A 57,671-nucleotide genomic window follows, 5' to 3' on the forward strand; every position below is an offset into this window, starting at 1 on the left:
AAATACCGATCCTAAATTCCCACTTCAGTCTGGAGAAAAGTTGCGTATTACTATGTATATAAGACCTGCGATAGTTACAACCAGGACTAGTGAAGAGGGGATAAAGCTTAGTGACCTAACTATGGAAAACTTCAACCCATTCTTAATTGTCAATCAAAAGCGTGGCATCGAAGTTCACCTACCAGGAAAAATGCCAACAGCGCATGTAGACAAATCTCTATTTGGAACAAAAGAAGACAATTCAACAGGTGATGAAGATGCATTCTACAGAGGAAAAGAGAGTGGACTGCCTTGGGCATTAAATGTCACTGAAAGTATTCCATACCTGATTAACAAAGAAAGCATCACCAAAGGATACAATATGTTTTATAAGTGGGCTGCAACTGGAGGCAAAGATTATCCAGATTGGTACAAAGATAACAATGGTTATCGCTCAGGAAAAGCATTGTTAAATGCTAAATAAATTTTCTTAATAATATTTTATAATGTTGGTTGGTTTATGTTAGTAAATGCCAGGTAGCTCTTTATTGAGTTACCTGGTTTTTTAGAATTTGAATAGAGTAAAAAAACCAATAATATAGTAAATAAGTGCTTTTTAAGCGCTTGTCAGTTATAAATAAAAGTTCTATTTTTGAGGACTATTTTATTCTATTGTTTTTTATAGCGTTGTTGTGACTAGTTTTTAAGTTTAATTTTATATGAAAAGATTAATTTTCTTGGTACAGCTTGGGCTTGATTTTTTTTTAAAGAAACCCATTAAGTTTATTCCATTTGTTTTACTATTCGTCTTGGTTATTTTTGGACACGTTTCAGCTCAAACTGTAACTGTCACGGGCACCGAGAATAATATTCCCATAGAGGAAGTCCGGTACAATATTGAGGGCAATGAATTAATTCAGACATCTCCTGATGGAAACGAAAACCCTAGCCCAGTAGATGTTCCTGTGGTAATTAGTGCTATCAAGATTGGTTCGGAAAAGGTGATTTATGCGACGACAAGAAATCCGACTGTAGAGAATCCAAACCCGGTCATTGGGTCAGCAGACCTAAGGACTGATGCCATTCAAATAGTACACTCCGACAATACCATAACAAACCACAGAGATTCTGATTTTTTGAGTGGTCTGGAAATGGTCGTATCAACGCCTGATATTAGGTCCTATTGGGACATTAACGGGCAACCATCTATACCCCAGGGAGAGGCTTTTGTAGATTTGGAATACAAGGACCAGGTGGTTACGTCAGGTTATTTACTTTATACCGAAAGGAATGGAAATTCGGCTACAGATTTTATTGCCCTTGACAGACAAGGTAAGCCGATAGTAGGCGCCAAGGTGATTCAGGTAAGAGGATACCAATGGAATACAGGCATTAATCATGTGACCAATGCACCTACCCAAACGCAATACATGGTGCTTTTCTCTCCAGCTATTTTTGAATCCAGCGAACCAATATTTGGTATTAGAATAATTGCAGTAAACGAACCAGATGGTAAATTGGTATTCTTCGTTAATGCCATTTCTGCTACTCCTGATAGGGTAGACAGGGTAAATAGCGAACTAGGTGCAGAAGGAGTTATCAACGTTTTTGACAATGATGAATTAAACGGTTTCCCTTTGAATCCCATTGATGTGACTTTAGAAACCATCACCTCTTTTCCTATTGGCAATGTAAAATTAAACCTTGATGGGACAGTAGATGTCGCACCTAATACGCCTCCAGGTGAATACAAGCTAGTGTACCAAATCTCTACAGGTGGAGGAGACTCAGACCAGGCAGAAGTTACCATAGAAGTCATAGAATACATTCCTATTGCTCTTGATGAAATTATCGATCTTGAAGATAGTTTTGGAAAAGACAGTGTGTTAAATGTATTGGACAATGACTTGCTAAATGGCCTTCCAGCGCTAATTGAGAATGTTAACCTGACCACTGTTAGTAATAGCTCGGGAGGAAAGGTGGTATTGACCACCGATGGTTTGATTGACATTCAGGAAGGGATTCCTTCAGGTAATTATGAATTGGTTTATCAAATTTGTGACAAGGAGGATCCTGGGAAATGTGATCAGGCTACTGTAACAATTACCGTCGAATCAACAGTTTTGAATGCAGTTAATGATGACTTTGGACCAATCAATTTGAATAGGGCTGGAGAGCTTGGTAATGTACTGGACAATGACTTATTAAATAATGAACCTGTAACGACGGATCGGGTGGACGCTATATTGACAGACAATGATGGACTTACTGGAGCTACACTTACTGAAGATGGTGTGCTTGAGTTGCCTACAGGTTTGCCAGCAGGTGATTATGTATTGACCTACGATCTCGTAGAAACCATTAATCCTACCAATAAAGATCAGGGAGAGATAAAGTTCACCTTACAAGATGTCCAATTGGAAGCAAAAGATGATGAAGTGGTTACCGATCAAAATGTAGCCAAAGACATTTCTATATTGGACAATGATTTCACCAATGTGGGGGCAATACTCGAAGAGACCTTATTGATTACAGAAAATCCCGAGAACGGGACAGTAACTGTTGGTGACGGAGGTTTAGTTACCTATACCCCTAATACGAACTTTTCAGGAGCAGATACATTTATGTATGAAATCTGTGAAAACACTGATAGACTGTTTTGCGATCAGGCGAAGGTAAGTATTCTCGTAAGACCAATTCTTTTGGAATTAAGTAAAACTTCCAATGTTTCAGAGATTCAGATTGGAGAGATAGTGACCTACACCATTTCATTAACCAATAACTCGGAATTTGACCTGGTGGATGTATTGGTTTCAGATCCACTTCCTTCAGGTTTATTAAATATGGGGACTACTCCAGCTCAAAGTTCAGAGGGTAGCTGGGTGATTGCTGTACTAGGTGCGGGACAATCTACAAGCCTACAACTAGAAGCAATGGGTGTTGAACGTGGTGAGAAAATTAATACGGCCAATATTACTATTGGCGAATTCACAGACCTGGTGACTGCATCTCCTGTGACTGTAATAGCCAAATCTGTCGATATTAGTGTTTCTAAGACCTCTTTTGGCAAAGCCATATATGAAGGGAACGAATTTGAATATGAAATCCGAGTTTCAAACGATGGCGCGAATGTAGCCGAGAATGTTCAGGTAAGTGATCAATTACCAAGTAACGTAGTGTTTATTGGCTTCACAGGTACAGATCCAGGGGCCACACTTTCAGGCAATACTTTAAGCTGGACAATTCCTACGATATCAGCGAGTCAGGAAATCGTTTACGTCATTAAAGTGCAGGCTAGCGGATTAGGAACAGTTACCAATACGGTGAATGTAACAGTGACAGATGATCAAGACAACAACTCAGCCAATCAGGAGGATAGTGATACCAATCAAATCATTAGGTTTTTTGTTCCAAACGTAATTACCCCTGGAAACCTGGATGGTAAGAACGATACTTTTGAAATAAAAGGAATCGAAGATTTTGCGAAAAGTTCTTTGACTATTCTCAATCGGAATGGTGACCATGTTTTTGAATCCGAGGATTACAAAAACGATTGGTCAGCACCTGGACTGAATGCGGGAGCTTACTTTTATGTCTTAGTGATCACGGACAATAGTGGTGATGAGCAGACCTATAAAGGTTGGGTTCAAGTCATCAAATAGTGATTTTGTGTACAGTAGCAGCATTAAAATAATAAGTTCGATGAAGAATATTTTTAGAGTTTTTGGATTTTTGGTGATATTATTTCCTGCTGGGGCCAATTGGTCTGAGGCCCAGCAGTTGCCCCAGTTTAGCCAATACATGTTTAATGGCTTACATGTCAATCCTGCCTATGCAGGGTACAAAGGGGAGCATTACGTTCAGTCAACCTATAGGAGCCAGTGGGGAGGCTTGCCTAGCGCGCCTACCACTTTTACAGTAACAGCTGACCTAAGTGCAAATGAAGGTTTGATGGGTTTTGGCGCATCGATTATGACCGATGAAGTAGGTCCTACCAAAACCAATACTGCATTGGTGACCTACGCTTATAGAATCCAAACTGGAAATTCATCCTTTTTGGGAATAGGAGTCAGTGGAGGGGTTTCTGAGTATGCCATAGATGGTACCATGTTTGACCCAAATGACTTTGGAGATGGTGAATTACCAGAAGGAAGAATCAATGTTTATACCCCTAACTTAAACACGGGTATCTTTTTTCATACGCCCAAATTTTATGCTGGGTTCAGTGCTTACAATTTAATAGGTAAAAATAACCTGGAAGAAAAAGCGGTTGCCTTGGCTTATCACGATGTGCACTATTACCTAACAGCAGGTGCTTTGTTTCCTATTTCTGATGAAGTACAGTTCAAGCCATCTTTTCTCATGAGAAATGGAGGAAACGGCCCAACTAACCTGGACCTCAACGGTATGTTTTTATTTATGGATAGGGTTTGGGCAGGCGCTTCTTACCGTACTAACCTAAAAGTAGGTGCAACAGATTTGCCCACAGGTCTTTCTTCAAAAAATGCTGTTGCCTTAATACTTGAATTATTTGCTACAGAAAAACTCAGGTTGGGATATGCCTATGATGTGCAAACCAATGCCCTTAGTGGACTGAGAAACAATAGTCATGAGATGTCTTTAGGTTACTATATCTCTCCAAGAAAAGTGAATATGAAAAACCCAAGATGGTTCTAAATATGAAAAAGATTTTTATTTATTTCTTGCCTGTAATTTTATTCAGTGCCATGGTCTGTCAAGTGCAGGCTCAAAACGGACTGTTAAGGTATGCCCAGCAAAAAGCTGAGGAAACAAATTATTTTGAAGCTGCCAATGGTTATGCTGAAGCATACAATAAGAAAGCGACCTATAGGGCGGCGAAAGGCGCGGCCGAAGGTTTTACTTTATTGAGGGATTATCAAAAAAGTTATGATTGGTGGAAAAAAGCTGTGGAATTCTCAGAGGCCACTGATGAGGATCAGTTATCGTATATAGCAGCTGCCAACCAGGCAGATAAAACAGATGAAGTATTTGAAGCTTTGGAATCGAAAAATGGAAAACTTTCCTCTCCAACAACGAATCTCAATTTAGATTCTTTAAAATATTGGTATGGTACCAAAGCAAATGCTGGGGTAATCGGGCTTGATGCCGTCAATACAACAAGTGCTGATTTTGGATTTACCAAAGACAATGATGGCAACATTTATTTTTCATCCGATAGAGGAGGAGAATCCGACCGGAAAAAACGAGGGCTGAGATTTGTTAAAAGTTATAAATACTACAATCAGAAATCAGATTGGACAGGTAGAGACTTTTTAAGCGTTTACCGAATGGATGAATCAGGAGAAATTGTCTCGCTTGCTATTCCGGTACCAAATGTATTTCATGCAACGGATCCTTATGCTTTACAAGAAAGCCCTGTCCTTTTTTATACTGTGACCAGAGACATTAGGCAGTCGGGTAGTTATGAGGTCAATTCAGAAATTTATTATAGCCAGATTAATGCTGAAGGACAATTGTCAGATTTTAAAGGCTTGTCCATCAATGCTCCTCTTGAATACGGGATAAAGAATCCATTTGTGGATGAAACCAACAAGCGGTTGTATTTTTCATCCGATATGCCTGGTGGATTAGGTGGGTTTGACTTGTATTATATGGATTATAATGGAGATTTTGAATTTAATGCTCCAGTCAATCTTGGTCCTAAGATCAACTCCGAAGGAAATGAAAGTGCACCTTACCTGAAAGATGGCAAATTGTATTTTGCATCGGATGGTCATATTGGTTTAGGTGGTCTAGATTTATTTGAGTCCAGTGTTATTGGGGGTAGGTTTTCAGACATAAGAAACCTGGGTATTCCTTACAATTCATCGCAGGATGATTTCGGTTTATTTATAACTTCAGAAAATAAAACAATTCTCTCCTCTAACCGACCTGAAAGCAAAGGATGGGATGACATTTTTGAAATTAAAACGCTTTACAAAGATTTTCAAGCTTTAATCCTGGGTTGTGATGGAGAACAATTATCAGGTCCTTTGGAAGTAACGCTGATGGAAGGAGCTGAAAGGATTAATATAGCAGTTAAGAATGATGGGAAAGGAAAATTACAGGCATCAGTGGCTCCCGAGGCAGACTTCGAGATCGGTATAAAGAAAGAAGGATATTTTTCAATTCAAGACAAAACACTAAGTACCAAAGGGCTGAAAGCAGCTTCCTTGGAAAAAACCTATCAGATGGTTCGTATCCCTTATAATACTACAGCTTATGTAGATTTAGTGTTTTACAACCTTGATGAATCAGCCATAAGAAAAGATGCTGAAGTTTCCTTAGATAAAGTTGCTGAGCTATTGAAATCCTATTCATTTTTAAATGTTTCCGTTCGTTCCCATACAGATTCTCGGGCTAGTGAAACCTATAATGAAGCACTTAGTGAAAGGAGAGCAGATGCAGTAAGGGATTATTTAGGTCAATTCGGTATAGCTCGATCTAGGATTGAGGCAGAATGGTTTGGAGAAAAAGAGCCAGCCAATGACTGTGGAGAAGGTGTTCCATGCCCAGAAAACAAGCATCAGATTAACAGAAGAACGGAACTATTGTTGCTAGCTTTTCCAGAGGAAGGTAAGTCCTATAATCTTCCCCCTGAAATGAAAGACCTGGATCTTTGTGACATTAGCAATATTCAATTGCCAGTAGAACTACCTAATATTTACTTCGGATTTGATAAGTCTACGCTCGATGTGGAAGACATGATGTCCTTAGAAAGGGTTGCCTTATTACTGAGAGAAATGCTTCAGCATCGTTTGGAAATCAGTGGACATACCGACAATAGAGGTAGTGATGCTTACAATCAAAAATTATCTGAAAAACGTGCTTTGGTAGTCAAGAAATACCTTGAAGAAAGGGGAATAGCTCCAGAAAGAATGGATTATGAGTTTTTTGGAAAAAAGAACCCTATCAATGATTGTGGTGAAAAGCCCTGCACTCCAGCAATGCACCAGATTAATCGTAGGACAGAGCTAAGTTTGCCGAAACTAAATAAAAATTGGTCTAAAAAAGAAAAATAGTCCTTTCAATTTTCGGCGGCTAACATCACAATAATAACAAAGCCCCTTAGTGTCGCTAAGGGGCTTTGTTATTAAAACGATTGGATGCACAACTAACCTTAATTCCTTTTGATACTTTAACCCAGATTCTTTAATAAGATTCGTGAAGCTTGTCCCATGTTTACCTGAAGTGTGGGAATGGTTAGGGAATTAGGCTGATTTGAGATTTTAGCATAGCCTCGCTATGGTGAATTTGGAAGCTGGAACGAAGTGGCTAATTTTGTCCGCCACGGTAGATCAGCACGGAAATAGATTGTCTATTGCATATTTCGGGTTTAATAAGCTTTACTATTTGGCTCGTAATGTTTTAAATATTCATCTATACCCCCTTTTAGGTTGTATAGATTATCAAAACCAAAGTGCGTTTCAAGTTCACGGATTGCCTTAGCACTTCTCCCGCCCATTTTGCAATGGATCACTACCTTCCGGTCCCGCTTGATCTTACCTGAATTATCCAAAATTGTTTTCAAAGGAATTAACGCTCCTCCAATTTCAACCAAGTCGAATTCATGCTGTTCTCTGACATCTATCAACTGAAATGAAGCATCATTTACCATAAGTGCCTTCAACTCATTCGCATCTATTTCTTTAACCGACTTTTCAGAATTGCCAATGTTACAGAATTCTTCATAATCAACTAAGGAGGTGATAGTAGGATTTGTTCCATTCAATGGATTATTGTCTTTTCTCCTCAACTTGAATGTAGTGGAGTGGAAGGACAAAGCATCGAATGTGTATAATTTTCCACTGAGCACTTCGCCCACACTAGTAATTACCTTGATTACTTCAAGGGCTTGTAAACTTCCTATGATGCCAGGCAATACCCCTAATACGCCCCCTTCTGCACAGTTAGGGACCAAGTCAGCTGGTGGAGGAGATTCGTATAAATCACGATAATTGGGTCCCCGAACACCATCGATTAAGTGGTTAAAAACAGAAACTTGACCTTCAAATTGGAATATAGAGGCGTAAACATTTGTCTTGTTTAACAAGACACAGGCATCATTTACTAGGTATCTTGTGGGAAAATTGTCCGATCCATCTGCTATTACATCATATTGTGAAATGAGCGCTACAGCATTTTCACTGGTTAATTTTTCGTTGTATGCATTAATAGTTATATAAGGATTGATCCCTTCTAATCTTTTTTTAGCAGCCTCTACTTTTGGAAGTCCTATTTCCTCCACACCGAACAACACCTGCCTATGTAAGTTGCTGTCCTCGACAATATCAAAATCCACAATACCTATAGTACCAACTCCTGCAGCAGCAAGATATAAGAGAAGTGGGCTTCCCAAGCCGCCAGAACCTACCACCAAAACCTTAGCGCTTTTCAGCTTCTTTTGTGCTTCTATGCCAAAATCAGGGATAATGATGTGCCTGTTATACCTGGCCAGTTCAGCCTTGGAAAAAGTTATGTCGTCTATTCCTCCGGCTATGGCAGGGATAATACTGATCAAGTTACTTGAAGAGATAAGCGTATTTTCCAAATCCAAATTCCTGATATCTTCATCATCAATAAATATATTGATGAAAGAAGGGATTTTTCCATCCGGAGTATACAAGTATTTTTTTAATTCAGGATATTTCTTGGAAAGACTGTCCAATAGATTACCTATAGTTTGAGCGTCAATCTCAACCTTGGAAACATTTTCTGTAAATTTCCTTAAAGGAGTTGGTATGAAAACAGTTGCCATATTATTTAAATTTAGTTAAGTACTAATTCTTCTTCTTTGAATATGTTATTTTCGGTTAGCTGCCAAGATTTTATGCCTGAAAAGACATGTTCTATTATCGATATAATGATATAGGAAAAATTGGGAAATGCTGTCAATCGATCAGTTTCAGAAGGGATAGCAGGCCAATTTATGTGGGTATGATAGATGCCAAGGAGCGTCATATTATTTTCATTTGCAGTATTTTCTGCCAAAAGATAATCTTTGGGGCTGATTTCATACCTTTGCACTTTATTTTTTTTGCTAACGTTTTTTACTGCTCTAAAGGTTAAAATTATTTTATCCTTTTTATCTGTTGTACCCATCAAAAATCCACAAGTCTCTTCGGGAATTTTTTCGACCAAAGTCAGGATTTCTCTTAAAGTTTTTTCTTCCAAATATACCATCAAATATATTGTTTTCAAATAGCTGTCCTCACTAGTATTGCAAGCTTTTTTCGTAGGGAGTTCCCACCAAAGAAGCGATCATAATTGGTACCATTTCGCCGAAATCAGCTGGTGTTAGGCCTTCTTTTTCAAGGTTTTTAGGGTCTAAGCCCCATTTTAGAATTTCCATTGTTTGCGAAGGTGGTACATTGTTAAGAGAGTCTTTAAAAATTGCTTTTAACCCGTTAATCAGGCCTTCCTTTGTGCCGTCTTCTCCGGTGGTGGCTTTAATATCGGAGATCAAACTTCTAAGCAATGGAATAGAATAAGGAACGATGGATGAAATAATAATATCATCTTCCTGATTGAGTATTCTATTCCTGTTTTCATAAACATTTATCAACAGGTTTAGCTCCAATGGATTTTTCCAATCCAACTGTCCCCTAAAGAATTTCTCTCCATATCCTTTGGGGTTGCCGGAAAATACGATGGGAATTTTTCTCTTGAAAGTCTTAATATAATACAGGGCCAATTCCAAACTCTCTACCGGCCATTCTAGGTTTTTAACCAAAAGGAATTTGGCATCTCCTTTCTCTGCATAAATTAAAGCATTTTGCATCAGACTAGCTGCCTCATCCACGTTCTGTGCGGTTACAAATTTCCCTGGTGAGTGAATAGCGATGCTATCAGCTGTTTGTGCAAATCCTTTTAACTGCTCATCCATGAGGCTATTGTCTACTATATGCGTAAACCTCACCATGCTGTATTTTTTTGATCCTTCACGGGAAAAGGAATAGAGAAGCATTTCACATATTTTTTTGGTAGCAGCATAAATTTCTGTAGTGTAATACCTGCTTGCCTTTCCTGTAGAAGAAAAGACACATTGGCTTACGGAAGGAGATTTTTCGCAGGCATTAAGAACATTTAAAGTCCCCAGGATATTAGTTTTAACGGTCTCTACAATGTTTTTTTCTGCGTAGCCAGGGTCACGCTGAGCAGCAGTATGGAAGATATATTCTGGTGCATACTCTTTAAATAGCTCTTCCAACTTTTGCTCATCCAGAATGTCTGCCGAAATGATTTTTATTTTGCTGGATTTGGGGAGTTCATAAGGACTCTCTTCTTCTGCTAATATATCAAGAATGATAATTTTACTTGGTGAATGATCCAGTAAATGCTCGACCAATTTTGAACCAACGCATCCAAGACCACCAGTAACCAGACAAACCTTTCCACTCAATAATGATTTAAGGTGATTAGTAGGCAGTGATAGCCTTCTTTTCCGGGAAGGGTTTAAGGGATTTTCATCCAATCTTCCTTGAGAATCATACAATTTGAGTAGTTGTTCCGTTAAGGAAATGAGTTGTACTCTTGTAGATGCACTCTTTTTTTTAATAGAAAGAGTCCATATCTTGTTAAATAAATCAGCTTCCATAGTTTAAATGAATCTAACGAATTATTGTGATAGGAAAAGTATCAAAACCTATTGTTTGTAATTAAAATTACAATATTTAGTGCCTAAGTTAAATCTATTATAAGACTAAAAATGTATTTGATGATTAATTTTTGAATACCTAAATTGAATAAATTCTAATTTTTCTTTTACTAATTCTTAAACCTAATTATTAAGCGAATGATTTTTACAGAGACTGAATTGAAAGGGGCTTATATTATTGATATTAATAAAATAGCAGATGAAAGAGGCTATTTTGCAAGGACATTTTGTAAAAATGAATTTGAAAAGATAGGGCTTGAAGCAAATATAGCCCAAGCCAATATGTCTTTTAATCCGAAAAAGGGTACGCTTAGAGGAATGCACTATCAGGTGGCACCTTATGAAGAAACCAAGCTTGTTAAATGTGTATCAGGCGCTATTTTTGACATTATTGTTGATATAAGGAAGGATTCTCCTACCTATTCAAAATGGACAGGTGTGGAGCTATCTGAAGAAAACAATAGGATGCTCTTTGTGCCAAGGGGCTTTGCGCACGGATTTATTACCTTGGAAGACAATACGGCAATTCAATACATGGTTTCTCAATTTTATACACCTGGTGCAGAGAAAGGAATAAAGTGGGATGACCCCAAATTTAATATCCAATGGCCGATTGACATAGCGGTTATTTCAGAAAAAGACAATACGCATCCTTATTTCAATTCTTAATCAATAACATGATAATAATAGATAAAGCACTCCAAAAGAGACAGGCAGAAGGTAAGCCCGTAAGAGTAGGAATGATCGGGGCAGGGTTTATGGCTCAAGGGATAGCCATCCAAATGGAATTGTATACCCAAGGCATGGAGTTGGTTGCAATAGCCAACAGAACCCTTTCAAAAGCAATAGCTGTTTACCATAAAGCCGGTCATGAACAGCCTACAAAAGTTGGCAACCTACAGGATTTGAACAAGGTAATCAAAGAAGGCGGTAGGGCTATTACTACTGATCCCTTCCTGATTTGTAAAGCCGAAGGGATTGATGCAGTGATAGAGGTGACTGGGGCAGTGGATTTGGGAGCTAAAATCGCCCTTGAAAGTATAGAGAATGGGAAGCATATCATTATGATGAATGCTGAAACAGATGGTACTGTAGGTCCCATATTAAAAGTATATGCAGACCAAAAAGGAGTGGTTTTTACAAATGCCGATGGCGATCAGCCAGGGGTGACGCTCAATCTTTACCGATTTGTAAAACAAATAGGCTTGAAACCTGTGCTCTGTGGAAATATAAAAGGACTGCATGATCCTTATAGAAACCCTACAACCCAGGAGGGCTTTGCCAAGAAATGGAAACAAAACCCAGCCATGGTAACATCCTTTGCCGATGGTAGTAAGATCTCATTTGAACAGGCAATTACGGCCAATGCTACAGGAATGCATGTGGCCAAAAGAGGGATGCATGGGCCTACTGTAGAGATGGGGAAACACATCAAAGATTGCCTGGAGGAATACCCATTAGAAGACCTTTTAGAGGGAGATGGAGTGGTAGATTATATAGTTGGAGCAAGTCCGGGACCAGGCGTATTTGTGCTTGGTACGATGGACAATCCGATTCAAAAGCATTACCTCAATTTGTATAAGGTAGGTGAAGGTCCATTGTATTGTTTTTATAACCCTTACCATTTATGCCATTTTGAGGTGCCAATCACGGTAGCCAGAGCGGTATTGTTTCACGATGCTGCTATAGCTCCTGAAAAACCAATGGTAGATGTAGTCACAACTGCCAAGAGAGACCTTAAAAAAGGAGAAACATTAGATGGAATAGGCCATTATATGACCTATGGATTGTGCGAAAACATGTCCACTTCTTTGGAACAGCAACTCTTACCTTTGGGATTGGCGGTGGATTGTGTGCTCACCAAGGATATACCTAAAGATCAGGTATTGACCTATGAAGATGTCATAGTGCCAGCGGGTAGATTGAGTGATCAGCTAAGGAAAGAACAAAACAAGCATTTCTTTAACCTATAAAAAGAGTTGAAGGTTATACAGAATAAAAATGGCTAAGATTGGGAACGTTCTTAGCCATTTTTAAATAATTTCTATTGGAAAGACTTATTTGTCCAGTTTAAGGATTCGTTTAGAAGTCCTTCTTCTTGGAAATCATTTAACACTTTTAAGCGTATCAGGTTGGAATTTCTAAATTCCTGGTTGCTGAAACCAATGTTTTTCAATCCTGATTCCAGGTCTTTAATGGCTTTTTCCAAATCATATTGTGGTTGATGATTGGGAGCCATTTTTTCAAACTTTTCAAAATTCACCTTATAAGAACGTTTGTCTGCTGGAGCATCCTTGTTAATCGTTACGTTTATGTTTGGGATTAATTGTTGTACAGCTAGTGCCATGGTCTTCACCTGGTGGTTCCATACATTTGTGCCAATATTCACAGCCGTAAATGATCCTCCATTTGTTATCTTCCGAGTTGAAGCCCATTCCATTGCCCGAGCCATGTCCTTGACATGAACCATTGCCCGCCAAGGGCTGCCATCACTCAAGATAGAAATTTCTCCAGACGCGATTGCACCAGCGACAAAGTCATTCAGCACCAAATCTAATCTTAACCTGGAGCTAAAGCCACAGGCAGTGGCAAAACGAAGACAGGTAACAATGAAATCATCAGTTGCCAATCCCCTAAGGTCATTTTCTGAAAGCACCTTGGACCTGGCATAGGCGGTGAGTGGGTTTAACGAATCCTCTTCAGTTTTAGGGAAGTCATCAGCAGCCCCATACATGCTGCAACTTGAAGCAAAGACAAAATTTTTGACGCCAGCTTCTTTTGCCATTTTAGCCAGATTGATGCAGGATCGGTAGTTGATGTCCAATGTAATCTCTTCGAACTTTTTGCCCATGGGGTCATTGGATATAGCTGCGAGATTTATAACAGTATCTACCCCTTCTAGTAAATTTTCTGGGAAATTTCGAACATCACCAAAGACTTGTTGATCTACATTTACTTCAGGAAAGGCACCTTTACTGGTAATACATTGGGCAAAGAAGCCAATGTCGAAACCTATAATAGTACTATCGGGATAAACCCTTTTCAACTGATTGACTAGGATGGGGCCTATATAGCCCATATTACCTGTGATGAGTATTTTCATGTTTGAAATTTTTAAGGTCTATTTTACCAAACTTTCCAAGGGGCATTCTTAGTGTTCCATAATTCTTCGAGATAATTTTTGTCTCTTAAGGAATCCATGGCCTGCCAAAACCCATGGTGCACGTAAGCGGCCAATTCCTTATTGGCTGCCAGCTTCTCAAGTGGCTCTCTTTCCCAGATTGTTTGGTCATTTTCTATCAGATCAAGCACTTCAGGCTCCAGTACAAAAAATCCACCATTGATCATGGCACCTTCATTGCCATCTCCTTGCGGCTTTTCTCTGAAATTTTCAATTCTTGCATCTTTGGATGACAAAATGAATGCGCCAAATCTCCCTGGTTGTTTTACTGCTGTCAAAGTGGCCATGGAACCCTCTTTCTCATGATAAGAGATGGCATCTCGGATATTTACGTCTGAAACGCCGTCTCCATAAGTCATACAAAAGGTTTCGTTTCCGATGTATTCCTTCACTCTTTTTAATCTTCCACCAGTCATGGTGTCCAGGCCCGTATCTACAAGGGTTATTTTCCAAGGCTCTGACTTCGCATGGTGCACCTTAATTTGATTGGTGCTCAAGTCTATTGTAAAATCGGAGTTGAGGAGGTGATAATTTGAGAAATATTCTTTTATAATTTCCCCCTTGTAGCCACAACATATAACAAATTCATTTATTCCATAATGGGAATAGATTTTCATAATATGCCAAAGAATGGGCTTTTGGCCAATTTCCACCATTGGCTTAGGGCGAACGGCACTCTCTTCACTTATTCGAGTTCCAAAACCTCCTGCTAAAATAACTGCCTTCATATGTTGTAATAAAAAATTTAAATAAAACAGATATGGATCAAGGAAATGCCTTTACCCCTTTTTGTCTTTGTATACCGACAGCAGCACATTTTCTAATTGGGCTGCAAAAATGTCTGAATTGAATTTTTCCTGAAAAGTTGATTGAGAATTATTGCTCATTTTAAGCCAGGTCTCCTTATTCTCTTTCAATATTTTAAGCTTTTCTTTCCAGCCTTTAATATCGTACATGTCCACCCAATATCCGATTCCCTCTTTCTCAACATCTAAATTCAAACAAGGATTTCTTGTCATAATTAATGGTTTGCCAAAGGATACTACATCTTGCAGACTGGTCATTCCCTGACATCCCTCCTTTGACATTGGATATTTCAAAGGAATCAGTATTGCAATTGAACGTTGGTAATAGGGGATTAGGTCGAAGGATAGCGTCACTTCCCAGTTTACTTCTACATTTGGAGGGATGTCCACCGTTTTGGGGATTGATTTTGGGGTGCAAAATATTTTCAATTTATAATCCAAGCCGCGAAATGCCTCAATAAGTGTCTCGAAATCGCGGTCTGTATGACCAGCACTTATAAAGAAATCACATTCCTCAAATGATTTGCGTTTTAGGCAATAGCGCTCGTAATACGCAATATCCGGTCCCCACTGCGCAAGGCTAAATTTATTTTTATAGTCCTTTTCTGGAATTTTTAATAATTTAATAGTCTTGTCCAAAAGAGGTTCACTCAAAAATATTGATGCAGTATAATTTAAAATGTAGAACCTTGAATAGGATCTAAAAATTTTATTTTCATTTTTACCTCTCCAGAATGGTTGGTGAATAGTGACAACGATAGGTTTTCTAAATAAACCCAAAGCTTTCAAAAAAAGTAACAGCTTCGTGTTTGATTTTGAATAGGGGGAATATAAAATGTCAAATTTTCGGAGGTTGAACAGGATCCTGATCTGCTGGTCTAAATGCCCTATACCGAAAATTTTGCCTAACTTATTAAGAAACGGGTGTTTTTCATGAGGAAAAACGGTCATATCCACTTTTCCACGTTGATCTAGCTCTACCTTACCCCAAACATGGTGGCTACCACTAAGGCCTTTTTCCCAAAGAGAATAAGCCCTATCCATTGAATAATTATTTATTAAAAATACCCGTGGTTTCATTTATTATACCAAAAATTATTTCTAGAAAATTAAAAATGTCAAGCATTAAAGTATTTACTACAATTCCAATGGTAAATTGAAAAAAAGGACGTATTTATTACTCTGAATTAATATTATAGATTTAGTTACTTGTCAAAAGTGGCAAAACTTCGGTGTATTGTATTTCTGATAGTTTGTTGATCACCTCTTTTTTTACCTGTTCAAAAGCGAGTTTATTCGCTTCTATTATAGGCTCTGCTGGTGGGATTTCTTCTCTCAACCAATCCACTTGCTTGCCATGCTTCCAAAATCTAAAGCAAAGATGAGGGCCTGTTGCCAAACCGGTACTTCCTACATATCCGATTATTTGACCTTGTTTTACTCGCGAGCCTTTTTTAATGCCATTCCCTATTTTGGACATGTGAAGGTATTGGGTGGTATAAGTACCATTGTGCCTGATTTTGACAAAATTTCCATTTCCTCCTCTGTAGGTTGCTTCCAGAACTGTACCGTCTCCTACAGAACGAATTTCTGTTCCTCTAGGGGCGGCATAGTCAGTGCCCAAATGTGCTTTGTACCTTTTTTGTACTGGATGAAATCTACTCAAACTATAACGTGAGCTGATTCTTGAAAATTTCAAAGGATCTCTTAGGAAAGCTTTTTTAAGACTGTTTCCTTTTTCATCAAAATAAGAAATTATTCCATTTTGTTCAAAAGGAATGGCGTGATAAACCTGGCCCATATGCTCAAAGTATGCCGCTTCTATGTCTTCAATGCCAACAATTTGATCCTCTACTACCTGCTCTTTAAAAATGACCTTGAATTTATCGTCTTTCTGTAATCTCTGAAAATCTACTACCCAACCGTATAGGTCAGCAAATTGATCAATTAGGTCTGGCGTTAGGCCTAGCTCAGTCATGTTTACATAGAGGGAGGAAGAGATGGTACCACCTATTTCCCTATTGTTGATTTCCATCGGCTTGTTCTCTTTGTAAATAGCCGGTTGGCCAAGATTAAAGACTACAAACTCAGTTCTATTGGGTTCATAAATAAAAAATTGGGCCTGAGAAGAATCTTTTGGTGTCAGGACAGTGTATTTTTTATTGAAAGCTATTTTTTTTACGTCGAAAATAGATTTGGACTTTTTTGCAATTTCATCGATGATCTGGTAAGGTACATTAAATGGAGCCAAGAGTGTGGACAAGGTTTGGTTACGTTCAACAACTCCTTCTATAATGTCCAAATCGTCCACATTGATGCCATATAGTAAGTTTTCTTCAACTGGAATAATTTCTGTGGCTACTATTTCTGAAGCTTCCTTTTCTTGGACTAGAGAATCATTTCCGCTATAAATCCAAAAAACGATGCAGATAATGAATAATAATCCTCCGATAGTCCAATAATTTCTCATAAAATCTAGGGTAAGTAATGTTTTTTTGGCTAATTTAAGTTGGTCGTCTTGATAAATTGCAATGAAATTTTAACAGACCATGCGAATATACGTTTTTTTCCAACAACAACTACATTGTATTTCTTCGTTTTAACGTCATTAACCTTAAATGTATTGCTTTATCTTGAGCTTAAAAATAGCAATCTCTGGTCTGAATCATTATCTTTGGCGATTATTTGCAAATAAAAATCTAATTCAATGCTTAGAACACATACTTGTGGAGAACTCCGTCTGGAGGATTTGGATAAAAAAGTGAAACTTTCCGGATGGGTGCAGAGGGTAAGGAATAAGGGAGGATTAGTATGGGTAGACTTAAGGGACCGATATGGAATTACCCAACTGATTTTTGAAGAAGGAGAAGTCGCCCCGGAACTACTAAAAACAGCAACATCCTTAGGACGTGAGTTTGTCGTTCAGGCAGAAGGTACAGTGATTGAACGAACTTCTAAAAACGACAAAATCCCCACTGGAGCGATTGAAATTCGCGTCAATGGACTGAATATATTGAACAAAGCCAAAGTGCCTCCTTTTATCATCGAAGACGAAACTGATGGAGGAGAGGAACTGAGAATGAAGTATCGGTACCTGGACTTGAGAAGAAATGTAGTCCGAGAGAAACTGCAGCTAAGGCATCGAATGATGCAGGAAACCAGAAAATACATGGATCAAAATGAGTTCATGGAAGTTGAAACGCCTGTGTTGATCAAGTCTACGCCTGAAGGTGCTAGAGATTTTGTAGTCCCTAGTCGTGTTCATGCAGGTGAGTTTTATGCCTTGCCTCAATCTCCACAGACCTTTAAGCAACTATTGATGGTCAGTGGTTTTGATAGGTATTTTCAAATTGTCAAGTGCTTTAGGGATGAAGACTTAAGGGCAGACAGGCAGCCTGAGTTTACCCAAATAGATTGCGAAATGTCATTTGTAGACCAAGAGGATATTTTGGAAGTATTTGAAGGACTTACCCGTCACCTTTTTAAAGAAGTAAAAGGGATGGAATTGGGGAACATCGAACGCATGACTTATGATGAAGCGATGCGCCTTTATGGCAATGACAAACCGGATATCCGATTCGGAATGCCCTTTGTTGAGCTCAGCGACTTGGTTCAAGGAAAAGGTTTCAGTATTTTTGATGATGCTGAACTGGTGCTTGGAATCAATGCAAAAGGAGCGGCTGAATATACAAGGAAACAGTTGGATGCCCTTACCAATTGGGTGAGAAGACCTCAGATAGGAGCCAAAGGATTGGTTTATGTAAAATGCAATGCGGATGGTACTTTCAAGTCAACGGTTGATAAATTCTACGGTCAGGAAGACTTAAAAGCATGGGCCGAAAAAGCTGGTGCTTCTGCAGGAGACTTAATATTGTTGCTTTCTGGAACTGAAAAAGAAACCAGAAAGCAAATGTCTGAATTAAGGCTCAAAATGGGTGATGAATTGGGATTGAGAGACAAATCAGTCTACAAGCCTCTATGGGTATTGGATTTTCCATTGCTGGAGTGGGATGAGGAAACTTCAAGGTACCATGCCATGCACCATCCATTTACTTCTCCTAAAAAGGAGGACATGGAATTGTTAGACAAAGATCCAGGAAAAGTACGCGCCAATGCCTATGATTTGGTAATTAACGGTGTAGAAATTGGGGGTGGTTCCATTAGAATTCATGACAAGGAAACCCAACAGTTAATGTTCAAACACCTTGGATTTAGTGATGAAGACGCACAATCTCAATTTGGATTTCTTATGGAGGCATTCGAATATGGAGCACCTCCACATGGCGGTATTGCTTTTGGTTTTGACAGGCTATGTGCCATTTTTGGAGGAACAGATTCTATTAGAGATTATATAGCATTCCCAAAAAACAATGCGGGAAGGGATGTAATGATCAATTCGCCAAGTGGTATTTCTGAAGAGCAATTGGTTGAGTTGTCTTTAAATATTAAGGAAAAAGAAAAGGAAAAATAGTTTTGCCTTGGTGACTTATTTAACCTGTATTAGGTGACTCCTTATCCCCATCACGATAAGGAGTTGGCCTAGGATATAAGTACTCATAATCAAGAGGTCACCGTCCACAATAGGATGAAAAAAACGATCCAATGCCAACAAGCTGTCTGAAATAAAGAAAAGAAAGGCTCCTAGGAAAAGTTGCCAAAAGCTCGAATTATTGGTTCTTCCAAATCTTTCTCTGGCCATTGTTACCATCATGACAATGGCCATTATATATATGATAACTGGGATTTTTAGCTCGTTTAATTGAGAGTGAATCAGAAAATAAATTAGCGCAGCTACTATGTATAATGGAAGATTAAAAACAAACATTTTTATGAAATTCACTTTAAAAAGATTTAAAGTGTGATTTTGAGTCAGTTTGAAAGCCACTATATAGCAAATGTGGGTCATAAAGAAGGCGCCTAACCCAAATAGAAACAAGCTTTCATCTAAAAGCAAAACATCTCCCAAGAAAGAAAAAAATAGCCCGGCCGAAACGGTTATTCTCAACAAACTACCATTAATTAATTTTGTGATTTGTAAAAAATAAAGCAATAAAGCAATCATTATCACCGGCTTGGTAAAGTACCTGTAACTGCTCTCAGCGTTAACGATCATCGCTATATCTGCCAGCGCGGCAAATAGGAACAGGTACAGCCATAAGATTTCTTGTTTGCGCATTTCTTGAAATTTAGTATTTTTTATTTCTGCTTAAATCCGAACCAATCAAGGAGTTACATAGTTATTGTTTAAATAAAATGTAAGTCATGCGGAATGGAATTAATCCATAGGCTTTCAAGGATGGGGGTGGAAACTGCAATGAAGTATATGGGTTTGAAAAGATTTTATTAAGAGTGAAACAGCTAACCTATTCCGAGTTGAAAGTTCAAGTTAATGAGTTTATATGAAAAAAATCAATAAAGTTCTTTCAGTTTTATTGGGGAGAAGATTTCTATGATTAGGGAGTTAGGACTTATTTCAAATGCCTTTCCGAAACAAATAGAAGGAAAATGGCTTTAATGAAACATTCATTAAGTCGTTATTAAAAAAACAACTTTTTATTTTTTTTCTAACCAAATCTCCACTTGAAACAAAAAAATCCCTTGTAAATTCTAATGTTAGCGATTTGTTAATTAATTTTACTGTTTGAAATGAAAACTTAATATGTAGCTGTAATTATAGCGCTGTTTAAAGTTTATATTTGTACCCGTTATAGCCAACCCATCTTTTGATTCTATTATTTATTTATACCTATTAAATGTTTTAAAATGAGGCAACTATTACAAATGAAAATGCTTGTTGTGCTCCTAACGTTTCTAGCCGTTGGAAGCAGTTTTGGGCAGGTTACCACCAGTTCCGTTCAAGGATCGGTTCTGGACAATGAGGGGGAAGCACTTATAGGTGCTACTGTAAAAGCTACTCACGAGCCATCAGGGTCGGTGTATGGCGCTGTAACCAATGTTGATGGTAGATTCAATCTACCCAATTTAAGAGTTGGTGGACCGTATTCAATTGAAATTAATTATTTGGGTTTTGAATCTCAGGTCTTTACAGGGATTGTATTAAAGTTGGGAGAAACCTATAATCTCAATGCAGCATTATCAGATGGGGACACTGAGCTGACAGAATTTGTAGTGGAGGGGGAGAGAGGTTCAGATTTTACCTCCAACAGAACAGGTACTGCTACCAATATTTCAAATGAACAATTAAAAAACCTCCCGCAAATCAATAGGAGTGTACTTGAATTTACCAGATTGACCCCACAGGCAAGTGGTAATTCTTTTGCAGGAAGAGATGCCAGGTACAATAACCTTCAAATTGATGGTGCCAATTTTAACAATGGCTTTGGCCTAAGTGGTGATCCACTTCCAGGAGGGAGTTCTCAACCGATTTCCCTTGATGCCATTGAAGAAATTACGGTAAATATCGCTCCCTATGATGTACTTCAAAGTGGGTTTACAGGAGCAGGTATTAATGCTGTAACGAGAAGTGGTACAAATACCTTCGAAGGTTCTGCCTATTATTTTCTAAAAAATCAATCCCTTCAGGGTAAACAAATTGGCGACAATGAATTGGAATCCGTAGACGCAGCAACCAATAACTTTGGATTTAGATTGGGTGGCCCAATCATCAAAAACAAACTATTTTTCTTTGTAAATGCTGAACGAGAAATACTTACAGGGGCAAATGCTTCAGGGGTTAATCTTTGGAGACCATCAGAAGATGGAATCGCCGATCCTGAAAACAATATCGCCAGACCTACACGTACAGACTTAGACGCAGTTCAAAATCACCTTATCAACCAATGGGGATACGATCCAGGTAGGTATGAAGGATATGCTAACGAAGCAGAGCAAGCCAGTACAAAATTGCTAGCAAGAATAGATTGGAACATCAACGATAAGAATAAACTTGCAGTAAGGTACAATCAAGTAATTGGTACATCCAATCAACTTGCCAATGCCACCTCTGGTCCTCGGCCAAGAGCACCATGGCCAAATGGCGCCAGAGTAAGCCAGAATGCCATTACTTTTGAGAATGGGAATTATGGTTTTGAAAATTCTGTAAGGTCCATTACTGCCGAATTGAACAGCTATATCAACACAAACTGGTCCAATCAGTTATTGGCCACTTATTCAAAAATTCAAGACAAAAGAACTTCTCCATCTGATCAACTTTTTCCATTTGTTGACATCTGGGACGGGGGAGGATTGATAGCGGATAAGGATGGGAATATGGTGAAGGACAAAGGTTCTATGAATTATATATCCTTTGGTACAGAATTGTTTACCTACAATAATGACGTTGTTAACAATAACTATTCCATCATCAATAACCTGAATTATGTAGAAGGCAAACATAACATCACAATGGGTGCTGCCTTTGAACTTCAGAATTTTGGCAATAGCTATACCAGAATGGGGACCTCCTATTACCGCTATGCTTCTGTAGCAGATTTCCTTTCTACAGGTACCGCCAATGAAGTCGCTCCTACTATGTTTGGATTGACTTATCCATACGCAGGAAAGGACACTTATTCAACGGTTAATTTTGGTTTGGCTTCGCTTTATGCTCAGGACAAATATTCAGTAAACAATGACCTTAGCATTACCTTTGGCCTTCGTGCAGAACTTCCAATTTACCTTAATGAATTAACAGCCAATCCTTCTATCAATGAGATTACATTGACCAATCAGTTTGGGATGCCTACCAATTACAATTCAGGAATGTGGCCAAAATCAAAATTGATGGTATCTCCACGATTTGGTTTTAACTACGATGTATTTGGAGACCGTTCCCTTACCTTAAGAGGAGGTACTGGCGTGTTCTCAGGAAGAATTCCATTTGTATGGTTGACCAATATGCCTACCAATGCTGGGGTAATTCAGAATAACGTGGAGCCAGGAAGCTATGAGCAAGTGGAAGGTTGGATTGATAATATTACTTTCCAACCAGAACGTTACCATTATGTAGAGAATGTACCACAAGGAGCCGAAGACGTGTTTATCTCTTCTCCAACTGAAGGAGCTCCAGGTTCTTTTGCCTTGGTTGATCCCGATTTTAAGATGCCTATGGTTTGGAGGTCTAGTTTTGGACTGGATTATCAAATCCCAAATACACCTTTGTTGTTGACATCTGATTTCTTGTATACCAAGGACATCAATGCGGTCTTCCAATATGGAGCCAACAGAATCAGGTCTAACAATACCATGAACTATGGGGCAAGCAGTGCTCAAGGAGATTATGGTGATACCCGTGAAATATTTCTTCCTGGTCAAAGCACAGCCTATAACAGTGTGATGGGCGGAAATAACGCAACCGTGCTTTCCAATACCAATGTTAAAGGAAGAAGCTTTAGTGGAACAGTTGGCTTGTCAGTGCCTTATCACAGAGGCTTGAGTGCATCTTTGTACTATACTTATTCTTCTGCAAAGGATGTGACTGCAAACGCAGGTTCCAATGCTGGTTCCGCATGGGGCGCAAGTCCCACTATCAATAGTCCAAACGACCAAATGTTGCACATCTCAAATTTCGCTATCCCTCATCGAATAGTCGGAAGTGTGAGTTACAGGTTTGAATACGGAAATGCATTGGCAACTACTATCGGTATGTACTATAATGGTGCCCACCAAGGAAGGTACTCTTATGTTTATAGCAATGACTTGAATGGAGATGGCATTACAGGGGATCTGATTTACCTTCCTGAAAGTTCTTCTACCATGAATTTTGTTGACATTACGGACGATGAGGATGTAGTCTATACTGCTGAAGAGCAAAGGGCTGCCTTTGATGCTTATGTAGAGGAAAATGGCTTAAGCAAATACAGAGGCGGGTACCTGCCAAGAAATGCTTTCCTTAACCCTTGGTTAAATCGTTTTGACATCAGGGTATTGCAGGATGTTTCTCAAACATTCGGTAAGGTGAAAAACACCGTTCAATTGAGTGTAGATATTGTTAATTTAGGAAATTTGTTAAATAGTGATTGGGGAATCCAAGAGGATTTAAATGGTGCTGAAAACTTGCTTTCAAGAGCTGGTTCAGTAAGTCCAACTCCTGATTTTAACCTCAATACGGTTTCATCTAATCTTCCAACTACTCCTTTCAGAAATGCCAGTGGTTTTGGAACCACCTGGAGCATGCAGGTAGGTTTAAGGTATTTGTTTTAAGAGAGAAAATATAATTGTTTTTTTTGAGAAGGCTGCCCATTTGGGTGGCCTTTTTTTGTTATGACCTCAAGACTTGGTTTATCCCAAAATGTCCACTAACCATACTTTCATGTGGAGAATTCTCCAGATCTCTCAATAGGAGCTGTACGGGCGATTATGAATATAATAGCATCATTTAAGATGGATTTATGGCGTTTTAAAGGAATGATTCAATTCTCCTGCCATTAATGGCTTAGTTTTACCTCTTAAATTTTATTGTTTCTTTGCTATTGAAATTTAGTTTACTTTAACTTTACAATTGTTGGGAATTGCATTAGAAAAACAGCTAGGTTTTCAATAAAATACAACCCTATTTTATTGACAATAATTAATAACGCATAGAGTTCTGCCTTCGATTGATTCACATTTTATAGCATACTTATAGGTACAACAATACTTTAGTTCTAGAATGAAAAACCAAACTAAAATCATTTTGATTGTAATTATCCTATTGGTGATAGGATTTATGTTTTTTTATCCAAGAATGGATATGCTCACTGAAAAGGAAACCTCAACGGCCAATGTTGCAGCAGTACCCAAAACCAGCATAACTGTAGAGGCAATTGAATTAAAAGAAGAACGTCTTGAGACAAACTTGAACATTACTGGTTCTCTGATTCCAAATGAAATAGTAAACTTGAGGCCTGAAGTTGCTGGTTTGGTAGAAAAAATTTCTTTTCAGGAGGGTGAGTTTGTGAAAAAAGGAACGCCCTTATTGTATTTGAATGATGATGAATTAAAAGCTCAATTCGATAGACTTGTATACACTAAGAAGCTTTACGAAAGTCAGGAAAGTAGGCAAAAACAATTGTTAACGAAAGAGGCCATAAGTCAAGAGGAATATGATATTGTATTGAACCAGTACAATACCAACCTTGCAGATTTGCGCTTGATAGAAGCGCAACTAAATAAAATGATTATTAAAGCTCCCTTTGATGGAGAACTAGGATTTAGGCAGATTTCAGAAGGGAGTGTAATAGGAACCACAGACCTGATTGCCACCATTGTGAATGTGAACCCTATAAAAATTGAGTTCTCCATTCCAGAGCGTTACTCCAACGACATCAAGGTGGGATCAGTTATTTATTTCCGTTCTAATGTTGGTATTGCTGAAGCAGAAGGCCAGGTCTATGCCATCGAGCCAAATATAGATGCCGAGACCCGAACCCTCAAAATCCGAGCAAAAAGTGCGAATAACGAAAAGAAGTTTTTACCAGGTATGTTTGTCAGGGTACGGTTGGTATTGAAAGAAGTGGAAGATGCTATTCTTGTTCCTTCCGAATCCGTCATTCCGGAATTGGAAGGCTACAAGGTATTTATTTCAAACAACGGAATAGTAGCGTCTAGAAAAGTGGTGATCGGACAACGTACCGACACTAGGGTGCAGTTATTGGATGGGGTTAAACCCGGAGAACTGGTGTTGACCACAGGGGTTTTACAAGCAAGGGATGGAATGTCCGTGGAAGTTAATTTAACGAACTGATAGAACAATATGTCAAGTTTATCTACCATCAGTATTCGCAGGCCAGTATTGTCTATAGTGATGTCCATTACTATATTGATATTTGGGATTATTGGAATTTCCTTTTTAGGTATTCGTGAATTTCCTAGTGTTGATCCTCCAGTAGTCAATGTGAGAACGACTTATGTGGGTGCCAATGCAGATGTTATTGAAGCGCAAATCACTGAACCACTTGAGGAAGCCATAAATGGTATCTCTGGTATAAAGTCTTTGTCGTCTATAAGCAACGATGGGAATAGCAGCATCACTGTAGAATTTGAAATTGGAGCAGACATGGAAGCTGCTGCGAACGACGTTCGTGACAAGGTTTCCAGAGCTCAAAGGAACTTGCCTCCAGATACAGATCCTCCGATCGTTTCTAAACAGGATGCGGATACACAACCGATTGTCTTTTTAAATGTTCAGAGTAATGAAAGAAGCCTATTGGAGATTTCTGATATAGCTACTAATATTTTTAAGGAACGGCTTCAGACCATCAGTGGGGTAAGTGAGATTCGAATCTGGGGAGAGAAAGAATATGCAATGCGGCTGAGAATGGATCCTCTCAGGATGGCTTCTTACGGAATAACGCCTCTGGATATACTTAATAAAGTACAAAGTGAGAATGTTGAGCTTCCCACCGGTAGGATTGAGGGGGAGTCTATTGAATTATCAGTACGAACCAGAAGCCGCATGAGTACGCCTGAGGAATTCAATCGCTTGATTATTAAAGAAGAATCAAACAATGTGGTTCGTTTTCAGGACGTGGGAAGGGCTGAATTGGCACCCTTGAATGAAAGGACAGTACTTAAAAGAGATGGTATACCAATGGTGGGGGTTGCTTTAGTGCCTTTGCCAGGATCGAATAGCATTGAGATCATTGATGAGTTTTACCGCCGCCTGGAATTTATTAAAAAAGACCTTCCGGAAGACATTGAGCTCGGGATAGGTTTTGATACCACCAAATACATTAGAAATTCTATAAGCGAAGTGCAGCAAACCATTTTTGTAGCCTTCCTGCTTGTAGTGCTTATTATTTTTCTCTTCCTAAGAGATTGGCGGACTACATTTATTCCTGTCCTTACTATTCCTATTAGTCTAATAGGGGTCTTTTTTATCATGTACATGGCTGGCTTTTCTATCAATGTACTGACCTTATTGGGAATCGTATTGTCAATAGGACTGGTAGTGGATGATGCCATTGTAGTTTTAGAAAATATTTATACCAAAATAGAAAATGGAGAAGATCCGGAAACAGCAGCTGAAAAGGGTTCTGAGGAAATCTTCTTTGCGGTTATCGCCACTACCGTAGCATTAGCAGCCGTATTTTTACCTGTAATATTTCTTACGGGCACTACAGGCAGGCTTTTCCGAGAGTTTGGTGTAGTGGTAGCAGGAGCAGTTATTATATCCTCTTTTGTTGCCCTTACGATGACGCCAATGCTGAGTTCCAAACTACTGAAAAGAAGAGAGCGACACAATTGGCTTTACACCAAGACAGAGCCATTCTTTCTGTGGTTAAACCGGATTTATGTTGAGACCCTTCAATCTTTTATGAAAATAAGGTGGATGTCCTTCGTCCTTATAGGTGTGATGGGAATTGGTACTTATTATCTTTTCAATGAGATTCCTTCAGAATTGGCGCCTTTAGAAGATAGAGGGCAGATAAGGATCAACATGGCAGGGCCGGAAGGTGCCACCTTTGGGTACATGGACCGGGTCATTGATAAAATGACAGAGGAGTTGTCTGCCATTATTCCTGCGGAGGAAAGAGCAGGTTTAATTTCGGTTACCTCACCAGGATATGGCACCTCAAGTACCAATTCAGGATTTATAAGAATGATTTTAAACGATGCGACGCTAAGGAATAGGAGCCAGCAAGAGATTTTTGATGATATAGCGGTCTATTTAAAAAATGAAACATCTGTCAGGGCTTTTGGTGCTCAGGAGCCTTCCATAGGTGATCGAAGGGCTGGTTTGCCTATTCAATATGTCATCCAATCTCAAACCTTGAAAAAATTGAAGGATGTCATACCTGTTTTCATGGAGAGGATGGCTGAAAGTCCAGTATTTACCTTTCCTGATGTCAACTTGAAATTTACGAAGCCTGAATTAGAAATCGAGATTGACAGAGAAAAAGCGAGAAACATTGGTGTATCTGTACAAGAGATTGCCAGGACACTTCAATTAAGTTATTCTGGTCAGCGCTTCGATTATTTCATCATGAATGGCAAGCAGTATCAGGTGGTGGGAGAAATGCAACTTGAGGATAGAAACGAACCTGTAAACCTTAGGATGCTTTATGTAAAAGGTGAAAATGGGCAATTGATCCAAATGGACAACGTGGTAAAAATTTCCGAAAGAAGTACACCACCACAGCTCTATCGTTACAATAGGTTTGTGAGTGCTACCGTTCAGGCAGGACTGGCACCTGGTGAGACAGTAGGAACAGGATTGGCAGAAATGGATCGCATTGCCGCAGAGGTGCTCGATGAAACGTATACAACAGATGTGGCAGGGCTCTCAAAAGAATACAGAGACAGCTCTAGCAGTTTGGTCTTTGCTTTTGTATTTGCACTGATTTTGATTTACCTGGTTTTATCGGCTCAATTTGAAAGTTTCATGGATCCCTTAACCATCATGTTTACTGTCCCATTGGCTATTTTCGGGGCCTTATTGTCCTTGTGGTTGTTTGATTTCACGCTAAACGTTTTTAGCCAGATTGGTATCATTATGCTGATTGGTCTGGTTACAAAAAATGGGATTTTGATCGTAGAGTTTGCCAACCAACGCAAGGCACAAGGGTTTTCGATAGAAGAGGCCATTGAAGGAGCCGCCGCTGCTAGATTTAGACCAATTTTAATGACCAGTCTGTCTACAATTTTGGGAATTCTGCCAATTGCCCTTGCCCTCGGTGCAGGCTCTGAAGGAAGGGTGCCGATGGGGGTGGCTGTAGTGGGAGGTATGTTACTGGCCACAGCCCTTACCTTATTTATTATTCCTGGGATTTATACTTATTTGACATCAAAACAAGGAAGATTAGCAAGAGTTTAATATGAAAAAATTTTTATTGCTAGGTTTGGTGATGGTAATCTCCTGTAGCATTTACGCACAGCAGGAAGAGGCATTGTCTTTTGAAAAGGCCGTTGAAATTGGTTTAGAGAACAATTTTGATGTTAAAATAGCTACCAATCAGGTCTTATTGGCTGAAAATGAAAAAAAGCAGGCAGGTAGTCTTCTGATGCCAGTGCTTGATCTAAACAATACGAGAATTTATAGAAAGGAGGATACTGAGCAGGCTTTTGTAAGTGATCCGGAAAATCCCAGGATCATTCCGAATGCTCAAACCAGAAATAACAACTATAGCCTGGTCGCCATCTATGGCTTTCGGGCGGATGCAGTTGTTGCCATGCAGCGATTAGGCAAGCTGACTGAAGTAACGGAACTGGAAGCAAAAGTGGTGATAGAAAATACAGTAGCGTCTATAGCTACTACCTATTACAGGCTGGTTTTGGAGCAGCAACGCTATGAGGTGCTTGAGCATACCCTTAAACTGTCAGATGAAAGACTAGAAATAGCCAAAGCACAATACGAATTTGGACGCGCATCCAAAAGAGATTTCTTGGCTGCTCAGGTAGATTATAATGCAGATCTTACGGCGCTGGTTTCTCAAGAGCAGGTAATTCAAAATTCCAGGATAAACCTAAACGAATTGTTAGCTGTAAGGCCTGAAAAGGATTTTGTTGTAAAGGATACCATCATTATTAAGGAATCACTTTCGATAGAGGCATTAAGAGAGAGCGCATTCGACCAGAACAAAACTTTTTTGGCAACCCAGAGAATGGAAAATGTTGCCTACCTGCAATTGAAAGAATTAAGAGCTCAACGGTTACCCACTATTACCTTGAATGGTTCTTATATTGACAATACCTTGAATTCTGATGCTGGCTTTTTATTAAGCAATCAACAGCAAGGGATAAACCTGGGCGCTACCATAAGTTTAAATCTATTTAGCGGTTTGTCGCTTAACCGACGGATTCAGGCAGCAAAAATACAGATCAATAATCAAAAGCATTTGATGGAGCAATATCAGAATCAAATGCTGTCAGATTTACAGCGCACCTTCAATACCTATGAAAATAGTAAAAGGCTTTTGGAGATCGAAAGAAAAAACTATGAAGTAGCTGTAGAGAGTTCTGATATCACTTTGGACAGGTTCCGTTTGGGCATTACCAATTACCTTGAGTTTAGAGATGCACAAGTAAGTAGGCTCCAAGCTGAGAGTAGATTGATAGAATCTCTTTATACGATTAAGGAAAATGAAATAGAGCTCATGCGGCTTTCTGGTAAGATTTATTTTGCTGATAGGGGTATGTAAGGGCAATATAAATTGTTAATTACCTCATTTGTCATTAACATTTTGGGAAGCTAATTTTGGTATATTAAGGATAAAAGACTATAATTGAGGTCACCAAAGCAGGATTAGAGCGCCCTCTCTATGTCAAAAACCAATATTTATTACTTTTTCTTGATCGTTTTTGCCTTTGCATTGATTTCCTGCAAGCCAAAAGAAGATGAAAAGAAAGCACCAAAATATTGGGAATTTCCCGCAGAATTAGACTTTGACGCCATAAAAAAACGAGGCTTTATAAGGGCCGTAGTAGACAATTCTTCTACAAGCTATTATATCTACAGAGGCAGAACAATGGGCTATGAGTTTGAATTGCTCAGAAATCTAGCCAATCAATTAGGAGTTAACCTAAGATTAATCGTAAGACATGACCTGGAAGATGCTTTTCGCTTATTGAACAAAGGGAAAGCAGATATTGTAGCCATCAACTTTGAGGTAAATGAGGAGCGAAAGAAATTTGCCAACTTTACCGACCCCGTCAATACCATGAAAACAGTAGTGGTTCAGCGGAAAGACAATTCTCATGTGGATAGTTTGTCTCAGCTTTCTAACAAGAAAGTATTTATTAAAAAAGGAACCATTTACAAGGAGCGACTTATTGCACTCAGTGATTCCCTTTCCTTATCTCTTTCCATAGAAGAAATAAACACTAGTCTTGAAGACCTTATCACGCAAGTGATTCAGGAAGAAATCGACTATACAGTAGTTGACAATGATATTGCTTTGGTGAATGCTACCTACAATGATGTATTAGACGTTAACCTTATGGTCAGTCAGCCAAATCCTGTTTCATGGGCTATACGTAAAAATGCCCCTCAGCTTGGAACCAAAATCAATGAATGGATTGAAAGAATTGATAGGACTGGTTATAAAGCCATATTGTATCATAAATATTTTTTGAACAAGAAAAACAGTTACCACAGGTCCTCTTCAGCCTTTTCTTCTGTCTCGGGAGATAGAATTTCTGCCTACGATGACATTATCAAAGAAGGCGCAAATGACCTGGGTTGGGATTGGAGGTTGTTGGCAGCACTTGTTTATAAAGAAAGTCGCTTTAATCACTCTGCTGTATCTTACGCAGGAGCTGTAGGATTACTTCAGCTCATGCCAGTAACCTTACAACGATTTGGAGTCAATGATCCAAATAACCCCAACGAAAGTCTAAAAGGTGGCGTGAATTACCTGAAATACTTGGATGGGTTTTGGCTTGAGCGGGTACCTGATAACAACCAACGGATAAAGTTTATTTTGGCGTCCTATAATGTTGGGCATGGGCACGTACAGGATGCCTGGCGATTGGCTTATAAATATGGTAAAGACAATAAAAGATGGGAAAATGTAGCCTATTACCTGGAGAGGAAATCAAAACCTGAAGTGTATCGTGACCCTTGGGTAAAAAGCGGCTATGCCAAAGGCCATGTTACGGTGAGGTATGTTCGCGAAGTGTACGGTTTGTATGAATCTTACAAGGTGTTGGTAGACTCTTAAGGATTGGGAATCATGTCTGCCATGATTTTAGCGGACAATAAGCACAAAGGAATTCCACCACCTGGATGTACACTGCCACCACAAAAATAGAGCTTGTCTATTGCTGAGCTATAATTCGGATGCCTTAAAAAAGCAGCATACTTGTTGTTTGAACTGTTGCCGTATAAAGCGCCATTGGCAGAAGAGGTTTTGGTTTCAATACCTATGGGATCCAGAATTTGCTCCACTTCGATTAAGGGCTCAATGTCAGTATTTAGGGTGGCATTGATTTTTTTGACAATGAATTCCTTTGCTTTAGTTTTTAATTTATCCCAGTCCTGACCTTGGTTGTTGGGGACGTTTATCATTGTAAACCAGTTCATGGAGCCTTCAGGGGCATCGTCTTTTTTATGGATTGATGTGATATTAATATAAACCGTTGGATCTTCGTACAAGTCTTTTTTCTCGAAGATGGCCTTGAATTCCTTTTCATAATTGTTGCTGAAAAGTATATTGTGGAGTTCCAGTTCTGGGAAGTTTTTTTTTATCCCCCAGTAGAATATCAAAGCTGAGCTGGATTTGGGTTGCTTTAAAAGCCTTTTTGGTTGCTTTTCTTCTTTTAGGATAGTCTTATAAGCAGTAACCATGTCCATGTTATTGATCACCAAATCGTAATAATAGGTTTTTCCTCCTGCTATTACTCCTTTTGCTATTTTGTTCTTAACCAGAATTCTTTCTACAGGTTGACTAAAATGAAATTGGACACCTAGCTCTTTGGATAGATTGAACAGACTTGTGGTAATGTCATGCATCCCTTTGACAGGGAAAAAAGCTCCCTTATTGAATTCCAGATGTGGGATAATGTTTAAAGTGGCTGGGGTTTGAAATGGGTTTGATCCGTTATAGGTGGCATATCGGTTAAATAACTGTACAAGTTTGGGATGTTTAAATTGTTGTGCATTGGCCTTATTCATCGTCTTGAAAAGTCCTAGCTTGCCCATTCTCAAATAGGAACGCAAGGCCTTTTTATTGAACCAAGTGCTCCATTTGTGCAAAGACTTATGCATGAACAAAGGGGCGAGGTGTCGGTAGATATAGGCTGAATTACTCAGCGCTTTTTTGATGTTTTCGGGTGATTCCCCAAGTTGGTTTTTTACCTCCTCAGCGAATTTATCCACTTCAGCATAAGCACTTAATTTTGTGCCGTCCTCCCAGAAATAATTACAATTGATCTCAAGTCTTTTGTATTGGAAATAGTCTTCTGTTTTTTTACTCGCCAACTCAAATAATTCCTCAACTTGTTCCGGCAGCGTAAATAGAGAAGGGCCAGCATCAAAACGATAACCGTTCATGGTAATTTCGGATAATTTACCTCCTGGATATGTGTTCGCCTCAAATACAGTGACCTGATACCCTTTTATAGACAATCGAATAGCTGCTGCCAATCCAGCAATGCCTGAACCTACTATTATAACCTTCTTTTCCATGGATTTAAATCAAATTAGATCTTCTATTAAATCTATCGGTGATCGGAAGAGATCCAATTTATAAGAAATACTGTTCCTTAACAAATGATGTAACCAACTTGATAGAAGGGCTTTTTGTTAGCCGATTTCAGGTTTTTTTGAGAATTAATCCAGCATTTCGTCAACTACCCCGAACTGGCTACTCCCTTATTAATCTATCGTTTTCAAGATTTTCCAGTTAGGAGCCATAAATAAGGACTAAATTTCAGTAGCTGTTGGTGCCGCTACCCATTCTTTAAAAGATTGTTCGATTGCTTCAGCAAAAACCTTAGCTTCTTGAGCACCACTTATTCCGTACTTACGGTTGAAAACAAAGAAGGGGACTCCTTGGATTCCGATTTGTTTGGATTCCATGATGTCTCTTTTGACTTCGTCAGTATAATTATCGCTATGTAATGTATCGGATACATTGGATAGTCCTATTTCATTGGCTAGCTCAATTAATGTGGGAATGTCATCTATATTTTTTCCCTCTATAAAGTAGGCATTAAGTAATCGCTCTTTGGTTTCCAATTGTAACCCCTGTGTTAAAGCAAGTTGTAGGAGCCTATGACTTCTAAAGGTGTTGGCCACTACAGCGTGGTCCATTTGGTAATCAAGGCCCTCGATAGCGGCTTGTTGCGTGACATAAGCCGTCATCTCTTCTGCCTTTGCTAGCGAAACACCTTTACTTTCGGAAAGGTATTGAACCACCGTTTTATTTGTGTCAGTCTCAATTTCAGGGTTTAACTGGAAACTTCGATAAATGACCTCGATTTGGTCTTTTTGATCGAAGTTAGCCAATGCATTTTCAAAACGTCGCTTGCCTATGTAACAAAATGGACAAACTATGTCACTCCAGATTTCTATTTTCATTGCTATATTGCTTATAAATTCTCTTTGATTCCCCAGAAATAATGGGTTACCAACAGTGCTGATAACAATTCACCAGGTACTTCGGTTCTAGTGTTTGAAATTATGTTTACCAGATGTTAATTATCTTCGTAAATTTATGGTTAATTGGGACAGTGAAATTTATTTTCTAGTCAGCTAACTTTTCTTGCAAGGTTTTTGATGTAACTAATAGTAACTTGATTTACACATTTTAAAAATTGTTAATAAAACCCCTATGTCAATATGAATCAGATCATTACTACAATTAAAAAATTGATAGAAGTTAGGGTAGATATTATAAAAGCCGAAATTGTCGACCAAATAAGTTCAGTCGTAGCAAGGGTTGCAGTCATTGTTTTGATCGTTTTATCTGCTTCGTTTATTTTGCTTTTTGGTAGTATTGCACTTGCTTTTTATTTTAGCGAATTATACGGAAGTACCTCAATCGGCTTTTTATTGTTAACAGGCATTTATTTAATAATATTTTTGTTTTTGGTATTTTTGAGAAATGCAATGTCATTTCAAAGTGTACTCAAAAATTCCCTTTACAAGTTTGTTTTCTTATTTAAAGACAGAAAAGACGGATGATGAAAGAAGATTTGTTAAAGCAGTCAAAAGAACTAGAGCAAACTTTGGAGAAGCAACTGCAGTTTTTAAGACAGGATTCTCAAGTATATCTTAAAGTTGGGGGTTTGGCCGTACTTGGAGGTATTCTTGCCGTATATTCAGTGAACCGTTTAAAAGGTAAGTCCAAAAAGAAGGTTGCCAAAAAGAAAAAGGGAGCAAAGAAAAAGGGCTACAGCTTTTTTGGGAACCTAAGAAGTAGGCTATTCTGGATGTTAGTAACCGTTGGGAAAGCAAAACTTATGGAAACCTTAATGGCTAAAGTGGTCGCAGAAGATGAACCGAAAAAATGACCTTCGCGCATTACTTTACGAGAAAAACAAGAAAGGAATGAAAAGCCTAGCCTTACTGATTGATCCAGAGAAGATTGACAAGCAACCATCACTGGATTTACTAAATGAACTTTCTCACGGTCTATTGATAGATTTCTTTTTTGTAGGGGGTAGCTTGGTAGAACCCAAGCGTCTTGATCAATGTTTGCGTAGACTTAAAGAGGTCACCCAAAGCAATGTTCCAATTGTTTTGTTTCCCGGTAGTGTAATGCAACTTTCAGAAGAAGCGGATGCTATTTTGTTTCTTTCCCTAATATCGGGTAGAAATCCAGATTTATTGATTGGTCAACACGTACTGGCTGCACCCACACTGTCTAAGAGCACAATTGAGGTTTTGCCTGTAGGGTACATGCTAATCAATGGGGGAGCAAGTACTAGCGTGGAATACATGAGCCAAACGATTCCAATTCCCCACAATAAGCCTGATATAGCAGTGGCCACGGCTTTGGCAGGCAACTTCTTAGGATTGCCCTTGTTTTATCTTGATGCTGGCTCAGGTGCAAGTCTCCCCGTCTCTAAGAAAATGATCAAGGCGGTAAGCAAAGAAGTGAAATGCCCATTATTGGTAGGGGGAGGCATACAATCCTTGGACCAAGCAAAAGAGGCATGGAAGGCTGGTGCGGATGTACTCGTTATTGGCAATGGGGCAGAAAAAAACCCCAGCTTGATCACTGAGGTTTTGCAATATGCTAAATTTTATAATTCATCATTGAACGTTAATTAACGATTCTCTACGTCTCATTTTTCCTGCGGGCAGTCCGTACATCATTTTAAACCTTCTACAGAAATAGGCAGTATCCTTGTATCCGACTTCTTTGCCAATGTCGCGTATACTCTTTTTCGTGGTTCTTAACAGTTCCACTGCTGCTTCCATTCTTTGGTACTCAATATAATCCTGAGGGTTAATACCTGTCAGCATTTTAAAGTACTGACCAACGTAATCTTCAGAAACATTGGCAACTTTTGCAAGCACTTTATTGGATAGGTCTCCACCAATGTTTTTCTTGATATAATTGAACATGTCTATCAAGCGGGGATCCTTGAAGTAGGTACTGTTGGTAGATAATTCTTCTACAAACAGTCTGTTTTTAAGGATATGACGAACCAATTCGACCACAAGTAATTCAGTATAGAGCTTTATTACTCTTTCCTTACCGGGGGTATTTTGTTCTGATTCCTTCACTACATCTTCAATGATGGAAGCGATCCGGTCATTAAACCTAATTACAAAAGCAGGTATGCCTAGGGAGTTAAAGAAATTGACAACATCGAATACCTTTGCTTCGAAAGTGACTGAGGTGATACAGTCATCTTCTAGGTTTTTTATGTTTTTGAAGCTGATAGTCTGAAGATATTTCTTTTTATTTTCTAAAAAATTATCATTGTTAGTCTCGTTCCTTTTAGTGACTGTACCGAAGGACACCCTAGTAGGTCGAGCTGCTGGAATAAATAAAATTTCTCCCTCGTTAACAGATTCTTGGTCCTCTCCAAAATTCAACGATCCTCGGTGAAGAAGGATGGCTGTATTTTCAGAATCTGTATAATCGGTGATGGTTACAGGTCGCTCAATTTTGAAGTTGTTTCCTTTAACGTACCTTACGCCAACCGACTCTATCACCTTATTGTAATATTCCATGATTAGTGCATTTAGAGTTATTTTTTGTAAAAGTATATTTTTTTTCTGATTTATTATGACATTTGGAGATAAAAAATTAGAATAAACTAAATTCCGATTTGAAAATTACTATATATTTTTAATTTTCTACTACTTATACAATTAGCTTAAAAGCTTTCTGGATATAATTATTTTTTGAATTTCTGAGGTCCCTTCATAGATTTGTGTGATTTTTGCGTCCCTCATCATTCGCTCAACGTGGTATTCTCGCACATAACCATAACCACCATGAATCTGTACCGCCTCAATTGTGGTTTTCATGGCTACCTTTGAAGAGTACAATTTGGCCATTGCACTCGATTTTACATAGGATTCATTTTTGTCTTTTTTTAAGGCAGCTTTATAACATAACAAGCGGGCGGCTTCTATTTCTGTATCCATGTCTGCCAGCTTAAATTGAATGGCTTGGTGTTCACTGATAGGTTTGCCGAAAGTCTTTCTTTCTTTGGCATATTTTACGGACAGATCCAATGCGCCAGCAGCGATACCAAGTGCCTGAGCAGCAATTCCAATACGTCCACCATTTAATGTCTCCATGGCAAATCTAAAACCAAAACCTTCCTCACCTATTCTGTTCTCTTTGGGAACCTTCATATCCGTAAACATCAAAGAGCAGGTATCAGAAGCCCGAATGCCCATTTTGTCTTCCTTTTTACCGACATCAAAACCTTTCCATCCTCTTTCAACTATGAATACTGATATTCCACGATGTTCTTTCTCTTTGTTGGTTTGGGCCACCACCAAGTAGAAATCAGCAGAAAAACCATTCGTTATCCAATTTTTTGTACCATTAATGAGGTAATGATCGCCTTTGTCAACGGCCGTAGTTTTTTGAGAGGTGGCATCAGATCCTGCTTCAGGTTCTGACAAGGCAAATGCACCGAGGCGTTTGCCAGAGGCCAGTGGGGTAAGGTATTTTTCTTTTTGCGCTTCTGTACCATATTTTTCCAAACCCCAACAAACAAGAGAGTTGTTTACAGACATGATGACACCAGCCGAGGCATCGACCTTAGATATCTCCTCCATCGCAATAACGTAAGAAAGGGTGTCCATCCCCCCTCCTCCAAATTCTGGAGGAACCATCATCCCCATAAAGCCCATTTCAGCCATTTTTGCAATCAATTCTTTAGGAAACTCCCCTTTGATGTCCCTTTCGATTACTTTTGGTAAAAGTTCTGCTTTGGCAAAGTCTGAAGCCGCTTCCTTTATGGCCAGTTGCTCTTCGTTCAGTTCAAAATCCATATTTCTGAATTAATTTAATGCTTCACAATGCGACAATAGTTGAATCCTTAGATAGATTTTCATTAGTCCCTACCAATAATAGTAGTTGAATTGATATTAATTAAATTTTTACCTAAACCATGGCTTATTGTGGAATTTTGCGATCATTCAAATCAATGAATTCCATTCCTTTTGGGTTTAGTGCCTAATAGATATACCCGAAAAATAAAAAAGGGGCAACGCTGCCCCTTTAATTAATTTAAAATAAGTTATTTCAACTAGTCCCTGTTACCGAAAAAGATGAACATATAATAAGCTAGAGTGGCCATTGAGGCCAATGCTGCAACTACATAAGTCATAGCAGCCCATTTCAATGCATCCTTGGACATGTCATATTCTTCAGGTGTTACTACGTTTCTCTGCTTAACCCATGCCAAAGCTCGGTTACTAGCATCAAATTCTACTGGTAGGGTTATAACACTGAAAAGTGTTAACATGCTATAAGCACCTACTACCACTACCCCTACGGCTTCGTAAGGCAGGCCAAATAAAGCTATTCCTCCAAAAAGGGAGGCAATCAATACCACGTTTAATATTTTACCACTTATGTTTTGAATAGGCACCAAGGTTGATCTCAGTTTCAACCAAGCGTAAGAATTTGCATGTTGTACCGCATGACCACATTCGTGGGCTGCCACAGCTGTAGCAGCAGCATTTCTGCCATAATAAACGTCAGTACTTAGATTTACTGTATTGTTCATTGGGTTGTAGTGATCAGATAACTGTCCTTCAACACAATTGACTTTTACGTTATGGATGTTGTGATCCGCTAGCATCAACTCCGCAATTTCTTTACCGGATAGATTGGCTTTTAAAGAAACCTGTGAGTACTTTTTAAACTTTTTCTTAAGCTTGTTACTAACAACATAGCCAAGAATTGCAAAAACAACTACAATTAGTATAATTCCCATTTTCTATTTTAATTACTTGATTTTTTCTTCTAAACGAATTTATACATTCAAGGTTACTTCCTTCTTCCTGAAAAGGTAAAGAAAGCTAATCCCACCCAGAATTAAAACAATCATGATCTGAGAGGTATGAACTAGCATCGCAAATATCTTGCCCTGCTCCTCTGATACACCATAGTAAAGTAGGATGAATGCAACCATTGCATGGAAGGTGCCTATGCCTCCTTGAACGGGGGCGATCATTCCTATGCTGCCCATTACCAACACCATCAAGACGGAAGTGGCTGATAATGTGTGGGTAGCAGGTATGGACAAGGCCATCCAATACATCATTAAAAAATAAATTATCCAAATTGAAAAAGTGACGACCCAAAATCCAACTTTATTTTCCATATGGATAAGTGTCTCTAAGCCACTGACAAATTGTCGTGCAAACTGACGAAGTTTGCCTAACCAGGCAGTCTTTTTGAATTTTTGATACGCAAATGCAACCAAAACCAACAAAATAAAAAAGAAGAAGAATGCCCAATAGAAGTATTCGACAACGAAAGCTGTGATTGCGTCGATAGAAACTAGATTATTAAAAATTTCAATAAAAATGCTTCCTTCTAGTAAGAAGGCCAAGGCAATAATAAATAGCATGAAAAGCATGTCTATTGTTCTTTCCAGGACCACTGTACCGAAGATTTTACCAAATTTGATAGGGTAGTTTTTTCTAACAGCTCCACACCTGGCCACTTCTCCAGCTCTCGGGAAAATTAGGTTGACTAAATTGCCAAACATTAAGGACCAGAAAATCGGGATTGTCTTTACGTGGATGGTTTCTTTGGTAGCAATTAAGTTCTTCCATCTCCAAGCCCTGAGCCAAAAGCCTAGCAAGCCAATAAACATGGCAGCGGAAAACCACAAAAGGTCCGTCCCCTTAAGCGCTTCTAAAATGACTTCGCTTTCAATATCTCGGTAGAGGTAATAAAAGATCAAAAGTGCCGCTAATAAGGGAACGATTGCTTGAAGGCTGTTGATTAACCGATTGCTCAAATCAATTTGTTTTGGCCATCAGGGAAAATTATAGTGGGTTTGTATTTTTTAGCTTCTTCAAAATCCATGCTTGCGTAGGAAATGATGATAACTACATCTCCAACTTGCGCTTTACGCGCTGCTGGGCCATTGAGACAGATTTGACCTGAATCCCGCTCTCCCTTGATGACATAGGTCTCAAGGCGTTCACCATTGTTGATGTTTACAATCTGAACTTTTTCATTTTCGATAATATTAGCTGCTTCCATTAAGGTCTCATCAATGGTGATGCTGCCTACATAATGAAGTTCTGCCTGGGTAATTTTTACCCGGTGAATTTTTGATTTTAATAACTGGATTTGCATGTCATTAGTTAGATGTGACTAGCACGAATGATAATATTGTCTATTAGTCGTACTTGTTCTATGTGTGCCGCGATACAAATGGCGAACGGTTTTCCGGGTAATGGGTTCTGGATGGGAGTGAAATTAATTGTTTCTACCATTTCCAGATACTCGGGGATTATGTTGTGAGGAGATAGAATTTCCTCAATGGCTTTGTCTTTAATGTTCAACCAATCTCCACCACTTAAAAGTTCATCCTTACATTTCGTTAAGGTTTTGTACAAGGTAGGTGCAGTTTCTCTACCTTCATTGCTGAGCCTTTGGTTTCTGGATGAAAGGGCTAATCCATCAGACTCTCTAATGGTTGGGACAACTTCTATTTTTATATCAAATGAAAGATCGCTCACTATTTTTTGAATGACGGTGACTTGCTGAAGATCTTTTTGGCCAAAAAAAGAAATGTCGGGTTTGAGAATATGGAATAGCTTGGAAACAACTACGGCTACACCGTTAAAGTGTCCAGGTCTAAACCTGCCCTCTAATACCTGTTCCATTGACCCAAAATCAAATTTCATCAATACTGGTTTAGGATAAATTTCCTTTTCGGAAGGCACAAAAACGACGTCTACACCTTCTTCTCTTAAAATGGCTAAATCAGCATCTAAGGTCCTTGGGTATTTCTGCAGGTCTTCGGAGTTATTAAATTGAATGGGGTTGACGAAAATGGACACAATGGTAAGATCCGTTTTCTTTTTAGACTGGCGGATCAATTCTAAATGACCACTGTGCAAAGCCCCCATAGTAGGGACAAGACCAATGGACTTATCAAGGCTTTTAAAACCCTTTAAGTGCTGTATTACAGAAGGTATCGTTTCGTGTATTTCCAAGGCCTGTTTTGAAATGGAATAGGAAAATAGGTGCAAAAGTATATTATTCTGAATAAAAACAATGGAAATTGCTGATTTTTTTGTAAATTTGTAGTCCCGTTATATCCCTTAATTAAACACACACGATATGTCTAAACTTCGTATCCTTTACGTAGCAAGCGAAATTAACCCATTTCTTCAAACTTCTGAAGTTGCTAATTTTGTAAGAGCCCTGCCCCAAGCAATGCAGGAAAAAGGAATGGAAATCCGAATTTTGGTACCTAGATTCGGATTGATTAATGAAAGAAAGAACAGGTTGCATGAGGTTGTAAGGCTTTCAGGTATCAATATATCAGTAGGTGAGGAGGAGAAACCATTGATAATTAAAGTTGCTTCTATTCCAAATGCCAAATTACAGGTTTATTTTATAGACAATGAAGACTATTTTCAAAGGAAAAGCGTTTTCTTTGACAAGCAGAATAAATTTTACGAAGACAATGACGAAAGAGCCATTTTCTTCTGTAAAGGAGTACTAGAAACCGTTAAGAAATTAGGCTGGGCGCCTGATATAGTTCATTGTAATGATTGGATGACCAGCCTTATACCGCTGTATCTAAAAACAACTTACAAAAATGAGCCTCTTTTCAAAGAAACAAAATCTATATATGCCATTTATAATAACGGATTTAGTCATAAATTTGGAGACGACTTATTCGATAAAATAAAAATGGTGGATATCGATGACACGCTTCTTGCCCCATTGAAGTCCAAAGACTATGAAGGATTTGTAAAACTGGGAATGGAATATGCGGACGTTGTTGTTAAGGGTGAGGACATTTCCGAAAGCCTGGCTGCCATGATACAAGAATCATCTAAAGAAAAACAGTTTGAAATTAATAGTGATGAACAAGACGAGCTTTTTGAAAGCTATTACAATATCTACACAGACCTTGCGGGTTAAATTTCTCGGGGCACTGTGCTCAATTGTTATTTTTGCCGGAGCTTGTTCCGATCCATCCGAAATCGGATTGGTTTTGGATCCAGGATCCAATCAGATAGGGGTATTTTATGAAGAAATATCCCTATCTTCTTTCTTAGTATTGGAAGATTCTCTCAATACTACAAATCAGAGTCGATTGGTAGTGGGGGGTGACCATAGCGATATTTTTGGTACTACCGAATCAATAGGCTATAGTAGGCTTTCCTTCAATCCCGGAGGAACTTTACCCGATGACAATGCCATATTTGATTCCGCGATCTTTAACTTCAATATTGTTGACTTAATTGCCGATGATTTTGAGGTAGAAAAGGAATTCAAAGTGCATAGATTGTTAGAGGCCATAGAAGATACTACCTATTACAGTTTTGATGCCCTTGATTTTGAAGAAAACACTACCCTGGCGGAAGGTTCCTTCTTATTGCAAGCTGATACTGTCAATCAGGTGAGTATGGATCTTAATCCAGATTTTGCAGCGGAGCTTTTTGGTAAACTTACTTCCCAAGATCCTGCCTTCGATGATATCTTTGCCTTTAGAGCGTATTTTCCGGGAATTGTTATCAAAGGAGATCCAGCTCAAAACACATCCATTTCTTTGGCCATCGGCGGGGGGACAGGCATTACCATGTATTACCATTACGATGGGGATACGGTGTCAACCTCGTATCCTATAAACACTATACAATCAAGGCATTTTAATCAGGTTATCAGTGACAGGCAGGGAACGGTTACAGAGCAGATAGATGAGAAAAATGTTGCCTATGATGTGGCAGGTGATAAAGTTGGTGTTAAAGCTGGCTTAGGGATGCTGCTCAAGCTAGACATGGACCCTTTGCATGAATTTTTGGATACCCTAGAGAATGTTACCTTCAACCAGATTTTGCTTGAGGTAGGTCCGGTAGACGAATATCCAGAAGGTAAAAATCCTTATGGTGCGCTAGTCATGTATTTTGCAACCGATGGCGGTGAATTCTATAGAAGGGATTTTGATGGGTCAAAAGTGGCTGTGCAAGGAGAAAACAATACCCAAACAGGTTTTGATCAAGATGGAAATATTGTTCCGGTGACCGGTAACCAAACAGGTTTGGCCTTTAATACTGAAACGGGTGTTTATTCCAACCAGATTACTTCCTATGTGAATGCGCTGTATCGCTCAGGTCTGGTGAAAACAGATTTGTTTTTATACCCAAATACACCAAGTACTGAAAGTGGCGTTGTGACCTATGATGCTTTTAAGCGATCCTTGAAAGAATTTGTTGTGGATAAGGATCAAATTAAAATTAAAATATATTATTCCAAAATAAGATAAGGAAAAACCATGAAGCGGTTGATCCGAAGTTTTAGAAGTGAGTAATTTCAATAAAATTTAAAGAGACGGAAGCAATTCATTGTTTACCGTCTCTTTTTTTGTTGCAGTTGCAAATCAATCTATGCGGATTGCATTTAACCTTGTGAGATTTGAGGTTAAAACCTGTTATGCGGGTTTATCGCATTACTTCCCTTTCTAAATCAGGCTTTCTCAAACAATAGGGAGGTCCATTTATTGCGGATCTTTTCACCTAAGGGTCGCAACCCATTTTCTGCTGCTTTTTGGCTTATATCAGTTATGTCGGTGTCGTAAAACCCACTTAGAAGTAATTTACCCCCTTGCAAAAGTCTAGCCGCATAAACTTCCATTTCATCCAACAATACATTTTTATTGATGTTGGCGAGAATAAGGTCGTAAGACTCTTCTATTTCTACTGACCTTATGTCACCTATCTGCATGGAAAGGTCATGGAAATCATTGATTTCAAAATTTTCGTTCCCATTTTCCACACTCCATTCATCTATATCAAAGGCAGTGACTTTAGCAGCGCCCAGCTTCATGGCCATTATTGCCAATATTCCTGTTCCTGAACCGGCATCCATTACTATTTTTCCTTCATGGCTTATTTCATTTTGCCATTCGAGCATAAGGTAAGTTGTGGAATGATGCCCTGTCCCAAAGGACATTTTCGGGTTAATTACAATTTCATGCTGGTGATCATTGCCTCTGGAAGGGTGGAAAGTAGCCCTCACGTACACCATGTCTCCAACGGATATGGGATCGTAGTTTTTTTCCCAAGCCTCGTTCCAGTTAATTTTGGCCAATACACCTGCTTCGATTTTGATCTCAGCTTCTTGTTGATATTGGCTAATTACCCCCTGCCATAATTCTTCTACTTGATCCTCTTGCAGGATGTAAGCGTCAAAGCCAATTGGCGTCTCCAAGAAAGAATCAAAGCCTATATTTGCCAATTCGGCCATCAGAATTTCTCTGTACTCTTCCTTACAGCTAATTTTAAATTCTAAGTATTCCATGGACGAAACGTGTTGATTTGAAAAATATAAAAGTGCCCAGGCATATTAGATCCCGGGCAATTGTCCTCACTAGTAAGGAGTGGGTTTAGAAAGATTTTGCGATATCTACAAAATCCCTGGATTTTAATGAGGCTCCACCTATTAATCCACCATCTACATCTGCCTTGGAGAATATTTCTTTGGCATTGTCTGGTTTGCAACTTCCTCCATAAAGAATAGAAATTCCCTCAGCTACAGCTTCACCATATTTTGAGGCAAGGTGCTGACGAATGGCGGAATGCATTTCTTGTGCTTGATCAGAAGAAGCAGTTTTACCTGTTCCTATGGCCCATATTGGTTCGTAAGCAAGAACTAATTTTTTTATTTCGTCTTCACTAAATTTAAACAGGCTTTCTGTCAGCTGTTTTTTTACATAATCTTCATGCGTTCCTTCCTCTCTAATTTCTAAAGGTTCTCCACAACAGAAAATCGGAGTTAAATTATTAGAAAGCGCTTGTTTGGTTTTTTCTGTCAGCAATTCGTTACTTTCATTGAACATGGCCCTTCTTTCACTGTGACCGATGATTACAAATTCAGCACCAAATGAGGCCAGCATAGCAGCAGAAGTCTCTCCAGTATAAGCACCAGCATCTTTGTCTGAGCAATTTTGAGCACCTAGCGCAATGCTGTCAACACCTGCTATAAGTTTTTTTACTCCATGAAGATGAACAAAAGGAGGATTTAAGATTACTTTAACGTCCTTAATTGGTTCGTCATTTATCATGTTTACTATCTCAGAAGTAAGTTTTTGACCTTCTTCAAGTAAGCAATTCATTTTCCAGTTACCAGCAACAATTTTTTTTCGCATGATATTTCTATTTAGATTTATATATTTGGTCAGGATTATCCTGTTAATGTACCAAAAGTTAAAATTACGTAAAATGTCAGTTCCAGAAAAAGGAAATATGGATTCAGGTTCAAAAAAGAAAAGTAGCTATTCTAAAGCGCTAAAAAAAATAGCAGGTTATTGTGCGTATCAGGAACGGGCCATTTCTGAAGTGGTTTCCAAGTTAGATGAAATGGAATTAGAAATGGGGGATAGAGAAAAGATTTTACAAACGCTCCAAGATCAGGATTTCATCAATGAAAAGCGATTTGTTGAAAGCTTTGTTAAGGGTAGGTTTAATCTGAAAAGGTGGGGGAGAATCCGAATTCGTCAAGAGTTGAAGATGAGAGGCATACCTAATCAATTGATACAGAAAGGGCTGGAGCTATTGGCACCTGAGGAATACCAGGACACCCTGCTACACCTTGCTGAAAGAAAATGGAAGCTTACTAATGAAGAGAATTTGTACAAGAGAAAAACCAAGGTTGTCCGTTTTTTAGTCTTTAGGGGTTTTGAACCGGACCTTGTTTGGGAAGTAGTAGAGGCTATAAGTACAAATGATTCGCTTTAGTGATAAATTTGTCCTCAGACTCCTGCGGAATGATCTCTAAAACATTGGCAAGTACAAGTTTCACAAGCGTTCTGGAAGCGATGTATACCGGTATGCGGGCCATGGCCATGAATTCCTTCAGCGTTATATAAGGTTGTGTGGCCAAGGCTTTCATAAGTAACTCTTCCTTTTTCCCATATTTGAAAATTACATTTTTAGGGCTTTTTTTTCGTTTCATGATTTCCCACATCTCTCTGCTGGCCTGAATACTCCTGTCGGCAACCCTCACATAGGCCTTTCTCTTTTTTTCTTCTAAAGTGAAATGGGGGGCATCATTGCTTTTTAAAATCTTGTAGATTGCCACGCCCTTTTTTTGATTGATCGCCAGGATACTTCGCTCCACCAGCATAGGTGGATGGATCAATTCTTTGATTGCTTTGTCCATTGCATATACTTCTTCTTCAATATAACGTTGCCCGCTTACTGTACCGTCATCATCGACGCCTAACAGTAAGTAACCACCATCGGTGTTGGCCATCGCTATCATTTCTTTGACGATTTTCTCAGGGTGAGCAGCCTTCTTTTTGAATTCCACATGCAGGCCTTCTCCTTTTTGAGCTAGTTTTGTAATGTCCTGTAGGGTCATTTTTTTTAGTTTATCAAAAACGCGAGGCCGACCCTTACTCCAAGTGCCTGCCGCTGAATATAATAGTCTGTAATACCTTCCAATCGGAGCCTGTAGGTTAAGTTATAGGTATAACCAGCTCCAAGGCCAAGATCTGCACCATTACCCAAAAGCGCACGGGCACGAAGAAATATGGGTTCTAGCGGATAGTACCTTAAGCCTACAGTTACTTGATTGGGGTGATTGATATTGAATTCGTAACCCCCTGAAAAAGACAGCTGATGGCGATAAAAATAATTGACCTCAGTTCCAAATTGTGCTCTTTCAAGGATATTGTGCAAATCTGTTCTTATCAAATCCATGCCCGCACTTACTAGAAAACTGCCACCAGCCTGTTGGGCCTGTAAATTGGCGGTGTTTAAAAGTAAGCAACTTGCTATTAGAAGGATGCCTTTTAAAATTTTCATTTACTTGCCTACGTTTATGATGTCCAGTCTTTTCTTTAATCCCATCCATTCGTCTCGCAACCTTGCTGCCTCCATAAAGTTTAATTCCTTGGCCGCTGCCTCCATTCTTTTTTGGGTTTGCGTAATTAGCTTCTCGAGTTTTTCCCTACTCAAATATTGAATAACTGGATCCGCCGCTATGTCTATGTCTTCTGGGTTATTCTCCACATATATCTTAGCATTTTTCTTACTGTCAGCAACTTTGGTCTGGCCCATGATCTTATCACGTGATTTGATTACAGTCGTCGGAGTGATGTCATTTTCGTCATTATAAGCGATCTGTCTGGCCCTTCTTCGATTGGTCTCCTCTATGGCAAATTGCATACTCTCGGTCGTTTTATCCGCATACATGATCACTTTTCCTTCTGAGTTTCTAGCGGCCCGTCCAATCGTTTGAACCAGACTTTTCACATTTCGTAAAAAACCTTCCTTGTCGGCATCGAATATAGCAACCAGAGCAACTTCTGGTAGGTCCAACCCTTCTCTCAAAAGATTCACACCTACTAAAACATCAAAAATTCCTAACCTGAGCTCTCTCAATATCTCCACCCTATCGAGTGGTTTGACTTCTGAGTGAATGTATCTTGATTTAACACCCACTTTAGCCAAGTACTTATCTAGCTCTTCAGCCATCCTTTTGGTAAGTGTGGTTACCAAAACCCTGAATCCATTTTTTATAGTCTGGTCAATTTCGTCCAGTAAGTCATCAATCTGATTCGCACTAGGCCTAACTTCAATTACTGGATCTAAAAGACCTGTTGGACGGATAATTTGTTCGATTACCACGCCTTCGGATTTGTTTAATTCGTAATCTCCTGGGGTTGCACTAACATAGATGACCTGACTTGTAAGGGCTTCGAATTCATCAAATTTTAAAGGTCGGTTGTCTAGCGCTGAAGGGAGCCTGAATCCGTAATCTACCAGGTTGGTTTTTCTGGACCTATCTCCACCCCACATTGCCTTTACTTGTGGTAAGGTGACATGGCTTTCATCGATGACCATTAAAAAGTCGTCAGGGAAATAATCCAAAAGGCAGAAAGGCCGAGTACCAGGTAGCCTTCTATCGAAATACCTGGAATAGTTTTCCACTCCTGAGCAGTAACCTAGCTCTCGAATCATTTCGAGGTCAAACTCTGTTCTTTCTTTCAGCCTTTTGGCCTCCATTAGTTTCATGTCTCGCTCAAATGCCCCCACCTGAGCGACAAGGTCATCCTGGATTTCGTGTATGGCTGTATCGATAACATCCCTTCCGGTTACAAATAAGTTGGCAGGGAAGATGGTGATTAATTTTTCGTCTGATAATTTTTTACCGCTCTCAGGATCCACCCTTTGTATGGCTTCTATTTCGTCTCCCCAGAAAAATATTCTATAGGCAAAATCTCCATAAGCCACAAAAATATCTACAGTGTCTCCTTTTACCCGGAAAGTTCCTCTAGTGAAGTCTCCCGAAGTCCTGCTGTATAGAATCTCTACGAGTCTGAATAAAAACTGATTTCTTGGCACCCGGTCTCCTTCCTGAACTTTTATCACGTTTTTACCAAACTCATCAGGGTTACCAATACCATAAATGCAGGATACAGAGGCGATCACAATTACGTCTCTTCTCCCAGATAGTAATGCAGATGTTGCAGATAGTCTTAACTTTTCAATTTCTTCATTGATGGCAAGGTCTTTCTCTATATAGGTACTACTTGTAGGTATAAAAGCCTCTGGCTGATAATAGTCGTAATAGCTTATAAAAAACTCAACCGAATTGTCAGGGAAAAACTGTTTGAATTCACCGTACAATTGAGCCGCCAGGGTTTTATTATGGCTTAAGACTAAAGTAGGTTTCTGAACCTGCTGAATGACATTGGCAATGGTAAAGGTCTTTCCCGAACCTGTTACCCCAAGCAATACTTGGGAGGGTTCATTCGCATTTACACCTTCAACCAATTTTTGAATAGCCTTGGGCTGGTCTCCAGTGGGGACATAATCTGAAATAATATTGAAGCTCATTTATTCTTGAATTATATACCTACAACGTCAGATGGGTGCTGAATAGTTTTATAGATCAGGTCCTTTTATTTAAAGTACTAAACCTACCCAGGTTGTAATACAGAAAGTTTGTCCTGAGAATAACAATAAGTAGCAATGGAAGGATGCTTGGGTGAAAGGATTGAAAACCCAGTATCCATATAATTAATGCTATATCAGCCAAAATCATTGCGGCTAATAACAACGTTTTCAGAATCGCTTTGTTGGGTTTTCGGAACAATAAATAGGCGATATACAAATGACCTGGAAATGCCCAAAATAGGTTCCAGTTGTTTTTGGTTTGAGAATGTGCCGTGAAGAACCAAAGGAAAACAATCAATATCCCAAGCAAGCCCAAGACAGTGAATAGGGTTATATCGAAGCCCTTAAACAATCGCTTTTTCTTAAAACCTATAAATGTCAGTATACCTACCAAAATGGCAAACGTCCAAAAGATTACATAAGGATTGACTAGGTTTATCCCCGTTCCCCTTGTTTCTGGGAAATCGTATATCAAGTTGTTTTGACTAACAAGGGGTCGCTCAGGCCCGTCGCCTATGATCGTGGCACGTTCAAAAGCCGCTTCAAGGTAATCCGGTAAAAATGCTTTTTCCGCTTCAGTAGCTTCTCTGTCTATCACTGCGCCAAGGGCCAAGTCTATACCCAGGTCAGACCAAGGTAGCGTGTAAACGTATTCATCAATCAGGTTTCGAAATGTTTTGTTTTTATTCTCACTGGGATAATTCCATTTCAATGATTCTCCTAATACCGTTTCCATCATGTCTGTGATTCTGGTGGTACAATTGTCAAAAAAGAAATCATACCTGTATTTTCTGTTTTCAGGTTGGTAGTTGGTTTGTAGGAAGGCTACGATCTTTTGGCTTTGCTCTTGTGAAAGGTTAAGTTCCTGCTCTCTGACATTTCGTTTGAAATAATTGTATTCACGTAAAAAATTCTCCGTGGTGGTCAGGGATAGTTGGTAATCTAAAGTCCTTCGCATGAATTTTATGTAAAAGAAAGGCGTGTTAAAATCAAATGTTCCGTAGTTAAATACCAGGTCCTGCCCACTTTCCAATTCTAAAATCCGTACAGCAGTGTGTCCGAAAGTGGAATAAAGTTCATCTCCTGGGTCACAGGTCAGCAAACTGATTTTGTACTGAGCAGCATTAGCGGGAAGGGTAAGTAAAACACCAAGAATAAGAGATAGCCCTAGAAGGAGTGGTTTACGGAAGGTGCGCATTTGAATTTCTAATTGCATAACTTTTTAAGCAGTATGAAAAGAGGTACCAGATTACTCCACAAATTTAAAGTAATATTTGGGTTATCCAGACATCGATTTTTTAAATGATATGCATGCAGGTTCGTTGGTAATCAAAAGTTAATACAGTATATAAATAGTGTTTCTATGTTTATGTCTATTATAAGTTTTGAAAAGTGAGGTAAAATGCCTATTTTAATTAATTATTCATTTTTATTATGGATATTTTTTATAGAATAGCGTTTTATCATTATCTAAAATGGTTTTTATCGACCGGGTTATTTGCTGCGCTATTTTTGCTCTCCTATTCCCATTTAATTGCAGCTATTCCACTAGACAATACTTGCTATAGAACCAGCATGGAGGATGATGGCGTAGGAGATTGGGATGATCCAGCCACTTGGGAACGGTACAATGGAATTACTTGGGTGCCGGCAATTGACTATCCAAACAGGACCAGCAGGGCATTTATTGGTTGGAGAAATGAAGTGCGACTGACCCAAAATGAGGAAGTTGGAATTTTGTATCTTTTTGCTGAAACCATTGGGGGTGTGGACCCAGGACCTAAGCTAAACTTGCAAACCAATGAATTGTGGGTGTATGGTCAACTTCATAGTATTTCAGAAGATGCTGAAGGATTTATTTATCATCAATCTACTTCTCTAATTACAGACTGGATCTATCCGGAGACAGGAACCCTAGTCTTTAAAGGAGACAGTCGGACGGTGGTTGACCGGAATTCCTGGAGTGCAAGTAACTTGAATAGCCGATTTGGAGTGATATTCGATCCAGGTGCCGATGAAACGCTGGTGGTAAATTCCGCAATGAAAGCCAATAGCTTTCTTATTCGGAGCGGCACGGTAAGGCAAACTGTAAATGAGGATCTCATTCAAACCTATACATCGACCTTTTCTTTCAATACACATTCGGATTTTGGTACTGCCGATTATGGTGATTTTAAGATATTACCTGGAGCGACCTTGATTTCTGAAGGCACTAAAGTCTTTAACGAGATTATTCGAAGGTCAGAAAGCAAGCCAGCCAGTTCATTTGTCCTCGAAGAAGGAGCCAACCTAATACTGTTAGGGGAAGCACCCATTATTGAAGCCGTAAATGTGCAGTTGGATGGGAAGGTGACTTATGCTGGTGAAGGCGTTTCCCAGGAATTTCTGGTTAGTAGTTTTGCTAGCTCAGCAACTGAATTTGTTTACAATCATCTTTCTTTTAGTGGAGCTGCAGAAAAAATACTCCCTGATGAATTAAAGGTAAGCGGTGACATGCAATTTGAGGATGGTGGGAATGTGAATGGGGAAGCAACACGGTTTATACCAGTTGGAGAAAATGATCAGCTGATCAATATCCCCTCGTTTTCCCTAGATAAATTTCAGATGGTCAAGGCAACAGGAATAATTTCCCTCCAAAATGACCTTAGTATTATTAGTTCCTTTGACCAACTCGTAGGGGCCATTGATTTTTTAGGCAATTCCTTGTCCCTTAATTTTGGGTCTTCTGGGACCTACAATTATTTAAGTGGCGATTGGCTTAATTTGGATGAAGTGGTCTATCAGAATCTCCCGACTATTTTGGATGAGGGGAATGCACTGTTTCCATTTTTTGACAGTGAGTTTGGCTTTCAGCGGCATTTACTGTTAGAAGGCACGCTTGCCGGATCTGAAAATAGCCTTGCGATTCGTCATGTAGAAAATCCTGGTGTAACGTATGATCCAGGGTATAATGATACGGATGGGAGCAAGATCGTTTACCAACTCAATAGCTATTTTGAAATGACGGGTACTGCTGGAGCTGCCTCGGAAGTTAATATTTGGGTGCTTTCGGACGACTTGGGAATACATGATGTCAACCATTTGCGGTTGACAGGAAATTTGGAGGCAGCGACAGGTACCCATGTGGCAGCACGAGATATTGGCGGTAAATTATGGGCCGGTAGGGAAGTCGCCTTTAATGAATTGGCCAACAATGCGTTTGCGATTGCGAGCATTAGCGAATTAAGTGTGCTGCCTTTGGAATGGCTGAACTTTGATGCGTTTTTTAAGGGAAACGAAGTCCTTCTCTCATGGGTCAATGATCCTAAATTTCCAACCCAATATACCATTTTAAGGACCCAGGGGCCAACCATGGAATTCTTTCCTGTTGGCGTTTTTTCTAGTGAAGATTTTGGCGTTGAATTGTCTTTTAAAGACCTGTCCTTTCCTGTGGATCAAGCTTACTGGTACTATCAGGTTAAAGGGGAGGATGTTGAGGGAGAATTGAGCTATAGTCCGGTAATAAGGGTAAATAACCCTATGCTTAGCATTGAGAAGCCAGATATCTATCCAAATCCTTATCATGGAGGCGAGATTCATTTAGCTCTATTTGGAATAAAGCCCGAACATCAGATTGCTTACAGCATTTGGAATTCAGGAGGGAAATTGTTTTTAGAGGGATATCTTGAGGGAGCATTGGGTAATATACCTTTAGAAGAAGGCTTAAAAGCTCTTCCCGTAGGAAGCTATTTTATCCTGCTTCAATCCCAAAATAAATTGTTTCGGTTAAGGTGGTTAAAAGTTAATTAATTAGGTTTGAATGTTGGGTACTGCAATTTATGAGCGCGCTACATTGAGAATGTAATTAGGGATGGCAGTGTTAAAATTAGGATACTTATTTGGAAGAATAAAGGGTTGTTAGTAGTAGTTTATTTGATCGTGTCTATGTTCTTGACTGCTTCTATACTTGGCGTATTAAAAAGAAATATTGCTGGTGTTTTTGTGTCGATCGACTTGAACCTATCAATAGGTATTGGCTTCATACTGTCCGCTTTTTGGACTTATTTAACAAGAAATGACAATTATCGCAATAGTTCTGGACAAAGGGTTAAAATGGATACTAGGAATGAGTTCTTTTTTATCTCTATGGAGAAATGGTCTTATCTTTTCTTTATTGCTGGGTTTGTATTTCTTTTTTATGGTTGCCAAGAATTGACGTATTAAAATCACAATTTAACAAAAATTAAAAGGTGTTCTAATGGTCATTAAAGGCACTTTTCTGAGTCGGATTTCTTATTAAGTCATTAATGATTTCTTTACCCTGTTAAACCATTGAGCAAATCAATGGTCAAAACAGGGTATTTAAATCCTATTGATTATGAAAAATGTTGTTAAAATTTCCTGCATTTTGGGCTTCCTTTTTTTTATTTCTGGTGCCGAAAAGTTGGAAGCACAAAGCTCAAGAAACGCAAAAAAAACGGTAGTTGTTCAGAAAGTAAGTCATCGGGTACCTAGTAAAAAAGTGGTTTACAAGAAGCCGAATAGAAAAGTGGTAGCTGTAAGGTCTTTACCCAATCGAACAATAATTAAACACAAAGAGGTTAATTATTACTATGCCAACAATAGGTTTTATACTTATTCAGGGGGAAGATATATTTCAATAGCTCCCCAAAAGGGTTTTCAAATTAAGACCCTACCTATTGGCTACATTAGAATAAACCATCCCAGCAGAAATTATTTCTGGTTTAATGGTATTTTTTATACCAATGTAGAAAATGCTTATGAAGTAGTCGAACCCGAAATAGGGACGGTAATTTATGAGCTGCCAGAGGATTATGAACGAGTAGAAATAGATGGGAATTCCTATTACGAATTTTCTAATGTGCTTTACGAGAGAATCCAAGTAAATGGAGAAAGGGCTTATGAGGTAGTCGGCTTTATAGAACAGTAAGAATGTTTTGCTGCTAGGTAATTGAATATTCGTGATGATCAGTTAGATTTGGTTAAGTAAAACGGTCTTTGGGGTGCAAATCCCAGATTTATTTGGTGTTAATTCGAATTGAGGGATAGTGTTTCTCTTTGGTTCGATTAATATGCTTAATTGGTATCAAATGAACTACCCTAACATGAAAATTCTACTTATCCTACTAATAAATGGCTTACTCTTTTCCTGTGCTGGAAAGAAAGAAACTTCTGAATTGGGGCCAAACATAGTGCTTATTATGGCAGATGACTTGGGCTACGGGGACATTTCTTGCTATGGAAGTAGTTCAATAAACACGCCTAATTTAGATTTATTGGCTGCCAATGGCGTATTGTTTACAGACTTCCATTCGAATGGGTCGGTATGTAGCCCCACTAGAGCCGCTTTGATGACTGGGAAGTACCAGCAGCGTACCGGAGTAGAGGGGGTCGTTACCGCCAAAAGCCATAGGAAAGTAGGGCTTAGTCTAGGTGAAATCACAATGGCTGAGGAATTGAAACAATATGGTTACACTACTGGGATGTTTGGCAAGTGGCATTTGGGCTATGACAAAGCGTTCAACCCTACTTTGCAGGGATTTGATGCGTTTACAGGATTTGTAAGTGGAAATGTAGATTACCATGGACACATAGATCAGGAAGGATACCTTGATTGGTGGCAGGGTGCTGAAATTGAAAATGAGGAGGGTTATACTACTGACCTGATCACAGAAAATGGGGTGAAATTCATACAGCGCAATGATCCGAAGAAGACTGATAAGCCCTTCTTCCTTTATTTACCTCATGAAGCGCCACATTCTCCCTATCAAAAACGGATTGATAAGGTTTTAAGGGAAATTGGTACTGCTGGAACGCAGGAGGTGATTGAGGACAGTATTTCATCTGTGTACAAAGAAATGGTTGAAGTAATGGATGAGGGTGTAGGTAGGATAGTGCAGTCACTTAAAGAAACAGGGCAGTACGAAAATACCATTATAATCTTTATTTCAGACAATGGGGCAAATCATTTTGGGGATAATGGAGGCTTGAGAGGGTACAAGGCAAGTCCATATGAGGGAGGAAGTCGTGTTCCTGCTATTTTCAGTTATCCAGGTATAATAAAAGTGGGAAGCGTTAACAATCAAACCGTCTTGTCTATGGATCTGCTGCCTACTTTATTGGATTTTATTGGGCAGAAGCCTGTTGCCAAAATTGACGGTGTGAGCATAAAAGAAATTTTACTGCAACAAGAGAATCTGCCTGAAAGGGACGTTTTCTTTGCCTATGGAAACAAAAGTTTTATCCGAAGTGGAGATTGGAAGTTAATCTCAATTGAAGGAAAAAATGGGAAGGATATTGAACTTTATAACTTATCGGATGATTTACAAGAGCAGACGGACCTAAGTACAGTTAAGCCTGATGTGGCGGGTGAACTTTTAGCGAAGCTTGAATCTTGGGCTATTGAAGTAAGGGACGGAGTAGATTTGGTAGCTAAATAAAAAGCCCGATCACCTACTGTTCCCTTTATGGAAATGAATAAAATCACAATTGAGACACGCTAAGATAATTCTTCCAGTAATTGTTGTTTCGCAATTCTGCTGTACCTCGCTTTGGTTTGCAGGAAATGGGGTGATAGATGACCTTGTTGCAAATTTTGATCTTGAAGCCAGTGCACTGGGCCATTTAACCTCTGCGGTGCAATTTGGTTTTATAATGGGAACGTTGGTTTTCGCTATTTTAACTATTGCAGATCGATTTCCCCCTTCAAAAGTTTTCTTAGTCAGTGCTTTACTCGCTTCTTTATTTAATTTAGGTGTGGTGTGGGAAGGGAATAGTTTATTAAGTTTACTAACACTTCGCTTTATTACTGGTTTTTTTCTTGCTGGGATTTATCCAGTAGGGATGAAAATAGCCGCTGATTATTATGAGAAAGGGCTTGGGAAGTCTTTGGGTTTTCTAGTTGGTGCTTTGGTTATCGGAACGGCCTTCCCTCATCTTCTTAAGGAGTTAACTGGGGATTACCCATGGAAATATGTATTGGTGGCAACTTCATCCCTTGCTGTAGTGGGAGGGTTTTTAATGTTGATATTGGTTCCCAATGGCCCATTCCGAAAACCAAGTCAAAGAGCAAAACCCATGGCCTTCTTTAAGGTGTTCCAAAATAAAGAATTTCGGTCGGTATCCTTCGGCTATTTTGGCCATATGTGGGAATTATATACTTTTTGGGCTTTTGTGCCCATCTTCCTTATGAAATACAGTTCTGAACACTCCGAAGTGCTTTTTAATATTCCGGCCTTGTCTTTCCTCATTATTGGAATAGGAGGTTTGGCTTGTGTGCTTAGTGGTGCTCTTGGGCAAAGGCTAGGAGCCAAACGATTAGCATTCCTCTCCTTACTTTTGTCAGGCAGTTGTTGTCTTATTTTCCCGCTGGTTTTTGCGAGTAAATCCGAAAGCTTGTTTCTTGGTTTCCTAATTTTTTGGGGAATAGTAGTCATTGCAGATTCACCGCTTTTGTCCACATTAGTTGCTCAAAATGCCTCATCTGAATTGAAAGGCACAGCGCTTACTATTGTAAACTGTTTGGGTTTTTCAATTTCTATCCTTAGCATTCAGCTGATAACCGTGCTGATGACTTTTACAGATTCAAATGTGATTTATGCCATTTTGGCGATAGGTCCTATTTTGGGTTTGATAGCTTTAAGGGGTGGAGATAAAACCAAGTTAGTGCTAAATTAATCCATCTGAAGCTTGTGGTTTTCTAATAAAGGTGCGTTGATAGATTTCTCTAGCGTGTGAAAGATTGAATTAATTATACAAGTTTTCAATAGTGAAATAGGCATTTAGCAGAATATGCTGTAATTTTTGGTTTCGTTTAAAAACCACTATGACTTTTATAATTGTCGCCACAAGTATTATACTCTTGGTTGCTCTGATCGTTTGGATCAAGGTTGAACCGTTTATTGCTTTTTTGATCACTTCCATTTTAGCGGGACTGTTGCTTGGGATACCACTTCCTGAAATATCAGGCTCTATTCAAACAGGAATAGGGAACCTTATGGGGGCCTTGGTAATCGTGATAGTTCTCGGGGCAATGTTAGGGAAAATTGTGGCAGACAGTGGTGCTGCACAACGGATCGCCCAATTTCTGATGAATGGTTTTGGTGAAAAACGTGTCAATTGGGCAATTGCCCTTACCGCTTTCATTGTCGGCATTCCTCTGTTTTTCAATGTAGGATTTGTCCTTCTAGTGCCCCTGGTATTTGCTGTAGCTTACCAATATAAAATCCCTGTGATGATTCTGGGTATACCCATGCTTGCTGCTTTGTCAATTACGCATGGTCTACTTCCACCACATCCAGCTCCGGTAGCGTTAGTCGCACAGTTTGGTGCCAATATAGGGACCACACTTATCTATGGTTTTATAATAGGTATTCCAGTAATTGTTTTAGGTGGGCCTTTATTGGGGAAATTGCCCTACTTGCGCCAAATGAAAATCACTCCTTTGGAAGTGTTCAGCGTAAAGCCAAAAGAAGAAAGTGAGCTTCCTGGCCTAATAAATAGTCTTTTTACAGCCTTACTTCCCGTGTTCCTATTAATTGCCCTGTCCTTAATTGGCATGGGGATGAATGAAGATAGCCCAAGCTATGGCTTGATAATGTTTTTTGGTGACCCCAATATTGTGATGTTGATCTCTCTTATTTGGGCGACCTTTAGCCTGGGAATAATGAAGGGAATAAAGATTGCCGACATTATGAACAGGTATGCCTCGGCAGTGAAGGAAATAGCGCTGATCCTATTAATCATTGCTGGGGCGGGAGCATACAAAGAAGTATTGGTAGACAGTGGGGTTAGTGGGGAGATTGGCGCATCGCTTCAGCAATTGTCAATTAATCCACTGCTTTTGGGCTGGTTAATTGCAGCAGTGATTCGAGTATCTGTCGGTTCCGCCACAGTAGCGGCACTTACTGCAGCAGGAATAATCGCGCCCTTGGTCGCTTCCGGAGTAGGAGATCCTAACTTAATGGTTTTGGCAATTGGGAGTGGAAGTTTGATCTTCTCTCATGTAAATGATGGAGGGTTTTGGCTTGTAAAAGAATATTTTAACTTAAGTATAAA

At 39.1% G+C, this 57,671-nt stretch carries 46 protein-coding genes (2 of these 46 cut by a window edge); 24 read left to right on the forward strand and 22 right to left on the reverse strand.

The genetic code is table 11. The annotated features are described in order from the left end of the window. The 4 genes from AAC073_RS18830 to AAC073_RS18845 form a co-directional block, all read left to right on the forward strand. Positions 1-463, forward strand: partial view of an LruC domain-containing protein gene (locus tag AAC073_RS18830; protein WP_339925356.1) — the 3' end only. The gene continues 1,034 nt to the left of window position 1, outside the view; 463 of the gene's 1,497 nt are visible here — the last part of the coding sequence; the start codon falls outside the window, past its left edge; it ends in the stop codon at positions 461-463. A gap of 235 nt (positions 464-698) precedes the next feature. Next, the gene (locus AAC073_RS18835) at positions 699-3,641 is read left to right on the forward strand and encodes a gliding motility-associated C-terminal domain-containing protein (protein WP_339925357.1); all 2,943 of its coding nucleotides are present in this window, start codon (positions 699-701) and stop codon (positions 3,639-3,641) included. A gap of 40 nt (positions 3,642-3,681) precedes the next feature. Then, positions 3,682-4,656: a type IX secretion system membrane protein PorP/SprF gene (locus tag AAC073_RS18840; protein ID WP_339925358.1), complete on the forward strand. Its 975-nt coding sequence runs from the start codon at positions 3,682-3,684 to the stop codon at positions 4,654-4,656. A gap of 2 nt (positions 4,657-4,658) precedes the next feature. Then, positions 4,659-7,022 (forward strand): OmpA family protein, encoded by a 2,364-nt coding sequence (locus AAC073_RS18845; RefSeq protein WP_339925359.1) that lies wholly within the window; start codon positions 4,659-4,661, stop codon positions 7,020-7,022. Between the two features lie 314 nt (positions 7,023-7,336). On the opposite strand, the gene moeB is transcribed toward AAC073_RS18845, so the two are convergent. From moeB to AAC073_RS18860, 3 genes are read right to left on the reverse strand one after another with little or no spacing between them, the layout of a single operon-like run. Further along, on the reverse strand, positions 7,337-8,758 hold the full coding sequence (gene moeB, locus AAC073_RS18850) for a molybdopterin-synthase adenylyltransferase MoeB (protein WP_339925360.1): 1,422 nt from the start codon (positions 8,756-8,758) through the stop codon (positions 7,337-7,339). Between the two features lie 11 nt (positions 8,759-8,769). Further along, positions 8,770-9,174 carry a M67 family metallopeptidase gene (locus AAC073_RS18855; RefSeq protein WP_339925361.1) on the reverse strand — a complete coding sequence of 135 codons (405 nt, stop codon included), beginning with the start codon at positions 9,172-9,174 and terminating at the stop codon, positions 8,770-8,772. A gap of 40 nt (positions 9,175-9,214) precedes the next feature. Then, the gene (locus AAC073_RS18860) at positions 9,215-10,597 is read right to left on the reverse strand and encodes a polysaccharide biosynthesis protein (protein WP_339925362.1); all 1,383 of its coding nucleotides are present in this window, start codon (positions 10,595-10,597) and stop codon (positions 9,215-9,217) included. 198 nt (positions 10,598-10,795) lie between these two features. Here AAC073_RS18860 and rfbC point away from each other — a divergent pair, with 198 nt between their 5' ends. After that, positions 10,796-11,326: a dTDP-4-dehydrorhamnose 3,5-epimerase gene (rfbC, locus tag AAC073_RS18865; protein WP_339925363.1), complete on the forward strand. Its 531-nt coding sequence runs from the start codon at positions 10,796-10,798 to the stop codon at positions 11,324-11,326. An 8-nt stretch (positions 11,327-11,334) separates the two neighbouring features. Further along, positions 11,335-12,630 carry an NAD(P)-dependent oxidoreductase gene (locus tag AAC073_RS18870; protein ID WP_339925364.1) on the forward strand — a complete coding sequence of 432 codons (1,296 nt, stop codon included), beginning with the start codon at positions 11,335-11,337 and terminating at the stop codon, positions 12,628-12,630. A gap of 71 nt (positions 12,631-12,701) precedes the next feature. On the opposite strand, the gene AAC073_RS18875 is transcribed toward AAC073_RS18870, so the two are convergent. The 4 genes from AAC073_RS18875 to AAC073_RS18890 all read right to left on the reverse strand — a co-directional run bounded on the left by AAC073_RS18875 (position 12,702) and on the right by AAC073_RS18890 (position 17,114). Further along, positions 12,702-13,760, reverse strand: coding sequence for an SDR family oxidoreductase (locus AAC073_RS18875; protein WP_339925365.1), 1,059 nt, complete (start codon positions 13,758-13,760; stop codon positions 12,702-12,704). Positions 13,761-13,783: 23 nt separating this feature from the next. Then, positions 13,784-14,566, reverse strand: coding sequence for a glucose-1-phosphate cytidylyltransferase (rfbF, locus tag AAC073_RS18880; protein ID WP_339925366.1), 783 nt, complete (start codon positions 14,564-14,566; stop codon positions 13,784-13,786). 51 nt (positions 14,567-14,617) lie between these two features. After that, positions 14,618-15,688 (reverse strand): glycosyltransferase, encoded by a 1,071-nt coding sequence (locus AAC073_RS18885; RefSeq protein ID WP_339925367.1) that lies wholly within the window; start codon positions 15,686-15,688, stop codon positions 14,618-14,620. A gap of 157 nt (positions 15,689-15,845) precedes the next feature. Further along, positions 15,846-17,114: a peptidoglycan DD-metalloendopeptidase family protein gene (locus tag AAC073_RS18890; RefSeq protein WP_339925368.1), complete on the reverse strand. Its 1,269-nt coding sequence runs from the start codon at positions 17,112-17,114 to the stop codon at positions 15,846-15,848. Positions 17,115-17,351: 237 nt separating this feature from the next. Between AAC073_RS18890 and aspS the strand changes: the two genes are divergently transcribed. Beyond that, positions 17,352-19,115, forward strand: coding sequence for an aspartate--tRNA ligase (gene aspS / locus AAC073_RS18895; protein ID WP_339925369.1), 1,764 nt, complete (start codon positions 17,352-17,354; stop codon positions 19,113-19,115). 15 nt (positions 19,116-19,130) lie between these two features. Here the strand turns inward: aspS and AAC073_RS18900 are convergent, their stop codons facing one another. Then, a complete protein-coding gene (locus AAC073_RS18900; protein ID WP_339925370.1) occupies positions 19,131-19,820 on the reverse strand; it encodes a lysoplasmalogenase in 690 nt (229 codons plus the stop codon). A 587-nt stretch (positions 19,821-20,407) separates the two neighbouring features. Here AAC073_RS18900 and AAC073_RS18905 point away from each other — a divergent pair. The 5 genes from AAC073_RS18905 to AAC073_RS18925 all read left to right on the forward strand — a co-directional run bounded on the left by AAC073_RS18905 (position 20,408) and on the right by AAC073_RS18925 (position 31,245). Beyond that, the gene (locus AAC073_RS18905; RefSeq protein ID WP_339925371.1) at positions 20,408-23,806 is read left to right on the forward strand and encodes a carboxypeptidase-like regulatory domain-containing protein; all 3,399 of its coding nucleotides are present in this window, start codon (positions 20,408-20,410) and stop codon (positions 23,804-23,806) included. 448 nt (positions 23,807-24,254) lie between these two features. Then, positions 24,255-25,328 carry an efflux RND transporter periplasmic adaptor subunit gene (locus AAC073_RS18910; RefSeq protein WP_339925372.1) on the forward strand — a complete coding sequence of 358 codons (1,074 nt, stop codon included), beginning with the start codon at positions 24,255-24,257 and terminating at the stop codon, positions 25,326-25,328. 9 nt (positions 25,329-25,337) lie between these two features. Further along, on the forward strand, positions 25,338-28,400 hold the full coding sequence (locus AAC073_RS18915) for an efflux RND transporter permease subunit (protein WP_339925373.1): 3,063 nt from the start codon (positions 25,338-25,340) through the stop codon (positions 28,398-28,400). 1 nt (position 28,401) lies between these two features. Continuing rightward, positions 28,402-29,724: a TolC family protein gene (locus tag AAC073_RS18920; protein WP_339925374.1), complete on the forward strand. Its 1,323-nt coding sequence runs from the start codon at positions 28,402-28,404 to the stop codon at positions 29,722-29,724. Between the two features lie 120 nt (positions 29,725-29,844). Further along, the gene (locus AAC073_RS18925; RefSeq protein ID WP_339925375.1) at positions 29,845-31,245 is read left to right on the forward strand and encodes a transporter substrate-binding domain-containing protein; all 1,401 of its coding nucleotides are present in this window, start codon (positions 29,845-29,847) and stop codon (positions 31,243-31,245) included. Here AAC073_RS18925 and crtD read toward each other — a convergent pair. Next, positions 31,242-32,711 carry a 1-hydroxycarotenoid 3,4-desaturase CrtD gene (gene crtD, locus AAC073_RS18930; protein WP_339925376.1) on the reverse strand — a complete coding sequence of 490 codons (1,470 nt, stop codon included), beginning with the start codon at positions 32,709-32,711 and terminating at the stop codon, positions 31,242-31,244. The two genes, AAC073_RS18925 and crtD, sit on opposite strands and share 4 nt — an antisense overlap. 237 nt (positions 32,712-32,948) lie before the next feature. Continuing rightward, the gene (locus tag AAC073_RS18935; protein WP_339925377.1) at positions 32,949-33,605 is read right to left on the reverse strand and encodes a DsbA family oxidoreductase; all 657 of its coding nucleotides are present in this window, start codon (positions 33,603-33,605) and stop codon (positions 32,949-32,951) included. Positions 33,606-33,866: 261 nt separating this feature from the next. Here AAC073_RS18935 and AAC073_RS18940 point away from each other — a divergent pair, with 261 nt between their 5' ends. From AAC073_RS18940 to AAC073_RS18950, 3 genes are read left to right on the forward strand one after another with little or no spacing between them, the layout of a single operon-like run. Then, a complete protein-coding gene (locus AAC073_RS18940) occupies positions 33,867-34,211 on the forward strand; it encodes a phage holin family protein (protein WP_339925378.1) in 345 nt (114 codons plus the stop codon). Then, on the forward strand, positions 34,208-34,540 hold the full coding sequence (locus AAC073_RS18945; RefSeq protein ID WP_339925379.1) for a hypothetical protein: 333 nt from the start codon (positions 34,208-34,210) through the stop codon (positions 34,538-34,540). Before AAC073_RS18940 ends, AAC073_RS18945 begins: the two co-directional genes overlap by 4 nt. Next, a complete protein-coding gene (locus AAC073_RS18950; RefSeq protein WP_339925380.1) occupies positions 34,524-35,303 on the forward strand; it encodes a geranylgeranylglyceryl/heptaprenylglyceryl phosphate synthase in 780 nt (259 codons plus the stop codon). Before AAC073_RS18945 ends, AAC073_RS18950 begins: the two co-directional genes overlap by 17 nt. Here the strand turns inward: AAC073_RS18950 and AAC073_RS18955 are convergent. The 6 genes from AAC073_RS18955 to panC form a co-directional block, all read right to left on the reverse strand. Next, positions 35,286-36,215, reverse strand: coding sequence for an AraC family transcriptional regulator (locus AAC073_RS18955; protein WP_339925381.1), 930 nt, complete (start codon positions 36,213-36,215; stop codon positions 35,286-35,288). The two genes, AAC073_RS18950 and AAC073_RS18955, sit on opposite strands and share 18 nt — an antisense overlap. 141 nt (positions 36,216-36,356) lie before the next feature. Beyond that, entirely contained in the window at positions 36,357-37,496 is a 1,140-nt protein-coding gene (locus tag AAC073_RS18960) for an acyl-CoA dehydrogenase (RefSeq protein WP_339925382.1), read from the reverse strand. 257 nt (positions 37,497-37,753) lie between these two features. Beyond that, entirely contained in the window at positions 37,754-38,446 is a 693-nt protein-coding gene (locus AAC073_RS18965; RefSeq protein WP_020890660.1) for a zinc metallopeptidase, read from the reverse strand. 39 nt (positions 38,447-38,485) lie between these two features. Beyond that, complete coding sequence (locus AAC073_RS18970) at positions 38,486-39,481, reverse strand: lysylphosphatidylglycerol synthase transmembrane domain-containing protein (protein ID WP_339925383.1); 996 nt, start codon at positions 39,479-39,481, stop codon at positions 38,486-38,488. Then, positions 39,478-39,825: an aspartate 1-decarboxylase gene (gene panD / locus AAC073_RS18975; protein ID WP_339925384.1), complete on the reverse strand. Its 348-nt coding sequence runs from the start codon at positions 39,823-39,825 to the stop codon at positions 39,478-39,480. Before panD ends, AAC073_RS18970 begins: the two co-directional genes overlap by 4 nt. An 8-nt stretch (positions 39,826-39,833) precedes the next feature. Next, on the reverse strand, positions 39,834-40,691 hold the full coding sequence (panC, locus tag AAC073_RS18980; RefSeq protein ID WP_339925385.1) for a pantoate--beta-alanine ligase: 858 nt from the start codon (positions 40,689-40,691) through the stop codon (positions 39,834-39,836). 127 nt (positions 40,692-40,818) lie between these two features. Between panC and AAC073_RS18985 the strand changes: the two genes are divergently transcribed. Further along, entirely contained in the window at positions 40,819-41,631 is an 813-nt protein-coding gene (locus AAC073_RS18985; protein WP_339925386.1) for a glycogen/starch synthase, read from the forward strand. Next, a complete protein-coding gene (locus AAC073_RS18990) occupies positions 41,573-42,976 on the forward strand; it encodes a DUF4270 family protein (RefSeq protein ID WP_339925387.1) in 1,404 nt (467 codons plus the stop codon). The genes AAC073_RS18985 and AAC073_RS18990 overlap by 59 nt, the downstream gene beginning before the upstream one ends. 200 nt (positions 42,977-43,176) lie before the next feature. On the opposite strand, the gene prmA is transcribed toward AAC073_RS18990, so the two are convergent. Both prmA and tpiA read right to left on the reverse strand, forming a co-directional pair. Further along, on the reverse strand, positions 43,177-44,010 hold the full coding sequence (gene prmA / locus AAC073_RS18995) for a 50S ribosomal protein L11 methyltransferase (RefSeq protein WP_339925388.1): 834 nt from the start codon (positions 44,008-44,010) through the stop codon (positions 43,177-43,179). 85 nt (positions 44,011-44,095) lie between these two features. Beyond that, on the reverse strand, positions 44,096-44,857 hold the full coding sequence (gene tpiA / locus AAC073_RS19000; protein ID WP_339925389.1) for a triose-phosphate isomerase: 762 nt from the start codon (positions 44,855-44,857) through the stop codon (positions 44,096-44,098). A gap of 73 nt (positions 44,858-44,930) precedes the next feature. Here tpiA and AAC073_RS19005 point away from each other — a divergent pair, with 73 nt between their 5' ends. Next, entirely contained in the window at positions 44,931-45,446 is a 516-nt protein-coding gene (locus tag AAC073_RS19005; protein ID WP_339925390.1) for a regulatory protein RecX, read from the forward strand. Here AAC073_RS19005 and AAC073_RS19010 read toward each other — a convergent pair. The 4 genes from AAC073_RS19010 to AAC073_RS19025 are packed head-to-tail and all read right to left on the reverse strand — an operon-like array spanning position 45,421 to position 49,830. Then, the gene (locus tag AAC073_RS19010; RefSeq protein WP_339925391.1) at positions 45,421-46,071 is read right to left on the reverse strand and encodes an ATP-binding protein; all 651 of its coding nucleotides are present in this window, start codon (positions 46,069-46,071) and stop codon (positions 45,421-45,423) included. The genes AAC073_RS19005 and AAC073_RS19010 overlap by 26 nt on opposite strands. 5 nt (positions 46,072-46,076) lie before the next feature. Continuing rightward, positions 46,077-46,517 carry a hypothetical protein gene (locus tag AAC073_RS19015; protein ID WP_339925392.1) on the reverse strand — a complete coding sequence of 147 codons (441 nt, stop codon included), beginning with the start codon at positions 46,515-46,517 and terminating at the stop codon, positions 46,077-46,079. Beyond that, positions 46,518-48,554, reverse strand: coding sequence for an excinuclease ABC subunit UvrB (uvrB, locus tag AAC073_RS19020; RefSeq protein WP_339925393.1), 2,037 nt, complete (start codon positions 48,552-48,554; stop codon positions 46,518-46,520). It abuts the gene before it with no gap. A gap of 55 nt (positions 48,555-48,609) precedes the next feature. Beyond that, a complete protein-coding gene (locus tag AAC073_RS19025) occupies positions 48,610-49,830 on the reverse strand; it encodes a DUF4105 domain-containing protein (RefSeq protein WP_339925394.1) in 1,221 nt (406 codons plus the stop codon). Between the two features lie 218 nt (positions 49,831-50,048). Here AAC073_RS19025 and AAC073_RS19030 point away from each other — a divergent pair, with 218 nt between their 5' ends. The 6 genes from AAC073_RS19030 to AAC073_RS19055 all read left to right on the forward strand — a co-directional run. After that, complete coding sequence (locus AAC073_RS19030) at positions 50,049-52,403, forward strand: hypothetical protein (RefSeq protein ID WP_339925395.1); 2,355 nt, start codon at positions 50,049-50,051, stop codon at positions 52,401-52,403. 105 nt (positions 52,404-52,508) lie between these two features. Further along, a complete protein-coding gene (locus AAC073_RS19035; protein ID WP_339925396.1) occupies positions 52,509-52,817 on the forward strand; it encodes a hypothetical protein in 309 nt (102 codons plus the stop codon). Between the two features lie 154 nt (positions 52,818-52,971). Next, positions 52,972-53,544: a DUF6515 family protein gene (locus tag AAC073_RS19040; RefSeq protein ID WP_339925397.1), complete on the forward strand. Its 573-nt coding sequence runs from the start codon at positions 52,972-52,974 to the stop codon at positions 53,542-53,544. Between the two features lie 175 nt (positions 53,545-53,719). Further along, positions 53,720-55,054 carry a sulfatase gene (locus AAC073_RS19045; protein WP_339925398.1) on the forward strand — a complete coding sequence of 445 codons (1,335 nt, stop codon included), beginning with the start codon at positions 53,720-53,722 and terminating at the stop codon, positions 55,052-55,054. Positions 55,055-55,103: 49 nt separating this feature from the next. Further along, positions 55,104-56,291: an MFS transporter gene (locus tag AAC073_RS19050; protein ID WP_339925399.1), complete on the forward strand. Its 1,188-nt coding sequence runs from the start codon at positions 55,104-55,106 to the stop codon at positions 56,289-56,291. A 148-nt stretch (positions 56,292-56,439) separates the two neighbouring features. After that, a protein-coding gene (locus AAC073_RS19055) for a gluconate:H+ symporter (RefSeq protein ID WP_339925400.1) crosses the window boundary here: on the forward strand, positions 56,440-57,671 show its 5' portion. It continues 88 nt past the right edge of the window; 1,232 of the gene's 1,320 nt are visible here — the first part of the coding sequence; the start codon lies at positions 56,440-56,442; the stop codon falls past the right edge of the window.

This window comes from uncultured Cyclobacterium sp. (assembly GCF_963977555.1).
Classification (GTDB): domain Bacteria; phylum Bacteroidota; class Bacteroidia; order Cytophagales; family Cyclobacteriaceae; genus Cyclobacterium.

Excerpts from the sequence above, each read along its gene's own strand:
- AAC073_RS18835 (WP_339925357.1), top strand. The coding sequence starts at position 699 with ATGAAAAGATTAATTTTCTTGGTACAGCTTGGGCTTGATTTTTTTTTA.
- AAC073_RS18840 (WP_339925358.1), top strand. The coding sequence starts at position 3,682 with ATGAAGAATATTTTTAGAGTTTTTGGATTTTTGGTGATATTATTTCCT.
- AAC073_RS18845 (WP_339925359.1), top strand. The coding sequence starts at position 4,659 with ATGAAAAAGATTTTTATTTATTTCTTGCCTGTAATTTTATTCAGTGCC.
- moeB (WP_339925360.1), bottom strand. The coding sequence starts at position 8,758 with ATGGCAACTGTTTTCATACCAACTCCTTTAAGGAAATTTACAGAAAAT.
- AAC073_RS18860 (WP_339925362.1), bottom strand. The coding sequence starts at position 10,597 with ATGGAAGCTGATTTATTTAACAAGATATGGACTCTTTCTATTAAAAAA.
- rfbC (WP_339925363.1), top strand. The coding sequence starts at position 10,796 with ATGATTTTTACAGAGACTGAATTGAAAGGGGCTTATATTATTGATATT.
- AAC073_RS18870 (WP_339925364.1), top strand. The coding sequence starts at position 11,335 with ATGATAATAATAGATAAAGCACTCCAAAAGAGACAGGCAGAAGGTAAG.
- AAC073_RS18875 (WP_339925365.1), bottom strand. The coding sequence starts at position 13,760 with ATGAAAATACTCATCACAGGTAATATGGGCTATATAGGCCCCATCCTA.
- rfbF (WP_339925366.1), bottom strand. The coding sequence starts at position 14,566 with ATGAAGGCAGTTATTTTAGCAGGAGGTTTTGGAACTCGAATAAGTGAA.
- AAC073_RS18885 (WP_339925367.1), bottom strand. The coding sequence starts at position 15,688 with ATGGATAGGGCTTATTCTCTTTGGGAAAAAGGCCTTAGTGGTAGCCAC.
- AAC073_RS18890 (WP_339925368.1), bottom strand. The coding sequence starts at position 17,114 with ATGAGAAATTATTGGACTATCGGAGGATTATTATTCATTATCTGCATC.
- aspS (WP_339925369.1), top strand. The coding sequence starts at position 17,352 with ATGCTTAGAACACATACTTGTGGAGAACTCCGTCTGGAGGATTTGGAT.
- AAC073_RS18900 (WP_339925370.1), bottom strand. The coding sequence starts at position 19,820 with ATGCGCAAACAAGAAATCTTATGGCTGTACCTGTTCCTATTTGCCGCG.
- AAC073_RS18905 (WP_339925371.1), top strand. The coding sequence starts at position 20,408 with ATGAGGCAACTATTACAAATGAAAATGCTTGTTGTGCTCCTAACGTTT.
- AAC073_RS18910 (WP_339925372.1), top strand. The coding sequence starts at position 24,255 with ATGAAAAACCAAACTAAAATCATTTTGATTGTAATTATCCTATTGGTG.
- AAC073_RS18915 (WP_339925373.1), top strand. The coding sequence starts at position 25,338 with ATGTCAAGTTTATCTACCATCAGTATTCGCAGGCCAGTATTGTCTATA.
- AAC073_RS18920 (WP_339925374.1), top strand. The coding sequence starts at position 28,402 with ATGAAAAAATTTTTATTGCTAGGTTTGGTGATGGTAATCTCCTGTAGC.
- AAC073_RS18925 (WP_339925375.1), top strand. The coding sequence starts at position 29,845 with ATGTCAAAAACCAATATTTATTACTTTTTCTTGATCGTTTTTGCCTTT.
- crtD (WP_339925376.1), bottom strand. The coding sequence starts at position 32,711 with ATGGAAAAGAAGGTTATAATAGTAGGTTCAGGCATTGCTGGATTGGCA.
- AAC073_RS18935 (WP_339925377.1), bottom strand. The coding sequence starts at position 33,605 with ATGAAAATAGAAATCTGGAGTGACATAGTTTGTCCATTTTGTTACATA.
- AAC073_RS18940 (WP_339925378.1), top strand. The coding sequence starts at position 33,867 with ATGAATCAGATCATTACTACAATTAAAAAATTGATAGAAGTTAGGGTA.
- AAC073_RS18945 (WP_339925379.1), top strand. The coding sequence starts at position 34,208 with ATGATGAAAGAAGATTTGTTAAAGCAGTCAAAAGAACTAGAGCAAACT.
- AAC073_RS18950 (WP_339925380.1), top strand. The coding sequence starts at position 34,524 with ATGAACCGAAAAAATGACCTTCGCGCATTACTTTACGAGAAAAACAAG.
- AAC073_RS18955 (WP_339925381.1), bottom strand. The coding sequence starts at position 36,215 with ATGGAATATTACAATAAGGTGATAGAGTCGGTTGGCGTAAGGTACGTT.
- AAC073_RS18960 (WP_339925382.1), bottom strand. The coding sequence starts at position 37,496 with ATGGATTTTGAACTGAACGAAGAGCAACTGGCCATAAAGGAAGCGGCT.
- AAC073_RS18965 (WP_020890660.1), bottom strand. The coding sequence starts at position 38,446 with ATGGGAATTATACTAATTGTAGTTGTTTTTGCAATTCTTGGCTATGTT.
- panD (WP_339925384.1), bottom strand. The coding sequence starts at position 39,825 with ATGCAAATCCAGTTATTAAAATCAAAAATTCACCGGGTAAAAATTACC.
- AAC073_RS18985 (WP_339925386.1), top strand. The coding sequence starts at position 40,819 with ATGTCTAAACTTCGTATCCTTTACGTAGCAAGCGAAATTAACCCATTT.
- AAC073_RS18990 (WP_339925387.1), top strand. The coding sequence starts at position 41,573 with ATGAACAAGACGAGCTTTTTGAAAGCTATTACAATATCTACACAGACC.
- prmA (WP_339925388.1), bottom strand. The coding sequence starts at position 44,010 with ATGGAATACTTAGAATTTAAAATTAGCTGTAAGGAAGAGTACAGAGAA.
- tpiA (WP_339925389.1), bottom strand. The coding sequence starts at position 44,857 with ATGCGAAAAAAAATTGTTGCTGGTAACTGGAAAATGAATTGCTTACTT.
- AAC073_RS19005 (WP_339925390.1), top strand. The coding sequence starts at position 44,931 with ATGTCAGTTCCAGAAAAAGGAAATATGGATTCAGGTTCAAAAAAGAAA.
- AAC073_RS19010 (WP_339925391.1), bottom strand. The coding sequence starts at position 46,071 with ATGACCCTACAGGACATTACAAAACTAGCTCAAAAAGGAGAAGGCCTG.
- AAC073_RS19015 (WP_339925392.1), bottom strand. The coding sequence starts at position 46,517 with ATGAAAATTTTAAAAGGCATCCTTCTAATAGCAAGTTGCTTACTTTTA.
- uvrB (WP_339925393.1), bottom strand. The coding sequence starts at position 48,554 with ATGAGCTTCAATATTATTTCAGATTATGTCCCCACTGGAGACCAGCCC.
- AAC073_RS19025 (WP_339925394.1), bottom strand. The coding sequence starts at position 49,830 with ATGCAATTAGAAATTCAAATGCGCACCTTCCGTAAACCACTCCTTCTA.
- AAC073_RS19030 (WP_339925395.1), top strand. The coding sequence starts at position 50,049 with ATGGATATTTTTTATAGAATAGCGTTTTATCATTATCTAAAATGGTTT.
- AAC073_RS19040 (WP_339925397.1), top strand. The coding sequence starts at position 52,972 with ATGAAAAATGTTGTTAAAATTTCCTGCATTTTGGGCTTCCTTTTTTTT.
- AAC073_RS19045 (WP_339925398.1), top strand. The coding sequence starts at position 53,720 with ATGAAAATTCTACTTATCCTACTAATAAATGGCTTACTCTTTTCCTGT.